Origin of the sequence: Arthrobacter sp. UNCCL28, from assembly GCF_900102805.1 — a bacterium.
GTDB classification, from domain to species: domain Bacteria; phylum Actinomycetota; class Actinomycetes; order Actinomycetales; family Micrococcaceae; genus Arthrobacter; species Arthrobacter nicotinovorans_A.
In genome coordinates this window covers 70,014-123,920 of the sequence record NZ_FMWE01000004.1, presented here as the reverse complement: position 1 = coordinate 123,920, position 53,907 = coordinate 70,014, and the positions used below count along the sequence as shown (strand labels likewise).

Sequence of the window (53,907 nt, the reverse complement as noted above, 5' to 3'; positions counted from 1 at the left end):
GGGACCGGTGCGGAAGTCAGCGCCGTAGCGTGCCTGGACACCGCCGTCGGACGCCGCTTGATTGCCTCGCGACACCTGACCGGTGACGCCGCACTGCTCGACGCCGGCCACCTCGCCACCCTGCCGCAACAGCTGGTTTTCGAGGGGCTGCTGGAAGCGTTCCTGAGGGTGGCCGGGACCATGATCGGCAGCCATCACAGCATTTTTGACGACGACGGCCATGTACTCATTCAGCGGATCGTGCGGCTGGGCCGGCAGCTGTCCCGAAAGGACTCGCCGGAGCTGAGACTGGCCGCTGCCCGGCTCAGCATGGAAACTCACACCGGCTGGGCCCTGATGGGACGCAACCCCTACGGTGCCAAGCACTGGTACGTCGCGAACGAACTCGCCTATGTCACGGGCGCTCGGAAGATGACCGCGACGGCGTCGTTGATGGGTCCCATCTGGAAGGAAATAGGCGAAGGCGCGGTGGCCTGGGGTGATGCCCCACGGCTCAACCGGCTCTGGAGCATGGTGACGGCGACGGATCCCGCGCTGAACCCCGAGCCCGGGCCGGGGATCGAAGAGCTGATGTGGAAGTGGGGTATTGCCCGGCTCCAAACCATCACCGAGGAAACCCTGGTCCGCACCACGGACGCTGCCATCCGCAACTGGGGCGGTGGTCTTCCCATGCTCCGGGGGATCGACGCCGCACAGATCCAGCACGTCCTCCATGCCGCCGCAGGAGGACCCCACATCTTGCCAGCCCCCACGGGAAATCCACCAGCAGGCAGGGGAAAGGAGGTGAACACATGAACAGCGCAAACGCACTCAAGAGCCTGGACCTCCACATCCAGGAACTCGAGCCCATGGATGTCCCGGATGACTGGGACGAACGAATCAAGGGCATTTCAGCCGGATTGGCACTGGTAGGCATCGCCGTCGCCATCACCTGATCCCCGTTTGGACGCCACAACAACAGCGAGGGGAGGTGAACGCGCATGCAAAAACAGCTCAACATCTCCATCCAGGAGATCGAATCGCTGGACACCCCTGACTTCCAGAACTGGTTCATCGGGGTCTCCCAGGGAGTCGCAATCGGCATCATCGCCGTCAGCATCACGTAGGACCCGTCAACAGCATCCACATAACAACTAGAAAGGAGGAACCAATGATCGCAAACGCGCCGCTTCAGCTGTCCATCGAAGAGCTCGAAAACCTCGACACCCCGGACGATACACCGTGGTACATCCGGGTTGGTGACGTCATCATCATCGCCGGCATCGTCGTCGGAATCGCCGCCACATAGCCGGTGCACGCGGGTGGTGCCACGTTCCGTCCCCCCACCCGCGTGCATCCCGCCACCACTCTCAACCTCCCGGAGAACACGAGTTGATGAACACCGCAAAAGACAAGACCGCCGACGCCGTCCTGCGGATCCTGGGCCACATGAATCCTCCCGAGGATCTCTACAGCGTGTCAGGCTCCCGCCTTTATGACCTCGTCACCGCAAACGACCTCACGGAACTGCCGGAGATCCTGACGGCAGCCCGCAAAACGGAGGGACCCATCCTTGAGTTGGCTGCCGGGTCCGGTCGGATTACCCGGCCCCTCCTGACCCTTGGACGTCCGCTGACCGCCGTCGATTCTTCCCGGGAGATGCTCGCCCTGCTCAAGACCAAGGTGGACACCCAGGCGTTCAATCCGCGTGGCGTCTCCGTGGACATGGTGGAGGCCGACATGTCCGGCTTCGAGCTCGACGGCGGGTACGGTTGCGTGGTTCTCGGCGCCAGTTCCATCACCCTCCTGGACCCGGCGGGGCGACGCGCGCTCTTCCAAAGGGTCCGTGACTGCCTGGCACCGGAGGGGCGCTTTCTCCTGACCGTCCTGAACGCGGACAGCCACCACGCATCAGAAGACAACGACGGCGGCACAACAGTTTCGCCGCTGGGCAAGGACTCGTTCCTGATCACCACGGAAAGCCGGGACCCCGCCAACGGTGCCCGCCACGTCACCATGATCCACGTGACCTTCGGCGAGGGCGGCACCTACCGGTCTTCGGCCTACTCCAGCGATATCGCCTTTGTCAGCAACAGCCTCATTGAAGAGGAACTTGCTGCAGGGGGCCTCACGATCCTCGAACGCAGGCAGGTTCGCATCGCCACGCGGACCCCTGGGCTGAACGACATTGAACTGTGGGTATGCGGCGTATGAGCATCGATCCCGTGCGTACCCTGGATCCCTCAATGGGTCTGGTCTCGGAATCGGCGGTGTACGTCCCCAACGAGGTTGGACTGTGGCGGACGGCTGGTGTGCTGGCACTTGGGCGGGCATCGCTCCCCGGGTTCGCCTCCGTCGTCGGCGCCTTTGACGTCAGGAAACGCGACTCCATTACCCGGGGTGCGGGAGAAGCTGTGGAGAGATTCGCGTTGGCTCCAGCGCCAGGGGATGCGGAGTATCTTGTTGCTCCCGCCGGGAGTGTTGATGAGCGGATCGACTTCATCACCCCGGGACTGGGGCGGCCGTCGGCACTCGCTTACGAATTTCCCTGGTACCGGGCCACCAACCTTCTGACCGGAAAGGCCTCGCAGGTTCCCGCTCCGGTGGTGGACTATTGCCCCGGCCACGCCGAGGCGGATCCGTGGGACGGCTTCTTCGATCCTTCTCCCAATGGTGCAGCGTCCGGGCCGTCGGAGGACTTTGCGCAGTGTGCAGGGATCGGAGAAGTGCTGGAACGGGATGCCTTCCTCGCGGCATGGCACCAGCGGACGCCGCTCCTTAGCTTCGATGTGGCGAGACTGCCCGACGACGTGCGGACGACGCCGGAGGCCCGGAACTTCCTCCTGCTCCTCGACGCGGCGCGGACTGCCGGCGTCGAACCGTTGTTGGCTTTTGTCCCCCAAGAAGGCAGCCCGTTGGTCACCGCAGTGTGCGTGATCGCCGTCGAAGGCCATTTTGCTGCGGTGGGGCTGAAAGCGTCCGCCCATCCTGTCCCTGCTTTGCGGGGAGCACTCCAGGAGGGACTCCAAATTCGGGAGCTGTTTCAATCCCGCTCAGCTTCCAGGACTCCGGCGGCAGTGACGGACGACGATTCCCGTGCCGATTTCTGGGCCACGCCTGCCGTGATTGACGGGTTGCTCCGCTGGACCCGGTCGTTCCAGCCGGGCCGATTACCGGCCACCCAGCCCACTCCGGAGGTTGGGAGTCTGGTTAATTACCTCGCGGGCAGGGACATCCAAACCCATTGGGTGAGCCTCAGCCACAGGCTTCCCGCGGCAGTTCAGGACATGGGATGGGTGGCCGGCAAAGCGGTGTGCCCCGGAGCGGTGCCACTCACCATGGACGAGACCAAAGGACTGTTCCTCCCCGGTCACTTCTCCACCCCGCATCCACTGATATGAGCCGGCTCAAAGTTCCCCCTGGCCGGGTGGTCGAATGGCCCGTGAAGCTTGCCCCGTCGGGATCCATCGATGCACCGCTGACGGAAAGCGGCCCTTGGATTGTGGCCATCAACGATGTGCCGAAAGCGCGGGTTTCCGCCGACGTCGCAACCGTCCTTAAAGCGGTGGACGGCAGGAAGAATCCCGCCCAAGTGGCGCTCTCCCTCGGGTCTCCTTGGACAGCACAGGACGTCACGGGCATCGTCCGCCAGTTGGCACCCACAGGAATATTCGACGGCGGTGCGGCGCCGGTTGCGATGCCGCGTGTCCAGTTCAGGCCGCCCCTGACCGTGCAGTTCACCTTGTTCAACCCTGCGCCTTTGCTCCTGTTCTTCAGACCGGTGGTGGCTGCCATGACAAGACCAGGTATGGCAGTGGTGGCACTTCTCCTCCTTCTCGGCGGGCTCGTGGGCGCATTCATGGCGGGCCCGAGTATGTGGCGGGTCCTCTCCACGCCGTTGCCGGTGGAGGCGTATCTGTATGTGGTGGCGGCGATGTTCGTCTCCACGCTCCTGCACGAACTGGGCCACGGCATGGCGCTCACATACTTCGGCGGGACACCACGCCGCGTAGGCATCATGCTGTTCTATCTTTCACCGGCATTCTTCTGCGATGTGACCGATGGGTGGCGGCTGAGTTCCAGGAAGCAACGCGTCGTCGTGGCGCTCGCAGGACCCTTGGTGCACGTCGCCCTGGGCAGCATCGTCCTGGCTGCACAGGTGCTTTTGCCCGAGTCAGCGGTGAAGGACGCTGCAGTCCTTTATGGCGTCATTTGCTACGCCGTGGCCGTGCTCAACCTGTTTCCCTTCATCAAGCTGGACGGTTACGTTGCCCTGATGTCTGCCGTGGACATCCCGCACCTTCGGAAGAAATCGCTGGAGGCATTGGCTGAGGTGGCCGGCTACCGGCTCCTCGGCTCTCGCCCCATGTCAGGACGGGATCGATACCTTCCATGGTTTGGCCTTGCAAGCTTTGTTGCCGGGATCGCCTTCATGGTGGTCGGGTACCAGCGCCTGATGCCGGTCTTCCTTCAGCTGGGTTATGCAGGCCATCTGGTGGTCCTTGCGATCCTCTGCCTGCTCTTGGTGATGGCGCTCAGGGGAGTGGTCCGGTTCTTTCGGGCTGCGGCAGCCCACGGGAGCCCACGCTGGCGGCGGATCCTGGTGGTGATGCTCGGGTTGCTGACCATTGGGGTGCTGCTGGTGATCATTCCCGTCAGGGCGGTGACCGTAGCGGGCTACACCTACCAAGGCGGCCAGCTGAAGATCGTGATGCCGGTCCAAGGGCCTTCCGGCGTTCTGGCGCCCGGAGACCAGGTCACGCTGCAATCGCAGGGGATGATCATCCACGAAAACCTGGGCCGGGCAACAATCGGTGACCAGCCGCCGTCGAACTCCATGGCACCCTTGGACACTTTGGTCCCGGTCGCCTTCCCCGGTGACCCAGTGCCGGTACTGACCTTCTCCAGTGACCTGGCCTCGGGGACCAACCTCGCGTCCGCCGGGCGGGCCGAAGTAGCGAGCCAACGAGAGATACGCCTGGGGGAGTGGCTCTGGGCTTCCATCACCACCTCGCCCTTGTGGCCAGGGCAAACCGGGGCGCAATCCGGGACGCCCTCAGACTCCACGAAAGGTCAGCCGTGACAATTCACGCCAGCTTTGAACATTTCAGCAAGAAGAGGGGATCGCGTTTTGCCGTAGAGGATCTGACGTTCGATGTCCCAGCCGGACGGGTGGTGGGGCTGATCGGTCCAAACGGAGCAGGGAAAAGCACCGCGCTCGCGGGCCTCACAGGATTGCTGGAGGCGACCTCCGGCAAGGCAACGGTGTTCGGCGTCGGCTACCGATCCCTCCGGCGGCCTGCCATCAGGGTTGGCGTGAACCTGGACGGGATGGATGTGGAGCCAGGGCTGACGGGTCGGCGGCATCTGCAGATCTGCCAGCTCGCTGCGGGAGTGGGCAGGGAAAGTGTGGAGCGTGTATTGGAACAAGTGGGTCTGGCGGGCGAGGCCAACAAAAGGGTCCGCGACTACTCGCTGGGCATGAAGCAACGCTTGGGCATCGGCTCCGCGTTGGTAGGTAATCCCCGGCTGCTTGTTCTGGACGAGCCCGCCAACGGACTGGATCCGGAGGGCATTCAGTGGCTTCGGCGTTTCCTGCGGGAGTTCGCCGCTGCCGGGGGAAGCGCACTGGTGTCCAGCCACCAACTGATGGAACTGGAGCAAGTGGCGGACCAGGTTGTCATCCTCAAACAGAAGGTCATGTTCCGCGGGACCCTCGGGGAAGCCAAAGTGCTTGGCGGTGGCAGCCTTGAAGCGGCGTACTTCAAGATTCTGGCCGGTGCCCAATGAGCAGCGGAGCCTTCGCCGCTGTGACCAGCGGAGTCCGATCCGAGCTACTGAGGTTCGTCAGCGGGTACTCCATCCTGGGCATCGTGGCGTTCAGTGCTTTGGTGCCGTGGTTCGTGGCCAACTTCTTGGGATGGCCGGACAGCTCGGGTGCTTTGTCCGTTTCGGACAACATCAAGATCTTCTGGTCACTGGCCGCAAGTATCGCGCCGGTAGCCACGTTCGCCGGGAGCTACCTGGTGACCCGCGAAGCCTATTACGGGACACTTCGCCGCACGGTGGTGGCAGCGGGGATGGCGAACGTGGTGGCGGGCAAATACGTGGCTGCGGTGATAGTGGGAATCGGCACCCTAATAACGGGACTCGTGGTGTGGGGTGGGACCATCGCGTTCTCGCTTTCGCCTGACGTTGCGCCGCAACTCCTGGCCCCCGATTCCCTGGGACTGTTGCCGGGGGTGGTGGTGGCCTCCGCTGTAGCCGCCGTCTGGGGTTGCTCGTTGGGGTGGATCTTTCAGCACTACTACGCGACGACGATCATCACCCTGGTAATTCCACTCGCCGTCGAACTGCCCCTCCTGGCGAACGCTCCGGACATGGCCCGCTGGCTTCCGTCCGGCGCCTTGGCAGGAATAGCTTCCGTGCCTTTTGAAGGCTTGCTTGAACCGGTTCCGGCCTTCTTCGTGTCCCTTGGATGGCTGCTTGTCGCGGGCCTTTGCGCAGGGTGGTCACTCCGCCGGAAGGAGCTCTGAGGTGGGTCCCGCATTCCTCTCAGAGCTGCGACGGCCGTGGCTGTGGAAATGTTCGGCGGTGGGGGCCGCACTGGTGCTGGGGTTTATTGCCTTGTTGGTTCTTGCAGCTGCCCTTGAAGCCGGACCAACGCTGGCGAGCCTCGGCGGACCATTGACAGAAGCCGGCCTGACACTGACATTGACGGGGTCGGCAGTGGTGGGTTCCTTTGCCTTCACCGCTGATTTCCGCTCAGGAAGCTTCAGCCGGCGTGTCTTACTGTTCCAACGAGGGCCTGCGTTCCTGGGACGGACAGCCGCTACAGCACTGGCAGCGCTGGTCAGCGGTGCGCTGATCGGGCTGATCTTTGTCCTGGCAGGGGAACTACTGGGTGAAGCGTGGCAGTTAGGTTTGCCAGCTTGCCCGGCTTTTGCGGGGATTGCTGGAATGGGATCCATCTGGGGCTTCGCAGCGGGGTCGCTCATCCGCAATCATCTGGTGAGCTTGTTCGCCGTGCCCCTTACTTTGCTGCTTCCCGAGATGTTGCTGGGGCCCGACTCCCGCTTCTTTCCCGTCCTGGCAGCCGACTGGGCAACCCAAGCGGCTGTCAACATACCGGTTTGGGGCTCTTTCGCCGGGGCTGCAGCCTGGCTTTTAGTGGTCTTAGCAGTAGCCTTCGTCATTTTCCTGAAGCGCGACCTCGCCTGACTTTCAAACCCTTCTTCTTTAAGGAATACAAGAATGAATCGCAAACCCTTGATATGGCTGCTGCTGGCCCTGGTGCTCGCCGCCTATTCAGTCTCGATCTTCGTTACCGGCACGGGCCAATCGCCGTGGTCCGTGCTCTCCGGAGTCATCATCGGAGCGGCCTCGCTGGTGATGGTGTGGAAATACAGTCGGGAGATCAGGAACAACCGGCCATCTTGACGGGGCGCGAGATCTGTCACCCACCCAAGAATCCCGACCGGAGGCACGGGGACGAGCCTGAGTCTATTACAATAGGTGCACATATATGTACGTGTGCACCTAAAGGATGGGTAGATGCTAGCGGTTCTGCGGAACGTGACGTACCGGCAATTGTTCGCCGCCCAGATTGTGGCGCTGATTGGCACGGGCTTTCTTACGGTTGCTCTTGGCCTCTTGGCCTACGATCTGGCCGGGAGTAGCGCCGGTGGCGTGATCGGGACCGCGTTGACAATCAAAATGCTCGCTTACGTGGGACTGGCGCCGGTGATCAATGCCCTGGTTGCCCGTTTGCCGAAGAAGCGCGTGCTGATCGGGGCCGACCTGATCCGGGCCGCCATGGCGTTGTGCCTGCCTTTCATCAATGAGGTGTGGCAGATCTACGTGGTGATCTTCCTGCTGCAGTCGGCCTCGGCGACGTTCACTCCGGCCTTCCAGTCTCTGATTCCGACCATCCTGACCGCTGAGCGGGACTACACCCGGGCTTTGTCGCTGTCCCGTCTGGCATATGACATGGAAGCATTGGTAAGCCCTGCCCTTGCAGCGCTGCTGCTGACCGTAACCAGCTACAACAACCTCTTCGTGGGCACGGTCGCCGGATTCCTCTTCTCCGCATTGCTCGTGGCGCTCACAAACCTGCCCAGGGGAGTCACAGGGACTGGATCGCCGACCACGTCGCTCTGGCACCGGACTACCTTGGGTACCCGGATCTTCTGGCGAAACCGGCGGCTGCGATCATTGCTGGCCTTAAACCTGGTGGTTGCCGCGCCGACGGCTCTGGTTCTGGTCAACACCGTGGTCTACGTCCGGAACGTTTTGCACCGGCCGGACTCGGATCTGGCGCTTGCCCTGGCCTGCTTCGGTGTCGGTTCCATGCTGGTTGCTCTCAGTGCTCCACGGTTCCTGGACCGGTTCGGGGACAGGGCCGTGATGCTCACCGGAGCCTCGCTGATCCCCGCAGCTTTGGCCGTGGCGACAATCGTGACTGCTGCCGGGGTTGCCGGGGCGGGGTGGTGGTTCCTGCTGGCCTTGTGGTTTGTGCTGGGAGCTGCGAACTCCACTATCCTGACCCCGTCATCGCGGCTGCTGCGCGATGCGTCAACAGACGAAACCCGCTCCTACGTTTTTACCGCCCAGTTCTCACTGTCCCATGCCTGCTATATCCTGACATATCCGCTGGCAGGTTGGATCGGGGCCACCGCGGGATTGGGTTGGGCTGCTGCAGCCTTGACGTCTATCGGCGTTATGGGCGCCGTTGCCGCGTTCCTTTCCTGGCCAAGACCCGGTAAGCCGGCAACAGAACCCAACGCCAAGGAGCAGACCAATGACCGCCCAGTCGAGTCCAACACCTGATGCCACTCCCGGGCGCGGGGAATCTTCACTTGTTCACGAGATCATCCCAGGTCCGGCTTTGCTGAACACCGCCGCTGAGACCCTGCGGATGCTGGCCGAACCGACCCGGTTGCACCTGCTCTGGCAACTCGCGGACGGTCCTAAGACTGTCACCGAGCTCACCAATGTCGCAGGGGCACCACGGACCGTGATCAGCCAGCATCTGGCGAAACTGCGCCTCAGCGGGTTGGTGGACACCCGCAAGGATGGGCGTCACGTCATTTACTCATTGCATGACGGTCACCTGATACGGCTGATCAGGGAAACCGTCAATCATGCCGACCACCGCCTTACCGGGGAACCTCTCCACGACTAAAGGCACCTCCAGGTGCAGGCTGGATCCTCCGGAGTGCATGTGGGCGGGGCGCAAACCGCTACCTGCCAGATTTGACCGGTTTGACCACTATGGCAGAGCCACCACCACGTCTGGTGGGTTCGGCAGCAGCGGTCATCTGTCCGTCCTTACCGAACTCAATGGCTGTCGCAGCACCGATCTCGGCAGCCGATGTGAAGGCATCCCCGGCCGGAACCAAGTCATGTCCCAAGGACTCAAGCGCAGGACCATAAGCCTCGATGAAGGCCGGTTCCGAGCTGACGGTGGCGCCATTTCGTGGTGCGGCCCGCGGTGCAGCGAGGGCCTCGGAGACTGTCATCCCCAAATCCACGCGGTTCAGGATGGTCTGCAACACCGTGGTGATGATGGTCGACCCGCCGGGGGAGCCCAAGGCCAGGAACGGCTTCTGGTCCTTGAGGATGATGGTGGGGGACATCGATGAACGGGGACGCTTGTTCGGCTCGATCCGGTTGGGATCCTTCGGATCATAGACCGTGCTGAAATCAGTGAGCTCGTTGTTCAGCAGGAAGCCGCGGCCCGGTACAACAATCCCCGAACCACCGGTCTGCTCGATCGTCAGCGTGTACTCCACCACGTTGCCCCACTTGTCGGCGACCGTCAGGTTCGTCGTCGAGATGTTTTCTGTATCCGACTCATCGGCGAGGGGAGCTGCGGCAGCCGGGCACGCGCCGTCGTACGTCTCTATATTGCCGGGGGCTACCGGTTTGGGAGCGGCCGCCGTCGGATCGATTTCGCAGGAGCGTTCCTTGGCGAAGACGTCGTTCAGCAACGTGGTGGTGGGCACCTTGACGAAGGCAGGATCGCCGACATATGCGCCGCGGTCAGCGAAGGCGAGCGAGCTGGCTTCGAAGTAGTGGTGCAGGGCATCAACGGGCTTCATGCTTTTGAGGTCGTAGTTTTCCAGGATGTTCAGCGCTTCGCCCACCGTGGTGCCGCCGCTGCTGGAAGGAGCCATGCCGTAAACGTCGTAACCCCTGTACCCCACTTTGGTGGCGTCCTGGTCCAGGGCCTTGTAGTTGGCAAGATCCTGGGTGGTCATGGATCCGACCGGGACGGGAAGCGTGGTTTCGGCAGTCTTCGGCGGAGCCTGCACGGTCTTGGCGATCTCCTCCGCGAGCGGGCCGCCGTAGAAGGCGTCGGTGCCCTCCTTGGCGAGCAGGCGGTAGGTCTCGGCGAGGTCGTGGTTCTGGAAGACGCTTCCGACGGCGGGAGCGTCCCCACCGGGGAGGAACAGGTCGCGGGTAGGAGTGAACGCGTCGAAGCGGACCTTGTTGTCCAGGGTCTGCTGGCGGAATGTCTCATCCACAACGAAGCCACGGTTTGCCACCTTGATGGCGGGTTTCAGAGCCTCGCCCAGGCTCACCGTCCCCCACCGCTCAAGGGCGCGCGCCCACGTTGCAGGCGTGCCGGGGACACCGACGGAGACGCCGCTGGTGACCAGATCGGGCGTGAATTTGTAAGGTTTCTGGGTGGCAGGGTCGATAAAGGCATCAGGCTTAATGCCCGCCGGAGCTGTTTCCCGGCCATCAATGGTGCCCACCTGCTTAGTCTTCGCGTCATAGAACACGAAGTAGCCGCCGCCTCCAATGCCGGCACTGTACGGTTCGGTGACGCCGAGGGTGGCTGCAGCTGCAACAGCGGCATCAGCTGCGTTGCCGCCCTTCTTCAGTACCTCGATGGCTGCCGCGGAAGCCTCCGGATCCACGGTGCTCACGGCACCCCCTTAGCCGGTGGCCGTAGCGTTCTTGTCGGTTGCACGGGGATCGGCGAAGGCCGGACTGGCCATCGCCCCGCTCGTCGCGGTTAGTGCCAGGGCGGCCGTTACGGCAGCCAGCTGACGTCTCACATGTGTCATGGTTTCTCCCAGAGTTCTTCCAGACGGTGATGTGGGTGGACGGTTTGGTCACCCTACCCCGGGGCTCTGCGTGGGGACAACGGTTGAAATTCGGGGCGGATTGGGGGTAAGGCGTTGTTGGGCGGGGGCGCTGGAGTGCGCGCTCAGAAACCAGCTTCGCCGGACATATAGGCTCGAAATCTACTCCGGGTCGAAGTGTCCTGGAAACGTCACGAGGGAAACTAGTTGATGTATGCCGTTCCCGAATTCGTCAGGTACCAGTCGACACAAGTAAATGCCCGCGGGATCTACGTCGGCATATTTGGCTTGGCCAACGGGCTGGCGAAGGACGGAAAGCTAGGCGAAGAGGACCACCGGTGGTGGCAGACCGCGAATGCTTGGTACGACGCCGCTTACCCTGATCCCAACCTCATAGATCCCACGGTGTATGACCGCACCATCAACCCTTACGCCCAAGCGTGGTTCAAGACCAGTGCGGCTCATCTGCTGACAAGGATCCCAGGTTATTTGGACCTGTTGGATCGTCACGACGTGAAATGGCAGGAACTTCGTTCATCAGCCCCGGGACGTGTCCTCTACGAGGACGACGTTCAGGTGGTGGTGGTACCGATCCGCTGAGTAGGTACCGTTGAGCCATTGTTGCCGACGGGGCGGAGAAGGTCGAAGACGGCGTAAAGGACATCCGGATGGTCCGTACGGCCCGCCAGAACTAGCGGGCAGCCGGGGAGCGCCGAGCAGCGACAGCCTGAACCCCGACACCTACAAGACCAATGCCGAAGGCCAGCAAAAGCGTCGGAAGTGCCGCTCCGTCTGGACCAAGAGCCTGGCCGAAAACATCGCGTCCCATCGCGAGCATCTCGGGAATATCTCCAGCCAGTACACGTGTGCCAAGGACGGATTGGACCGCGGTGAAGAGTGCAGGAAGCAACCACAGGAAGACAAGGTTGAGCACCCAAGCCACCACGTGACGGGCGTGCCGGAGCCCGCACCAAGCCAGCGCGCAACCGACCAAAACGGCCGGCACCCAGCGGGCAACGGTTGGGGCAGCAGTTGGTACGTTCAGGAATCCCACAACGTTCACCACCCACACCACGGCCCACGAGGTGACTGGTATGGCCATGAGTCCGAACCCAATGGTCGCCTTGACGGCTGAAGGTGAAGCGATCAGCAACAAGGCGACCAGTGCTGCAAGTACGCAACCGATAACGCCGGCCAGAAGACCTCCGAAGTAAAGCCCGGACAGGCTCCCAGGCAATAGCCCTTCTTTGAGTACCGTGAACGACTGGATGGTGGCGGTGAAGTGCACCACGAGTACGCCGGATGCGGCGCACCACGTAGCGAGTCGACGGCGAACGGGCGACCAGATGCGAACTGCCAGCCCGGCAACGGCGCCACCAACTGTGAGAAGAGCCAGGATAGTGGTCGCCTCGTACTGGCTCAGGGGCAGCAGGGCTGGAGGCATCTGCGCTGGCATGACCTGCGTAGCCCACAAATTTTGTAGCGGCAGGGTGGCTCCAGTAATCCACCAAGGCGCCAGGCCAAGAACGCCGGCGAAAAGCCCTATCAGCCACCCCCGCAGAGCGTCACGGCCGGGAGTACTGGGTGGTTTCCTGGACGGCACGGAGTGCTGCACGGTTTGCTCGGGCTGGCTCACGAGGCTCCTCGTTTGAGTCTTACATGGAGTGCCCAGCCTCCAGGAGGTGGGCCAACCGCCAAGACTACACCGAGTGGACTAATTGGACGTTCAAACAACCAGCCGCAGCGGCTTCTGCCCCAGTTGCACCGTGATTTCCTGCCCCCATGACGCCGTCAGCCGGTCATCCTCCATGCCATCGCCGAAGACCACCAGCTGATCCGACGCCACGGTAATCCGCAGGACTTCGCCGGCTTCCAGGACACCTTCCGTCAGAGAAGCGCCCGTAACGGGTGAGGGCCAGGCTTCGCGAACGAACCAGGCAAGCCTAGGATCGGTGGGTGCCGGCAGTGCCCGTCCGCCGCGTTCCAGGGCGATCGAAGCGCACCAGCCGGTGGCACCGGTGCCTGTGGACACGATCAGGCCCGACGACGACTGCCGCTCGGTTTGCCCGCCGGGCTGGGTAAAACTGGGCGCCGTCACGGTGTACTTTGCCGACTGGTGCGAGGCGTGCCCGACGAAAACTTCGTTGAGCGCCGAAAGCTGCTGCCCGTCGTCGAGCGTTGCTGTCACTGTGGTGAGATCCTGGCAGCGCAGCCGTCCGACGTCGGCAGTGGCCAGCAGCGCTGCCGCCGCTGCCGGAGTGTGGCGGACCAGGACGCCGGGGTTGGTGCCGGGCTCCGGGTCGATGCCGATGACGGGCTGGCCGTTCAGGTATTTGGCGACGTTCGCCACCAGCCCGTCCTGCCCCACTACGGCGATGATGTCCTCGGCGGTGAGCAGGAAACGACTGAGGTCTGCGCGTTCCACTTCGGCCTGACGCCAATCGGACGGCACGGCGGCGCGGATGGTTGCCAGGGCTGCGGTGAGGTGATCGTGCCGGCCCTGCACGTCCTGGATGCTGCGGCCGCGGGTGCGGAGGAAGAACTCGGCCTGGCCGCGGGTGGCGTGCCGGTCCAGGAGTTCCTGGAGTTCGGTCCGCCGGTGGACAATGACGATGCGCGGGGTGGCCATGATGGGTCCTTACTTGGTGGCTTCAACGGTAGCGGTGGGTTCCTTGAACAGCCCCGCAAGTGCTCCGCTGAGCAGGTCCGGAGTGATGGTCAGGTTCCCGATGTTCGGCAGGCTGCCGGCCGCGTCCTTCAAGGCCAGTGCCAACAGTGTGGCCTGATCCATAGTGCGGTACACCTCCATGGTGGCGGCCTCGCGGGCGGCGGCGGCTTCACCAACGAGGCGAATCTGGTTTGCCTCGGCCGCTGCGCCAATGCCCTGCCGTTCAGCGGAGCCCTGGGCCTCGATCAAGCCTGCGGCGGCCTTCTCTTCCGCTGCCCTGCGGGCGTTCGCACCCTCTTGGGCTACCAGGTTTTCACGCCTCACGGCCAGTTCGATCTGGCTCGCCATCTCGTTCTCGGAAATGGTGCGTTCACGCTCGACGGCGACTGCCCGCCTCTCGTACACAGCCCGGTCCGCTTCGGCTTGGAGCTGTTCACGCGCCGGCGTCTGGAGGGCGCGTTCGACGTCGGCTTCGGGCCGGACGGCCAACACCTGCACGCCGAGGATTTCGATGCCGGTGGACTGCAACCGGGCATCTGCCCGCAAGGCCTCAGTGAGGACCAAACGGAGCTGGCTGACTCCGCGTTCGAGTGCCTCGGCCAGTGTGGTGGTGGCGATCTGGTCGATCGCGTGGCTCTGGCACAGTTGGCCGATGATCGTGGAGACCTGCTCGCGTCCGGTGGCCGGTGCCTTGCCCGCGGTCTGCAAGCCGAAGTCCAGGCGGGTGGAGACAGCCACGGGATCGATGAAGCGGTACGTCACGTTGGCCTGCACGCTGACGTCCTGGTGGTCGCGGGTGATGGCGTGGAACAGGGTAGGGAGCTCCTGGTCGTCCACGGGAATCTCGCTCAACACGGAGTTCGCGGGGCGGAAGAAGAAGGCTTGACCCACTCCCTGGTGTTTGACGGCGCCCTTTTGCAGGTGGACGACGTATCCAGTGGGGCTGCCAAGGAAGTGGCTGATCCAGGGGTAGCGCTTGATGGTGGCCATGATGTTCTCGCTTTCACATTCTGTTGTCGTCGTTTTGACGATAACTAGACGATAGGCGCGGGGACCTTTATTGTCAAGATGACGATAACTTCCTACACTTGATACATGCCTGCATCCCATTCCGCCCCCGAGCGCTTCCCGGTGACGGTGGACGTCGTCGCCCTTACTGTCCGTAACAGCCAGCTGAACGTCCTGCTCATCACCCGGCTCATCGAGCCCTTCAAGGGAAAGCTGGCCCTCCCCGGCGGCTTCGTGCTCGCTGGCGAGGACCTTTTGGAAGCGGCGGGTCGGGAACTGGCGGAGGAGACCGGCGTCGAGCATCTTCCCGGACACCTGGAGCAGTTGGGGAGTTACGGCCCCAAGGGGCGCGACCCCCGCGGCGACGTCCTGACCGTCGCACACCTGCTGCTCGCGCCGGACTTCCCGGTGTTGTCAGCCGGCAGCGACGCTGAGCAGGCCGCCTGGTACCCGGTGCGGGAGGTCCTCGACGGGACGCACCAACTGGCGTTCGACCATCCGCGGATCCTCGACGACGCTTTGGAGCGCGCCAAATCGAAACTGGAATACTCGCCGTTGGGCGCAGCCTTCTGCGGAGAGGAATTTACGATCGCGCAGCTCCGGGCCGTTTACGAGGCTGTGTGGGGGACACGCCTGGACCCCCGGAACTTCCACCGAAAAGCGACCGGGACGCCCGGTTTCCTCGAGGACACCGGGCGGATGACAGCGGGCGACGCCGGACGGCCGGCCGCGCTCTTCAAGCTCGCCCCCGAAGCACGCCCGACGCCGGGCCACCCGGCCCGTGCGGTGCTGAACCCGCCGCTGATGCGGCCGAGGGATTGAGTGGCTGGCACTGAACTGGGGCAGTCGCGGTAGCGGATTCGCCCAGAGTTCAGGATGTTGAAGGGCCAGCGAGAACGAACCTTCACGCAACAACGAGCTTGTTGAGTGCCAGCACCAGCGGAGTTGGCTAAGACCACGGTTGTCCCGTAAGGGAATCCTTAATCGGACACTTCTAGCGTCGTTGGGCCACCTCTCTATGTGCACAAATTCCCAGTGCTGACGTCTCCTGACATTCACTAAAGCCAGCTTCTGAAGAGTTAAGGGGCGTCCGTAGCCGAAGGCCAGCTGCCGCAGGAGCGACGACTTCTCACTTATCCGCGTTTGAGATTTCCTTCGCGGTTCGTCGCAATCTGATAACGGCTAGCCCGATGACACTGCCTGCTGCGGCCAGGAAGAAGAACAGCACCAGCAGCGGACCTGAAAGCCCAGGAAAAAGGGGGTTCCGGCCGGTTAGGAAGATCGAAGCCAATAGGCCCACCATCGACAGGCAAAACGCCAGCCCCAGTACTTTCTGCCTGCGGCCCTGGCGGGTCGTCTGTGATCCAGTTGAAGTATCCATGGATATATTCTATCGTGTTGATCAAACCTAATTTGACAGGTTTGTAAACAAGATGGGGAGAATTGTATGAAAGCTCGAAAAATTGTTGGAATCCTGTCCGCAGGGCTTCTTGTTGCCGGTGGTATCGCCGGGACCTCACTAGTGGCGCCGGAAGAGGCGAAGGCCTCTGTGTGTGGTTACTCGCAAGAAGTCCGCTCCTACAATTCCATCCTTAGTCTGAGCCTGCTCGGTCAAACCCTAGACCCCTTCGGCGGCCAAAAAGTCGTGTCTGTCTATGGTCACTGCGGTCCCACAAACGTAAAGATCGTCACCGAATCACCCAACGGCAACCGCTACGTATGCGTGCCTCCAGGTGACAGCTGGCTGGGATTCGTGAACCAGGGTGACAGAATCACTGGCGCCTACTACGTCGGTCTCTGCTAAAGGACGGGTTTCATGAGCAATTTCAATAGTTTCAAGCGCATTTGCGCTGCGATAACGACCGGGGGAGTGCTGGTCCTCGCCGGCCTGGTAGTCACCGCCGCGCCGGCATCTGCAGCCGTGTGTGGTTTTCAGGGTGTTGTAACTTCGAACATCGGCGGCAGCGTTGCGCCCTGGGAACAAGCGATCTATAACCACTGCGGTCCTGGTAACGTCAAGATCAGAGTCCAGTATTACTACGCCGAACGCGACCTGTGCGTGACCCCTGGGGAGACTCGCCTATATGCGAATCCGAACTTGGGTGGCCTCAACTTCGCGTATTACATTGGCGGTTGTTGACCAATACAAATCTGCCGATTTAATGTAGCCCGATTTCTTCTGCTCACTTTGCGGTCGATATTATTAACTTATTTCTAAGTGAAAGTTTGATGGCTTCATTGCCACAAAGCTGCCCGTCCCTCGCGGATTTGCTTTGGCGCCAGTGTATGAGTGTCCCGCCGGTCCACTATTCCAGTGGGACACTCTGAAAGGCTTCCCACCATTGATGGGCCCTCAGCTCCTTAGAAATGCGGTGGTTTGACGAGCTGGCATCTGCTTGGGCACCGTCTGCCGGTGTGCACACTTCCAGTGTCCGGTGGCAGATCCCCGAACGTGCGTGAGAAGCTTGAAAATGACGTTAGACGGTAGAGGGCCGTCCGACGTCATAAGGGTCCCAATCCAGCTTCCAGAATGCCTCGAGTCCGTGGTCATGAATATAACGTCGCTCGGCATCATGGATGGGGTGGAGTCCGCATATGTTCAGGGACAGAGCGTCTCCTGCATTGATCCCGGTGTAGTCAGCACGGTCGAGTACTGGTTGTCTGCCCGTTGGGCTTCGGCGATGCAGCCGAGTGCCTAGAGCCACCGAAGGTCATTTGACTTTACGCTCATGGAGATTTCGGGCTTGCCGACGCGCCAATTGGGGTGGTCACCCAAACTGACACCGTAGATGATCCCCGTGAGCATTTCGGGTTCAGAAACGTCGTCGTAGACGACAACAGTCACACCGGACACCATGATGATTCGTTTCAACCGGGATGTACCGCAGCTCGATCCCTCCGCTTATGCGGTCGAGGTGGGACGGGAACTGTTCAACGCGAGTGGGCACCTCGTTACAGTAGCAACGCCAAGGCGAAAGAGTGCGCTGGAGCTGGAAGGGAAGCTCACGCCTAATTGTCCGCATCGGCTCACCAACATCGCCCAAAGCCCGCAAGCGGAGCCTTTACCGGGCGCTTTGAAGCGTTCGGAGAGCTCCGGGCTTACGGGTGCCGCTTCTCTAGGGTGTGGCCGGCGGTTAGCGCAAAGTCGATGGTGGACTCGACTGCGTCGCGGTGCGCGTCGGTAGAATCAACGAGAAGCGACTGGGTTGCTTGGATCAGAGCCACAAGCCTAGGCGTCCGGACCACTGAAAGGCGTGGAATCGAAGCGGTTAGCAGGCATGTTCGCAACAAACCTGGTGCGACGACCGTTGGAAATCGCCATCCCGTGCCGGGCACTTCAGAGTCTCATGGTTCCATCCACGCGCGGCTGAACCCACGTCCATGCTCTTCTTATGGTGCGTACGGCGAGGGCTCCGGTAGATACTGCGGTCATTACTGCGGCGGCGGACGCGGCGACGATCGTCACTCCGATGAGGTGAACGATCACCACACCTAACATTACGAGAGCGTGCGTGTTGATGGATTCCATCTTTAGTTTCTCTGCTTTAGGGGGTTGCTCCGCCAGGTGTGGCGGGGCCCGGTCCAACAAGTTGCACCCTCAGCCGGACGGGAATGCCGTTCGCGGCGAATTCGGCATCCATGTAGCCCTGCGGAGTGGCGAACTTTTTGGCGGGGTCGTTCTGGACCGCGAAGCCTTGAAACTCCCAGTTGTAGACGCTCGTCCACCTCTCTCCGAAGTCTGACAGGTACCGTCCGTTGTCCTGCAATCTGGCGAGGTTGTAATAAACATTGCCTCCGTCCAGCCCGATGGCTTTGATACCGGCATCGGAGATGGAGTATGCCAGCCAGCCTTCAGCGCAACCGAGCACGGTGTAGTACTGCTGCTCCGGTTCCGGGATGGGTTTGATCGCCCGGACCTGGTCGTTGCGGCGGATGTCGATGTTCGCAGGTACGCAAGCGCCCGCGGCGGGACCGGCCGGTGCCGTTGTCGGTGCGGTAGTCGTCGGGGCTTGAACCGGTGGTATCACCGGAACTGTCGGCGTCGGCGCTGTGGTGGCCTCCGCCGTCGACAATGGCGTTGGTGTCGATGTAGGTGTCGGAGTCACTGTTGGTGTTGGTGTCACCGTGGGCGTTGCTGTGGCCGAGGCAGTTGCTGTGTTCGTGGTTGCCGGCGCCGGCGCCGATTGTGGCGTAAGGTTCCCGGCAACCACCACGGCCCCGACGACGGCTGCGGCTGCGAGGACCACGCCGGCAGTGGCGCCCCAGGGGGTCCGGCGCGTTCTGCGCTGAGCCATCGGCATGACCTCGGGGTCGGTGGAAAAGACTTCCGACCGGGTCGGGAGCACACCCGGGCTTGTTCCAGGTGCGGGTAGTGAAGGTTTGGCGTTCTTCATGAGTTGTTCGATGCGGTCCATGGTTAGACTTCCCGTTCTGTCATGAGATGTGAAGGGGCGGCTTTCGCGAAGGCCTTGCGGGCCCGGTGAAGCCTGACGGCCGCGGCCGACGCCGTACATCCCAGGCTCTCTGCCAGTTCGGCGGTGTTGAGATCGTCCCAGTAGGAGAGCATGAGGATCTCCCGGTCCCGGTCCTTGAGCTTGGAAAGCACGTCAGCGACCTCAGCCTGATGGTCACCGTTGCTCTCGGCGCTTTGGACGCGTACCTCCTCTGCCAGACGGACCATAAGCTCTTCCCGGCGGCGGCGGCCCTTGTATTCGTTGCCCAGAACATTCCGGGCTGTCGCTATCAGCCACCCAATGCCAGGCGGTTCGGCCGGCATTTTTTCCCATACGATCCGGAACACGTCGTTGGCCAGCTCCTCGGCCCGTTCCCGGTCATTAATCCGATACGCGATGTATTGGTAGATGCGGCTGAAGTGTTCAGCATGAAGAGCACTCAGTTCCTGCTCTCTGGTAGCCAACATCTTTATTTCTTTCCCCCGGGCTAGCTCTTGACGATTCAAACACTTAGTTTCCGGCAGGAGGTTGTTTCTTACATAACTGACGAAAACTTAAAAAGAGATGCCCGGCAGGCCTCTGGTTGACTTGCCGGGCATCTAGAGCGCGTGGTCAGGCAGCGTAGCGAAGACTGGTCAGCAGTGCCCGCAGTTTGACGTATTGGTCCGTTTTCATCCACGTTTCAGCGGTTTCCGCCGTCATGGACGCGTCGATCTCGGCGACCGCTGTTGCTGCGCCGTTCGGCATGATCATGAAGCTGTTCAGGGAAGTGCTGCCGGGGCCTTCCGTCATGAAGTAATCAGCAACAACCCCCATGTAGTAACGGACCGGAAAATCAGGGGAGGGATAGTCATCCCGAACGAAAACGAAGTGCGAAGCGCCATCGCGGCTGTGGAACGCGCCAAGTTCCTGGGAGTCGAGGATTTTGCGGTTGACTGGTCCTCCAACAAGACCCCCTGTACCTCCGCTGGAGATATGGGCAACCTTGCCGCCGGTCTCGTCGAAGATGTAGGCCACCAGCGAATTCTCTTTTCCACCAGGATTTTCAGCGTTTTCGTTATACGAATCCTGCTCCACCTGAATACTCCAGCCTGCGGGCACATCGAAGGAGATGTGGCCGTCCGGGAAGGTAAACGTGCCATTCCCGTAGCTAGGGGAGACATGCGGTGTTGAGGGGACAACGGGGGTAACCGGCGCCTCTACGTTGACTGCCGGCGGAGTGGCCACCTCTGAAACGGGGACCGTAGGCTGGGCAGGGACAAGGGGTGCTGCCGGCACTGAAACCGGTGTTGACCTTGACGGCGTCGCAATCACCGGTGTGACTGCTGCCGGTTCCGGTTCCGGTGCCGGGACAGTGGCCGTGGCAGGCTCATCGATCTGCGTTACTGCATCGGATCCGGCGGAGGGAGTCTCTTCTTCCACGGAAACAGCCGGTGGCAGTGTGAAGGCCGGGACTTCCTCTGAAGCTGCAGCTGTGGTTGACGTTGCAGCCACATGTGCAGCCGGCGCGCAGGCAGTGAGAGTAAGTGCAAGAGCAAGCGATGTGAGCGTGGCAAACTTCGCGTAGTCGGATCGGCGGTACTTCATGGCTGGGTTCCTTCCCCTTGGACGAGCCGAGCAGATCAGCCTGCTCACACATATTGTTTCCAGGTAAGAACGAGTAATTACACCCGACTCCAAAATCTTTTCGAAACCTGATTCTTTTCCATGGGGGAGGGCCGCTCAAAGCCCGTAAGCCGGTCTTCCAAAGGGCATTGCAGCGCACCAAGGGGAACTTTTACCGGAACATGCCGGCCCATCCATTCAAGGAATGGTGACGTGTTCGTCGACCCAATCTGTGAATGGAGGCTCGTCCGGACAGGCGACCGAAGCCATGACGGGACCCCCGGCATTCGCCGTGTATCGGACACATGCGTTGACAGTCCGCTGCTCCGCCCACCAGCCACCACTGGTGGTGAGATGTTCGCGGTAGTACCGGTCGGCGAAGAAGTTGCCGTCGGGGTCCCAGCCGAACGAGTAGGGAGCACTTACTCCTTGCAACCGTGAGCGCACCTGATCCCGGTCGGATGTATCTACGTTGGCAGTGAATTGGGTGAACCACTCCATGCCCTCTGCAGCGCGTTCCCGGATGGTCCGTTGGCCCATTTCCTCGATGCTCGGACGAGCGCAGGAGGACAAAGCAAAGAGAATAACCATTGCGCAGCAAAGCTTCCAGACACGTGCCATTCATTCCCCCAAGGATGGTGAAGCCCTAGCCTAGCCTTCCGAACTGAAAGGCGGGCTGGCCGAAACTGCCATACCGTTTGGAAGTCATCTGTCCTTCATTTTGCCAACGTGGGCCAGGACCGCCGTGGCTGTGGACCCGGGGTCAGGCGTGGAGATCAACCACGTGCGGGTGGGGGTGTCCACGACCATGGCCGGACCGCCGACCAACAGTCCCCACGTTCGCTGGCCCAAGTATCGGACGCCGAAGCCTTCGGTCAGGGAACTGGACGGTGCCGGGGAGGCATCGATGATGTCCTCCAGCGGGATCGCCTTGGAGTAGAACGGCCGGCATCTGACCTTTAGGCTCTGCTCAGCGGCTTCAATGGTCACTCTGATGCGAAGTACTGAGACTGTCAGGAGCGCAATGAGCACAACCAGCCCTGCGCTGATCAACAGGACGCCACTGGGAATTGCGGTCACGATGATGAAGACGCACAGCAGGCCCACCACAGTTGCGATGACTTTCTGAGAGCCGCGGCTGATCCCGGCCTCCGAAATCATCGTTGGCGTTCTACTGCCGCTCAAGATCGTGCGTTTCGCTCAGTGAATTCCTCTGCGCACGTTTCGATTGCACCAGCCGATCAACATATAGAACGGCCGCAACTACGACGAAACCGGTCAGCAGGGCATAAATAAAGCCCAGAGGCCGCAGCAAAGCAACGTACGTCCCGAATCCGAACACGAAGACCAGCAGGCTGCGTCTGGTTTTGGCACTCATGAAATCCCCCCCAAAAAAACGCCGTAGTTGGCATGGGGCGAGCCTACCCGGCGGCCGGGAGGGAGCAAGTCAAACAGTCGAATGCCAGAGGAACAGGCCCGAGGAGGCTCCCGCAAAAGGAGCGGACCTCAGCAGGGGCACGCGAGCCTACCCGTCGGCAGGACGGATCTGCATCGTGAGCCCAAAGAGGTCAGGGAGGCCGTGTTCTTCACTGATTTGGCTGTCTACGAAGCGATAGATGTTCATTGCCTGCGCTTGTATAGCTTTACCGGTTGCCGCTATGCCCAGGAATTCTCCTTGGTGGGTGCCCCGTAGGGTGAATCGCGCGGCGACGGTGTTTCCTTCAATAACGGTCTCCTCCAGTGACCACTGGACGTCGGGAAAAGCTTGCCGCATGATCCCGATGATTTGGAGGTAGCCGCTCGGGCCCTGGACCGGCTCCGGCAGGAAGGGCACATGGAATATGGCCGATGGTGAAATGATCTCATCACCAATCTGCTCATCGGCTGTATTGATGAATTCAACAAAACGGTTCATGCGTTCACGAAGTTCGTCAGTCATTTGCTTGCTTCCTTTACTTAGCGGGTCAGCTGGATCGCCCGACTGCAGCCATCGGACTGACATCTCGAAGACGTCTCAGCAGTTCCATCAGTTCCTCAGCGCCCTGCTGGCTCATCGCCGGAGCGAGCCGCAGTTCAAGTTCGGCGTCAACCGTCCTCCGGGCACGTTCCAGGATGGTGCGCCCTTCAGCGGTTAGCTCGATGAGGGAGGACCTGCGATCATCCGGATTGTTTCTCCGACGGCAATAACCGGACTTTTCGATGCGGTCAATGAGCTTGCTGGTGCCGCCGACTGAAATCGCAAGAGCGGTGGCTACGTCCAAAACCCGGCATGCACCTAATCGATCCATGACAGCCATCGGCTCAAATCTGCTCATCGGGAGGCCGTACTCTTTGCGCAGAGTGTTATCGAGCCCGTCCCATAGTTCCGTTTCCAGCCGGGTCAGTTCACTGAAAAGGGGGTACAGGGAACGGGTTGCGATGCCCTTGTTCATATCGGAAGCCTAGCATTTAGTTTCCATGGAACCTAGTTCCTTGGAATGCTTGTGGCTCCGATCCCTGCGACGAGCCCATTCAACCCCGCCAGCACCTGCTCCGGCGTCCCGCCGGCGTCCACCACCACAAAGTCATCGAACTCGGGCAGCGAACGGTACGCGGAACGGAAGGCCTGCAAGTCAGCAAGGGTCTCGTTGTCGGTCCCGCGGGCCGTGACCCGTTGGTGGGCAAGGCGGGGATCGACGTCGAAATGGACCGCAAGGTCCGGTGTGGGCAGTTTCCCAAGCAGCCATGGGATCAGCTTCCCCCGGCCCAGCCCGTTGGCCTGGCGCAGTGCGAGTTGGCAGTGGAGATGGCGGTCCATCACCACCAACCCGTCGAACTTGTGGGCGCGGGCATGGTTGACCAGCACGTTGAAGAGCCGGACGGTGGTCTCGATGATGTCGGCCGCGCGGGGTGGCAGCTTCCACCCGAACCGCTCGGACCACAGGGATAGTCGCCGACGGGCAGCGTGGTTGGCGAGCAGCAGGGCATCCCGCCCCTCAGCGCGAGCCGATTCAACCAAGGCGCGGGCCGCCGTCGTTTTTCCTGAACCGTCAATTCCTGTCAGAACAATGAGCATGAGGCCTCCCCTCGTTTCCTGACCAACGAAGGGAGGTGCCCTCTTGTCCCGAGGTGTGGCGGGGCTCACGCCCCGGGCTGCCACCGGAACTGGGGTTGCTCCCGGGTCAGGAAGGCCTGGATGCCGATCCCCATGTCAGGACTATCTGGCATCGCGGACCACGCCTCAGCCCACTCTTGCTCAATGACCGCCAGACTGGAACCGGGAACATCCGCTAAGTCGGTTAGATCCACGAGTCGCTTCATGGCGTGCACCGAGAACCGCGAGCGGCTCCGGAGCGTACTGACCAGCGCTGCGCACTTCTCCTCAAAAGATTCGGAAGGCACGACGTCGGCCACCAGGCCGAGCGCGCGGGCTTCAGTGGCGCTGAACGTCTGTCCGGTGAGGAGGATGTACTTTGCCTTGGCATGACCTACCTGCCGGACGAGTCGTTCTAAACCAAGGCGCGGGTAGATGATGCCGATCTTGGCCGGGGTCAGCCCGATGATCGCCCGTTCGTTGGCGATGATGAAGTCGCAGGCCGAGGCGAGCTGCCAGCCGCCACCCATGCAGGCACCCTCCACCAGGGCCACCGTTGGCTTGGAAACTGCAGCGATGGCGGCATCGGCGGCGCTGAGGTGATCCACAGTGGAGCCGTCCTCCTGGGGATCGATCAGCACTGACGCGAGTTCGCTGATGGCCGCCCCTGCGCAGAACGTATTGCCCGCCCCACGCAGGACCACCACCGCGACGTCGGGATCGGCGTCCAGCCGCGGCATCAACTCCTGGATCTCCCGGCACATGGCCCGGGTCAGGGCGTTCCGCTGGGAGAGGTTGCTGATTTCCACGGTGGCCACACCGTCCGCCACGGAGAGCGAAATGGCGCGGGAAACCTCGGGACGGGCAGTTGCCGCAGGGGACATAACAGTCATCGCTGTGCTCCCATCGTTTCCGGTACCTGCGCGGAAGCCGGTGCGCAGACAAGGCGGCCCTCGCGCTCAAGCCGGGTGACGTCGTCGAGCGTCATTCCACGCTCCATGAGTATCTGGGCGGTGTGCTCGCCCAGCAGCGGTGGGGAGGACAGAATTTCGCTGGCCTCGCCATCCAGGGTCAGCGGGCCGCGGAGCAGGGGGAGTGCGGACCCATCACGTCGCCTGCTGTGCTGGACGAGTCCCAGGGCGGCAACCTGCTCCGAGGCCAGCGCCTGGATGTAGTTGTAGATGGGGCCGCAGGGGATGCCTGCCTCGCTGATCAGGGGTACCCACTCGGACGCGGGCTTGGCGGAGAGGGCAACTTCTATGAGCTCCGTCAGCTGGTCCCTGTTGGCCGAGCGGTCCGCGCCGGTGATGAAGCGGGGATCCTCCACGGCGGTGGGCATGCCCAGCAGACCGCAGAAAGCGCGCCATTGCTTCTCGCTGCCCACGGCGATATTGATGGATTCCGTGGCCGTGGCGAACATGCCATAAGGGGCGATGACGGGGTGGTTGTTGCCCTGGGGAGCAGGTGCTTCGCCGAGACTGAGCGCCTTTTGCCCTTGGAAGGCGGACAGGTTCAGGGCGGTCTCCAGCAGGGAAGTGGACACGCGGCCAGGGCGCTCGCCGTTCCGTGCCCCCAAAAGCGCTGACACGATCCCGAACGCGCAGACCATTCCGGAGGTGATGTCCACGATCGGTACGCCCACCCGGTATGCCGAACCAGGTCCGGAACCAGGCCCGGAACCCGGTCCGGGTCCAGTGACGGACATCAGTCCCGACATTCCCTGGATGACCTGGTCCAGTCCGGCGTCGTCCTTGAGGGGGCCGGTGTTGCCGAAGCCGGTAACGGATCCCACCACGAGCCCGGGGTTCAGTTCCTCAAGCCGGGATGCCGGAAAGCCCATTTTCTCCAGCGTTCCGGGCTTGAAGTTCTCCACCAGGACATCGGCGTCGGCAAGCAAGCCGGCCAGGATTTCGCGTCCCTCGGCTGAATAGAAGTCCAGGCACACGGAGCTCTTGTTGCGGTTGACGGACTCGAAGTAGAGGCTGTGACCGTCCTGGAACGGGGGCCATTGACGGGCAGTATCGCCACCGTTGACGCTCTCGACTTTGATGATCCTGGCGCCCATGTCGGCAAGGAGTGCGGTGCAATAGGGTCCGGCGAGGGCACGGCTGAGGTCGATCACGGTGATTCCGCGGAGTGGTTGAAGCATGGTTTCTGTCCTGTCTGTAAAGGGTTCAGAGGCTGGATGGCAGCACCAGGGCGCCAACCAGGAGGAGCGGCCCTGCCACCACCATGGACAAGCCCCAACGCATGAGGAGCCTGGTGATGCGGGGGCGTTCATCGGCGTCGACGGTGGCCACGAACGTGGCGCCGACGGTGGAAAACGGCGAGACGTCAACAATCGACGAGCACACGCCCAGAGCGGCAATGACAGCCCACCCGGCGACGTCTCCGGAGGCCACCAGCGGAAGTGCCAGGGGCACCAGGGCGGCGAGCATCCCGGTGGTGGAAGCGAATGCCGAGACGAGGGCGCCGATAGCGCAAATCACCAGTGCCGCAAGCAACGGCGTCCCGACGGCGCCGGCTGCTTGACCGAGCAAAGCGACGGCTCCCATGGTCTGAAGGACTCCGACGAACGTGATGATCCCGCCCACCAGGAGGACTGTGGACCAATCGATTTTGGTCACAGCTGATTTGCCGGACAAGGGATCGCAGAGTGTGAGGACCGAGGCGAAGGCGAAGCACAGGACGCCGATGTCCGGGCTGGCACCGAGAACTGACATGAGGATGACGGTCACAACCAGTCCGGCCATACACAGCACGGTGATGATCTGGTTGCGGTTCAGCCGTGAGGGCTGCGGCTCAGGGGCCGGTTCCTCCAGGACCTGGACGGCCTGTTCGGCGGCTTGCTTGCCCCGCGCAATGTTGCCTTCGCGCTCAAAAGGGTGCGACGGCGTCGGGCGGCTTGCGCTGAAGCGCGGCACGTTGGTGCCGAAACCGTCAGCCGTGCGGGTATGGAGCAGCTTGAACCCGCCGAAGAGCAGGTAAGCGGCCGCCAGAAGCAGGATGTTGGTGCCCAGGGCCACGCTGAAAAGGACCAGTGGGTCAAGATCGATTCCGGCTGCCCTGGCGGTGCCGTAGGTGACGATGCCGAACAGGCTGGTGGGTGCGAATCCTCCGGCGCTGAGGCCGGAACCGATGGCCAGGCCCATGAGCATGCGGTCGATGCCGTACCTCTTGGCCAGCGGCATGCCGATGGGGGCCATGACCAGTCCCGCCAACGGTGAGCCCATGGCGGAGATGCCGATAGTGAGGGCAAAGAAGGCCAAGGGCAGGAAGAAAGCGCGGTCACCCACTTTGGCGATGGCCATCTCGATGATGCGATCGATGGTCCCGTTGGCTTGGGCGATCGCGAAGAAGTAGGTCACCCCGACAAGCAGGACAAGGATCCCGATGGGAAAACCTGCCACCACCTTCTCGATGGTCATTCCGGCCATCCAGACGCCGACGCCTGCTGCCGCTGCGAACATGAGCACTCCGATGTGCACTTTGCGCAGGGTTGCCAGGACGAAGACGCCTACAAAGATGGCCAAGGCGAGTATCTGTAATTCCATAGGCCCGGTCTCCAATCAAACTACTTCGGTTCACTGGATGAACCAACGGTTCATTTTGGGAAGTCGCCTGTAATGTAGGGCACTGGAAGTAGTGGGTCAAGCGGGAGGGTTGCATGAGTACGCAGAGCGTCGTCACGGCCATCAGGGTGCTGGAGGCGGTCTCGGACAATCAGCCTGCCGGCCTGTCCGAGCTCAGCCGTGAGGTGGACGTTCCCAAGGCAACCGTGCTCCGCATGCTCAGGACGCTGGCCGAATTGGGCTGGGTGGCGCAGTCCGAGGTCCAGTCCAGCAAGTGGGTGCTGACCAACCATGCATTCGCTGTTGCCAGCCGGGGGAGCAGCGGATCAGTAATCCGCGACGCCGCCATGGGGCCCTTGAACGCACTTCAGCTGGACACCACGGAAACCGTCCACCTGGCGGTTCCGGACCGGGGATACATGCTCATCATCGAGCGGCTGGACACCCCGCACGTCCTGAGGGCGTTCCTGCCCCTGGGTTCCAGGCTGCCAATGCACGCCTCCTCCACCGGGATGGCTTACCTCTCCGCTGCCGACGAGGCTTTCGTTGACGAGTACCTGGCCGGCCCGTTGGAAGCGCTGACGCCGCAAACCGTGGTGGACCCCGCGCAGCTTCGCACGATGATCGTGGGCACCCGCGCCCGCGGGTACTCCATCAACGAGCAAGGGCTCAGTACCGGGATTACCTCCATTGGCGTTCCACTGCTTGGCCCCGGTGGTGTGGCGGCCGGATCCATCTCCATCTCCGGCCCCTCCAGCAGGATTGTCCCGGACAAGTATCAGGAATATGGGGAGGCCGCCGCCGGCACCGCCCGGGAGATCAGCCGCGCCCTCGGAGCCTTTTCCGCCAAGGGCTACTAAGTTTCCTTTCAAAATACGTCGCCGAAACACAAATGCGCGCTTATCATGATGCTGTGGACGTGCTTCCTTGGAGTATCGGTTCGGTTTGAACCTGTTTCCGAGGGGTACTAAAGCGATATGGAGAACTATTTCTTCGATCGGTGCCCGTTGGCATGGGTGGCGCCCCGTTGTGGGGTACCAGCGGACGCCTTCCTGAATAGACACAATTTATTGAAGGGATGCGTAGCTCAATGAACACACTCTTAGTAATCGCCGGCGTAATCGCGATCATCCTGCTCCTTGTGGGCGGATTCAACCAAGCCCTCAGCTTCTTGCTGTGGGTGGGAATCATCCTCTTGGTGCTGGCCCTCCTGGGCTGGGTCCTTGGCCGTGGCCGGTCGCGCGTATGACCACTGATCCAAGTGAAGTAGCCGGTTTTGCCCAGGTTCGCGATGGAACCACAACCCCCGGAAACCCCATCCCCAGGGACCCGGGAGCGCCTGAATCCAGCGGCCGGGCGCCCGTAGACGATGCGTCGCCCGAAGGCACGGACGACGCCGTCGACGCGGGTCCCAGCGAGTCAGTCAACCCGCCGGGACCGGCAGAAGAAAAGGACGAAGGGACCGCGGACGACCGTGGTCTGACCACCGAACCAAATCCCACGGATTGATCGGTACAGCATGGTCGCGGGCGGGAGGTTTCCTGTCCGCGGCTGTGCTGTTGGTGAACCTTCTCCTGCCCTTCGCCATTAATTCCGCGAATTTGCACGTTTTGCGATGGGTGAAGAAATGCGTATCGGTTCAATCATCGGGCTGATCGTCGTTGTTTGGCTCGTTATCGGCGCAATTGCGGCTGGCCAGCGGGGTTATTTCAGTGCCCCTCCTGCGCAGTGCTCGCAGTTTGCAACCATAGCCCTGAATATTGTCGCGGGCCCCTTGAATTACACGGGGCTGGACCCGCAGGGCGGCTGTGAGGTTCCGCAGCCGTCATGAGCAGATCCGCGCGATGCCTGGTTGTTCTCCTCGCATCCTTGGCGGTCATGACCGGAGTGCTGACTGGATGCTCATCGGCGTCTGCCGCCGACGCACTGCAACGCCCCGCCAAGGATGTTTCCTCGGCAGTCCGGGCGGCCAGCCTCGCGGTGGACCTGAGGATGGAGGACAGCACGACGGCGGCCGCCTCCTCCACCGCCGTGGATGACATGCTGGGCGAGGTGGAGTCGGCCACCCATGAAGTCCATGGTGTGAAGGCCCCGCTGGAGGATGAGCGCGCAGTACGGAACGATCTGCTGGCATCCTTCTCCACCATTTCCCGCGCCCTCGTGCACGCCCGGGACGTTCTGGGAGCACCGGCCGCCGGCCCTGGGGAGGGGCAGTACCAACTGTCGGCTGTGCGGGATGAACTCCGCGTTGCCACTGGGCAGTTGGACCGTCTCATGGCAAAGGCCGGCATCCAGTGAAGCGGCTCCTCGGTGTTGCGCTAGGCATCCTGACAGCGATCGGGGGCTTTGTCGACATCGGGGACCTGGTGACCAATGCCGTGGTGGGTTCGCGTTTCGGATTGTCGTTGGCATGGGTTGTGGTGGTCGGCGTCGTGGGTATTTGCCTGTTTGCCAACATGTCCGGGCGCGTAGCGGCTGTCTCGGGCCGGGCCACTTTCGAGGTCATCCGTGAACGGATGGGACCAAGGGCCGGACTGGCCAACCTGGGCGCGTCTTTCCTGATCAACCTCATGACGGTCACGGCGGAGATAGGCGGCATCGCGTTGGCCCTCCAGCTGGCGAGCGGTGTGTCTTACATGCTGTGGGTCCCGTTCGCCCTGCTGGCGGTGTGGTTGGTGATCTGGCGGGTGAAGTTCTCCATCATGGAGAACGTCACAGGGCTTGTGGGCCTGTCCCTGGTGGTCTTTGCGGTGGCTCTTTTCCTCCTGAAACCGGACTGGGGCGCCTTGGCCGGGCAGGCGTTTTCTCCTTCAGTTCCGGGCAGCGAGGATGCCGGCACGTACTGGTATTACGCCATTGCCCTGTTCGGAGCTGCCATGACCCCTTATGAGGTGTTCTTCTTTTCCTCCGGCGCCGTTGAGGAACGCTGGAAGGTCAAAGACCTGGTCCAGTCGCGCATCAATGTCCTCCTGGGTTTCCCGTTGGGCGGGTTCCTGTCGCTGGCGATCGCTGCTTGCGCCGCCGTCGTGCTCTTGCCCGCCGGCATCAGCGTCACAACGTTGTCGCAGGTGGCATTGCCGGTAGCGCAGGCGGGCGGGCAGCTGGCGCTGGCTGTCCTGATCCTTGGCGTGGTGGCTGCTACCTTTGGTGCGGCGTTGGAAACGACGCTTTCGAGCGGGTACACGCTGGCGCAGTTTTTCGGGTGGCCGTGGGGCAAGTTCCGCCGCCCTGCGGAGGCCTCGCGCTTCCACGTGGCCATGATGGTGGTGTTGCTGGCTGGTGTTGCTGTTCTGGCAACGGGAATCGATCCCATCCTGGTGACCGAGTACTCAGTGGTTTTCTCCGCTATAGCTCTACCCCTGACGTACCTGCCGATTCTGATTGTGGCGAACGACCCCCAATACATGGGCAAGCACGTGAACAACCGGGCCGTGAATATTGCCGGGCTGGTCTACCTGGTCATCATTCTGGTGGCTTCCCTGGCGGCCATTCCCCTGATGATTGCGACAGGAGCAGGAGCGTGAGTAAGGCCAAACGCATCCAACCGCCTACCATCAGGCCTGCCCCGCGGCCGGCAGGACTGGTGCTCGATGCCCAGTTGCACTTGCTGGACCGGCAGATGTTGGACGTCGACGGCGTCCCCGTCACCACTGTGGACGATATCGAGCTGAGCGGCCCCGAACCGGACGAGTTGATCCCGGAGGGCGCTGAGCCGCCGCGTATCACGGCTTTCCTGACAGGGCCGGTGTTGGGGACGCGCATCTTCGGCGGCAGGCCGCCGTCGAGCAGGTTGATCCGCATTCCGTGGAGTGTGGTGGCAGGAGTGGACACTGTGGTGACGTTGGGCGTCCGCTCGGATTCCCTGGACGCATCATGGGTGGAGCGGTGGTTGCGGAACCATGTCATCGCGCGGATCCCGGGCGGGCGCCATGATCCTGAATGACATGTTGGGCAGCGATGTGGTGGACAGCGACGGGCAGCGGCTGGGCGAGGTGTCGGATGTGCGTTTCGCCGTTGACGCCGCCCCGGGGCAACTCCTGAGCCAGGCCAGGATGGTGGGGATCGTGGTGAGTCCCCGGACCGCGTCCTCGTTCCTGGGCTTCGAGCGCCAGCGTATCTCCCAGCCCTGGCCTGTGGCGCAGCTCCTGCGGTGGTGGCACCGGGGATCGTTCCTGGTGCTGTGGGAGGACATTGCGAGCATGGGGCCGCGAGAAGTGAAGCTGCGTCCGGGGTTCGAAGCTTACGGTTCCGCGGTGGAACCCTAAGGCCTCGAATGGCCTTTTACTAAGTTTGCTGACTATTATCGTCAAAGGCATGGACATGCCACTAAGGGGCCTTATAGGTTCGAAGTGTTCCATAAACACGTTCCACCGCTCAGGGAAAGGACAGTTCACATGGACCAGCACAATGCCACACCGGAAGAGGAAGTGGGAGGCTACGGCACCCCCACCGCAGAGCAGGAAGCCGGCGGAGGCCAAGCACAGCCCCGCGTGGAAGAAGACATTGAGGAGGCCTCATTGGGAGAAGGTACGGGGGCGCCGAACCTCAGCCACCTGGATCCGGAAGATTCCGACAGCTCGGGAGAGCCCGGCGCAGGCCGATACGGCGGAACCGACGAGCAGTACCTCACTGAGCAGTCCATCCAGCCTGACGGCAACGATGGGGACCTGCCGGACGGCAGCGGCAACGACCTTCCGGAGGAAGAGTCGCCCAACGATGATGACGAAGAAAGTTTCGACGCCGGCTAAGAGCTTTGGCTGGCGCGCTTAAGACAGGCGCGCCACTGGTTAAGCAGCCAGCTGGATGGCGCGCCACCAGCATTACAGCATGAGCACCCGAGACTGGATCGAAGGAGCAAAAACCATGGCAACGGTCAATAAGTCAATTGAAGTAGATGTCCCCGTATCTGTCGCCTACAACCAGTGGACGCAGTTCGAGACGTTCCCCCAGTTCATGAATGGTGTGGAGGCAGTAGAGCAAATTGACGAGACGGGTCTGCACTTTTCAACCAACGTGGGCGGTGTGAAGCGCGAATACAACGCACAAATCATCGAGCAGGTGCCGGATTCCCTGGTGAGTTGGGCCAGTGTTGATGGTCCCCGCAACGGGGGCACCGTCAGCTTCGAGCCCCTCGACGCCGGCCGCACCAGGGTGAATGTTGAAATTGTGTGGGAACCCGAAGGCCTCGCCGAAAAAGCAGGTTCAGCACTGGGTGCGGACAGCTTGCGGGTTGGTGCGGACCTGGACAAGTTCAAGAAGTTCATCGAGGCCCAGGGCCATGAAACCGGGGCTTGGCGCGGCACGGTATCCGGCGGCGACGTTGATGACACGGGGGAAACTTCTGGCAGCGGTGGAGCGGTGACAGCCGAATTTCCTCCCGTCGATCCCGACCTCGCCGCACCTTCAGCAGGCGAGGGACCGGTTGAACCACCCCAGCCACGCGCTCCGGGACTGTAGCCCGCGGCTGTAGCCCGCGGTTCCAGCACGGGGTTGCAGCCCGCGGCGGTGCGTGGGAAGTCACTGGCGCCAAGCTGATGACTGGCTCACACTGGATACAGCATCAAGAGACAGCTCCACGGAGGGCCGGCCACCATCACGGGCCGGCCCTCCGGCTTACCCGGAAGGGAGTCCCGACAGCCATGGCAACGTCCAGCACAGTGGAAGCAGAGCGCAAATTCGACGCCGAGGCATCCACCCCGCTGCCTGCACTCGACACCATCGACGGCGTAGCGTCCGTAGGGGCACCGGAAACCCACACCCTGGAAGCGATCTACTTCGATACCCGCCACCTTGCCTTGGCTGCGCGCGGCATCTCCCTGCGCCGGCGCACCGGAGGACACGACGCCGGCTGGCACCTCAAGCTGCCGCTCAGCCCCGGCAAGCGCACAGAAATCCACGCGCCATTGGGTAACGCGGACACCGTCCCGGACGAGCTGATGGACCGGATACTCGCCTATACGCGTGAAGGCACGGTGGCGGCGGTGGCCACCCTCACCACTGAACGCACCAGCTACGCCCTGTACGGGCCCGACGGCGGTCGACTGGCCGATTTCGTTGACGACCACGTGCACGCCCACGTGTCAGTCGGTGAACCGCGGGAAATGGAGTGGCGGGAGTGGGAGGTCGAATTGGCCGCCCAGGATGGTGCCGATGATTCCTTGCTGGACAACCTCACCGGACAGCTCGCAGAGGCGGGGGCGAAACCCAGCGAACGGACCTCCAAGCTGGCCACGGCCCTGGGTGGTTCCTGGCCGGATGCCAAAGAGACCGAGGGGACGGAATACAGCAACGGGAAGGCCGCCGTTGCTCCGGTGATCAGCTTTCTCCAGGCCCAGATGGCAGACCTTCTTTTCCAGGATGCCCATGTGCGGTTGGGCCGGGACGACTCCGTTCATCAGATGCGATCAGTGATCCGGCGTCTCCGGTCGGTATTGCACTCGTACCGCACCCTGTTTGAAACGGCCGCGGTGGAAGAACGTGAGCGCGAGCTGAAATCGCTGGCCAAGACCCTTGGCCACTACCGGGACATAGAGGTCCTGCATGCACGCTTGAGGAAATACCTTGAAGAACTCCCGGAGGAACTGGTCCTGGGGCCACTGCGTGACGAGTTGGACCAACGCATGGCTGCCAGGGCGGACACGGCCATGGCCGCTGTCAGGAACCACATGACCAGCCGCAGGTACTTCCGGCTGCTGGACGAACTCGAAGCTTTCATCGCCGATCCCCCCTTAACAGCCCTTGGGGAGAAACCAGCGCGGAAAACCGTGGCGAAGCTCGTCAACAAAGCAGCCAAACGGCTGGGCAAACGCCATGACGCAGCGGTGGGTGCCGCCGTCGGGCCTGAACGTGACGCGGCCTTCCACGAAGTCCGGAAGGCCGCCAAGAAACTGCGGTTTGCCGCTGCGGCAGCGGAAAGTACCCACGGCAAACGGGCGTCGAAAGTGGAGGCTGCCGCGCACAAGCTCCAGTCGATCCTGGGTGATCACCAGGACAGCGTGATGGCCCGGGCGGAGTTGCTCAACCTGGGTTCAGCGCCGGGCATCGGCAGCGCTGCGTTCACCTACGGCGTGCTGCACGCCATGGAACGCAGCGTCGCCGACGCCACGGAAACCGAATACCTCCGCCACAGCAGGAAGGCGCTGAAGCTCCGGCTCAAGAAACCTACTTCTTGAGGAACCCCAGGAGTGCCTGGTTGATCTCCGCGGCGTGGGTCCAGAGCAGGCCGTGCGGTGCGCCCTCGATTTCCTGGTATTCGGCGCTGGGCAGGGCCTCCTTGAACCGCCGTCCCGTGGCGTCGATGGGCAGGATGTTGTCAGCAGTGCCGTGGACGATCAAGGCTGGAACGTCGATCTTGGGGATGTCGGCGCGGAAGTCCGTGAGCCATGTGGGCTGGGCTGCAACTGAAGCGAAAGCACCGGACTTGCTGGCCAGGTTCCAGCTGGCGTCCACGGCCTCCTGGCTGAGGCGGTCGGTGCCCAGGAAAGTGTCCGTGTTGTAGAAATTCTTGAAGAAGTCCGTGAAGAAGGCATAACGGTCTGCGGTGACAGCTTCAGCTAGGCCGTCGAAGACGTCCTGCGGCACGCCGTCGGGGTTGTCGTCGGTCTTCAGCAGGAACGGCTCCAACGAACCCAGGAACACGGCCTTGGCAACGCGGGCCGAGCCATAAGTGCCGAGGTACCGGGCAACTTCACCTGTGCCCATGGAGAAGCCCACCAGGACGGCATCGTTCAGATCCAGAGTTTCCAGGACGGACTTTAGGTCCGCGGCGAAGGTGTCGTAGTCATATCCCTCGGTGGGTTGGCTGGACTTCCCAAACCCGCGGCGGTCGTAGGTGATGACGCGGTAACCGGCGTCGAGCAGTGCGGCCGTCTGCTTCTCCCACGAGGAACCATCCAACGGATAGCCGTGAATCAAGACCACTGCCTGGCCTGTTCCGTGATCCTCGTAGTAAAGCTCAATCTCAGTGCTGTTTTCGTTTCCGACGGTGATGTAAGCCAAAACCCAGTCCCTTCGATGCGGTTCAACACGAACGTTTCCAGCCTACTGTCCGGCTACGACACCGGCACGGTGGTTGATCCGCGGCTGATGTCCGCTAAAGGTTGGTCATCCGTTCGCCGGCCTCGTTGTACCGGCCACCCTCAACGGTGATCTTCGCCGCAGCTGCCTCGATTTCGTCCAGCTCCGCCCGCGAAAGTTCGACGTCGGCCGCGGCCAGGTTCTCTTCCAGGCGGTGCAGTTTCCGTGTGCCTGGAATCGGCACGATCCACGGTTTCTGTGCCAGCAACCACGCCAAGGCGATCTGGCCCGGCGTCGCGCCCTTTCTTTCAGCGATTCCGGTGAGGAGGTCCACCACGGCCTGGTTGTTCTGCATGGCCTCAGGGGTGAAGCGGGGGATGGTGCTGCGGATGTCGTTGCCCGAGTCGAAGTTGGTGGAGGCGTTGATGGTTCCGGTCAGGAAGCCCTTGCCCAGCGGACTGAAGGGAACAAAGCCGATGCCCAGTTCTTCGCAGACGTCCAGGACCTCTTCCTCCGGCCGCCGCCACCACAACGAATACTCGCTCTGGACGGCGGCAACGGGCAGGACTGCATGGGCGCGGCGGATGGTGCCCGCAGCGGCCTCCGACATGCCGAAATGCTTGACCTTTCCGGCGTCGACGAGGTCCTTGACCGCGCCGGCAACATCCTCGATGGGGACCTCCGGATCTACGCGGTGCTGGTAATAGAGGTCCAGCGCATCTACCCCGAGCCGTTGCAGTGATCCTTCGACTACTTCCTTGATCACTTCGGGCCGGCTGGTGACCTTGCCGCTTGGCTTACGTGCGGCGGAATCGATGTCCCAGCCGAACTTTGTGGCGATAACTACTTGGTCCTTGAACGGGGCCAAGGCCTCACCGACGAGTTCTTCGTTGGCGTAGGGTCCGTAGATCTCGGCGGTATCGAAGAACGTCACGCCACGCTCCACGCCCGTGCGGATCAACGAGATCATTTCCGCGCGGTCAGGCCGTTCGCTGTAGCCCCCGGTCATGCTCATGCATCCCATGCCGATTGCGGAAACTTCCAGTCCGCCGGTGCCGAGTGTGCGCTTTTCCATGGTTGCTCTCCTATGGTGTTCGGGCTGTGGGCTACTTCGACGGTAAGCGCCGGCGGAGGGGCGAGGGAGTCCCTGACATTACCCCTCAACGGTCTCGTCAGGCAGGCTACTTGCCGGAGTTTGCTGCGGCTGCCGCTGCAGCTGCGGCCGCTTCAGCCGCAGCTGCTGCTTCCGAGGCGGCAGTATTTGCGGAGTCCACGGCACCGTCTGCTGCCGCGATGGCATCGTTCATGATTTGCTGATCCACCTCGGTCGTATCCACAACCAGTTTGACCGTCTTGGCGTCGGTCTCGGAGCCTGCCGATGGTTCCGTCGATACGGCTGCCACTTGCTGGCCCGGCTCGAGGGTGGTCCAGGGAGTTCCGTCAGGTCCCACGATGGAGATGGTCAGTCCGGCTCCTGCCAAGGCAGCCTTGGCGTCGGCGAACGGCTTCCCTGCGATGTCCGGAACCGTGGTGTGCTTGGTCGCAGGGCTGGAGGTCGCGGCTTCAGAGGGCTTGGCTTGCGTGGCTTCCGGCGAACCGTCGGAGCATCCTGCCAGCGCTGCGCCGATTACCAATGCCAGCGCCAATGCTGCGGTTTTCTTCATAAGCCATACCCCCAAAATAGTTCGCCGGCCGGCTCCTGGTTTGCCAACTCAACGTGGTGCATTTCCAGCGGCAACTTTACCGGCAATCCTCTAGTTGCCCGCAGCAACCAGACGTAAACTGGCCTTCGGTTCACTACGCTTTGGCTCGGAGTCTCCATGCTGTGGAAGGTACTTGTTCGTTTCCTGCGGCCGCACCAGCGGTTGCTGATCGCCGTCGTCGTCTTCCAACTGGCGCAGTCCATCGCCTCGTTGTATCTCCCGACGCTGAACGCAGACATCATTGATAACGGCGTGGCCGCCGGGGACACGGACTACATCCTGCGCATGGGCGGACTCATGCTGCTCATCACCTTGCTGCAGATCGCGTGTGCAGTGGTGGCCGTCTACTTCGGCGCGAAGGCTGCCATGGGGATGGGCCGCGACCTCCGCTACGCGATCTTCAGCAGGGTAGGGGAGTTCTCCGAGCAGGAGGTCACCCGGTTCGGGGCGCCGTCGCTGATTACCCGGTCCACCAACGACGTCCAACAGGTGCAGCAACTGGTGCTCATGTCCTGCACACTGATGGTCGCGGCTCCCATGCTGAGCATCGGCGGTGTGATCATGGCCGTGCGACAGGATGCGCAGTTATCGTGGCTGATTGCGGTGTGCGTGCCGGTGCTGCTGGTGGCGGTCGGGCTGATCGTGACGCGGATGGTGCCGCTGTTCCGCAAAATGCAGGTACGGATCGACGCCGTCAACCGTGTCCTGCGCGAGCAGCTCACCGGCATCCGCGTGGTGCGGGCCTTCGTCCGCGAGGACATGGAGGCCGCCCGGTTCGGCAAGGCGAACGACGACGTCACTGACGTTGCGCTCCGGGCCGGACGTTTAATGGCGCTCATGTTCCCTGTGGTCATGCTGGTGATGAACGTTTCGTCCGTGGCGGTGATCTGGTTCGGCTCATTCAGGATCGAGGACGGCTCCATGCAGGTGGGCACCTTGATCGCCTTCCTGAGCTACCTCATGCAGATTCTCATGTCGGTCATGATGGCCACGTTCATGGCGGTAATGATCCCGCGCGCGTCTGTCTCGGCCGACCGAATCGGCGAGGTGCTGGAGACCGAGTCCAGTGTCCAGCCGCCGTCGAACCCTGTCACCGGCGGTATCCGCCGCGGGGAGCTGGAAATGCGCGACGTCGGATTCGCCTACCCGGGTGCCGAACAGCCGGTGCTGAGCGGCCTGTCCTTCACGGCCCTGGCTGGCCAGACCCTTGCGATCATCGGCAGCACGGGGGCTGGGAAAACCACGCTCGTGAACCTGATGCCACGGCTCTTCGACGCCACCTCCGGGTCCGTGCGGATGGATGGCGTGGACGTCCGCGAGCTGCACCCGGACCTGTTGTGGGGTCATATAGGGCTGGTGCCGCAGCGGCCGTTCCTTTTCTCGGGCACCGTCCGCAGCAACCTCCAGTACGGCAAACCAGACGCCACCGAGGACGAACTGTGGCAGGCACTGTCCGTAGCCCAGGCCCGGGATTTCGTGGAAGAGATGGAAGGAGGCCTGGACGCTGTCATTTCACAGGGCGGCACCAACGTTTCCGGCGGCCAGAGACAGCGGCTCGCCATTGCCCGGGCGCTGGTGAAACAGCCGGAGCTTTACATCTTTGACGACTCCTTCTCCTCCCTCGACACCGCCACTGACGCCAGGCTCCGGCAGGCGCTCAAACGCCACACCAACGGTGCCACGCTGGTGATCGTGGCCCAGCGCGTCTCCAGCATCGCCGACGCGGACCAGATATTAGTGCTCGACGACGGCAGGATCGTGGGGCGCGGAACGCACGATGAGTTGCTGGAGACTTCCGAAACGTACAGGGAAATCGTGTCATCCCAGCTGGCAGCGGAGGAGGCAGCATGAGCGGCGCGGCAGCCGGCCCCCGTGGTCCCCAGCGTCCGGCCATGGGGCCCGGCCGTGGTGGTCCGTTCGCAGGGATGAACATCCCCGCAGAGAAAGCCTCCAACTTCTCCGCCTCTGCCCGGCGCTTGCTGGGCACACTGCGGCCGGAGCGTCTCTGGCTGATCCTGGTGCTGGCGTTCGCCGTGGTCAGTGTGTCCTTGTCCGTGATCGGACCCAGGCTGCTGGGCGAAGGCACCAACCTGATCTTCGCCGGCGTCGTGTCCAAACAACTGCCCGCCGGGGTTTCCAAAGCCGAGGTGATCGCGGGGCTGCGCGCCTCAGGCGAGAACAGCAAGGCCGACATGTTGGGCGCCATGACCCTGACACCCGGCGTCGGAATCGACTTTGGCGCCCTCGCCTCTGTGCTGCTGTGGGCGCTGGCGCTGTATGTCCTGGCCTCAGCGTTCGGCTGGATGCAGGCCTACGTGCTCAACGGCGTCGTACAGCGCACTGTCTACCGCCTGCGGGAGCGGATCGAAGCGAAAATCCATCGGCTGCCCCTGCGCTATTTCGACTCCATCCAGCGCGGTGAGCTCCTGAGCCGTGTAACCAACGATGTCGACAACATCTCCCAAAGCCTGCAGCAATCCATCAGCCAGGTGGTGTCCTCCCTGTTGACGGTTCTTGGTGTGCTGGTGATGATGTTCCTGCTCTCGCCGCTGCTGGCACTGATTGCCTTGGTGACGATTCCGTTGACGCTGGGCACCACGTTGCTGATAGCCAAGCGCTCCCAGAAACTGTTCGTCGCCCAATGGAAGAACACCGGCGAACTGAACGGCCAGATCGAGGAAAGCTACACAGGGCACGCCCTGGTAAAGGTCTTCGGACGGCAAAACGAAGTGCAGGAAAAGTTCTGCGCGAAGAACGGTGAGCTGTACCAGGCAAGCTTCGGGGCGCAGTTCGTGAGCGGCCTGATCATGCCGGCCATGACGTTCATCGGAAACCTTGTCTATGTGGGGATCGCGGTGGTGGGTGGCCTGCAGGTTGCCTCCGGCTCCATGCAGTTGGGCGATGTACAGGCCTTCATCCAGTACTCGCGGCAGTTCACCATGCCCCTGGCCCAGCTGGGGTCCATGGCCAACATGCTGCAATCCGGTGTTGCCTCGGCGGAACGGGTTTTCGACCTGCTTGACGAGGACGAAGAATCCCCGGAGCCCGCTCCTGTCCCGGGGACTGGCCCGGCGCGTGGGCGGCTCGTGTTCGAGAACGTGTCCTTCCGCTACTCACCGGACAAGCCGCTCATCACCGACCTCAGCCTGGTGGCTGAACCGGGGCAGAGCATCGCCATTGTTGGACCTACGGGTGCAGGAAAAACCACCCTGGTGAACCTGATGATGCGGTTCTATGAACTGGATTCAGGGCGGATAACGCTCGACGGCGTGGACATCGCCTCGCTCTCGCGGCAGGAACTGCGTTCGCGGATGGGCATGGTCCTGCAGGACACCTGGTTGTTCGGCGGGACCATCCGGGACAACATCGCTTACGGCCGGCCCACTGCTTCAGAGGACGAGATCCTTGAAGCGGCGCAGGCGACCTATGTGGATCGGTTCGTGAAGTCGCTGCCCGAGGGGTACGACACCCTTTTGGACGACGAAGGAGGCAACGTTTCCGCCGGTGAGAAGCAGCTGCTCACCATTGCCAGGGCCTTCCTGTCCCGGCCCTCGGTACTGATCCTGGATGAAGCCACAAGTTCCGTGGACACCCGCACCGAGGTCCTGGTTCAGAAGGCCATGAACGCCCTGCGCTCGGACCGGACCAGCTTTGTCATCGCCCACCGGCTCTCCACCATCCGGGACGCCGACCTCATCCTGGTCATGGAGGCCGGGCAGATCGTGGAGCAGGGGACGCACTCGGAGCTGCTTGCCACGGGTGGGGCCTACTCACGGCTCTACGAGGCCCAGTTCGCGGCGCCGGTGGCTGAGGTTTGAGGGCTTGACGACCATCACCAACATTCCCGACCTGATTCAGCTCACCCCGGAAGCCAGGCAGGTACTTGACGGCCTGCGGGCTGCAGGCGGCCGCCCACTCATTGTTGGAGGCTCCGTCCGGGACGCGTTGCTCTCCCGTGCCCGCGGTGTGCTGGTGGATTCGAAGGACATCGACATTGAGGTCTATGGGTTGACCACTGCCCAGGTGTCAGCGGCATTGCCTGGATACGTCATGGAAGTAGGGCAGCAGTTCGGGATCGTTTCGGCCACTGTGAACGGCCAGGTTTTTGATGTTTCGCTGCCGCGCCAGGAGTCCGAGGCCGAAGCCTTCGCCCGGCGGGACTTCACCATCAACGCGATGGGCTGGGACGACCTGAGCGGGACCGTTGTGGACCCGTTCGGGGGACAGATCGACCTGTCAGCGGGAATCCTTCGCCACACAAGCCCGGCTTTTAGCGATGACCCGCTGAGAGTTCTCCGGGCCATGCAGTTCAGTGGGCGTTTTGGTTTTCGGCTGCTTCCCGAAACGGCGGAGTTGTGCCGCAGCCTCTCTCCGGCCTTCCAGGACCTGCCGAGGACTCGGATTTGGGGTGAGTTCTACAAACTCGCCTCGAAAGGCGTCTATATCTCTGAGGCGCTGGAAACGCTTTTCATGTCCGGTTGGGAAGAGCATTTCCCGGAACTGGCTGCGACAAGGGGCGTTCCACAAGACCCGGAATGGCATCCGGAAGGTGATGTGAACATCCACCTCGGTTTAGCCGGCGACCAAGCAGCCCGGATCGCGCGGCGCGACAATCTGGGCGCCGATGAAACCGCAGCCTTGGTACTGGCCGCCATCACCCATGACTTCGGCAAGGCTGTCTCTACCACCATCGATTCGAACGGCCGGATCACTTCCAACGGACATAACGTCACAGGGGTTGAACCCGCCCGGAGTTTCCTGCGCCGGATCGGAGCGCCTGGCCGATACGAGGACAAGATCCTGCCGCTCATCCGGGAGCACATGTGCCACACTCCTGAAGGTCCCCAAGGTGTCATCAGTGATTCGGCAGTCCGGAGGCTGGTACGGCGCCTGAACCAACCCAACGGTGGTCCGTCCATCAAGGACTGGGCGCGCCTGGTGGAAGCGGACAAAGAGGGGCGCGGGCCGGGCGCACGACAGGGCGTCAACCATCTGCCCACTTGGCTGGCAAAAGCGGAGCGGCTGGGCAAGGATCCTGTTGCAGGGACCACTCTGTTGAAGGGGGCCGCCTTGGCTGAGGAGGACATTCCGCGCGGGAGACTGTGGCACTTTGTTATTGAGCAGAGCCGGGACGCCCAGGACGATGGGTTGTTCAGCGACGAGGCAGGCGCGGCGGCTTGGCTTCATGCCAACCGGGATGCAGTTGTGGCAGAGGCATTGAGACGGCTGGACGAATTCGAGGCTGCGGGGGAGAAGAGCAAAGCAACGGGTGTGGCTCCCTGACCTTGTTTGCCGGTCAGACCGCTGGTTTCCAACCTGGGAGGGTTGAATAGCCGGTCCTGAGGCGGCAAAGAGGGTCAGGAAGCTAACGGTCCTGGACGCGGCGGCGGGCCACGGCGTAGGAAGGTTCCCGGAGACGCTTGGTCCAGCCGTAGGTCCCGGCTGTTGGAAGCGGGTTCAGGACCGGATCAAATCTTTCGGCAGTGTCATTGCCGTGGATATCAGCCAGGGTGAGAGCCAACGTTCCAAACCTGGTCCACGGTCCCAACGGGCTTGCGTGATGGAGTTCGAGGATCCAGGGATGTTGGCCAAGATGCGAGCGGAATGCGCGTGGTTCGGCCGGCAGCTGTGGCGGTCCTTCGATGGTCCTTGCCGCTATCAGCACAGGGCCCGCCTGCGATTTATAGGGCATCATCGTGGTGAAGATTGCTGATGCGGCATCCCGTCGGAGCCGGAGGATAAAGCGGCCAAGTCCCGTGGCTCCTGTGCTCGCGAGCAGCAGGTCGGACCGTTTGTCCTGCTCGATGAAGCGGACAGCCAGGCCGATGATGTCCGGGAAAGAACCCGGCATTCCCAGCGAACGTGAAATTCGTGCCTCCACCCGGTTGCTTCCGGCCATGTCCATCCACGGGATTCCCGATGCCCGGAGCGGAAGTCCGTCCCTCTCCAGGGTCCCCACAAGATGGACCCCTTCGGGGTGGTTGGGCCTGTTGGGACGAACTACTTTGATGGCCCGGAATAGTGCAGCGAAAGCAGACCCTGCGAAGGCCTGGGCGTTCTTGCTCAATCTCTTCACGCATTTACCTTATGCGCGCGCAGCCCTGAAAGACAGGTCCCTTATGATTTGCGGACGGTGATCACGGCAATCGCGACGGCCTCAGCACGTTTGCCTCGCCTGCTTTGCCCGGATCCAGGGCAACGGGGCTGACCAGTACCGCCGGTCCCCGGCGCAGCAGCCCACCTGCAATGACCTGGCAACGGACACCGCCACGCCCACGCATAGACTTGTGGGCTCCCGGGGCAAGCATTTCATCCATCCAGGCGCAGGGGTGTGCAGGCCGCCCGGCCTTGAGTTGCACGGCATGTCCGCCGGATTCGATCGTGAACTCGTGACCGAGCAAAGGAGCAAGCTCAACTCCGCGTAGAACCACGTTCCTCCGTGTCAGCAGGGGATCGAAAGGCCCGGCCCCAAGTTCGGCGGCGATCGCTTCCAGTGCCTCCACGGCAAAGAGGGTCACGGCGGCATCCATGTGCGCGGCTTTCCCAAAGAACCTGTCGCCAACAATTCCTTTGCCGGCCACCAGTTCTGTCTGCCCGGCATCGGTGGTGGGAACATCGGCGGCGCCTTCCCTGGCGCGGCCAAAGTAGGCGTGGGCCGGCGACACCAAAAGGTGCAGCACCTCGACGTCGTACCTGTACTCGGTGGTCATCCCTCAACGCTAGCTCCAGCGTGGGAAGTATGCACCAAGGATTGTCCCCCTGTGTAAAGGGTGCTTTACTTCAAAGATGAGTAAAGTTTCCTTTACATCGAAGCGTGCACCATTTCATCATTACGTCCTGGCTGCCACCCTCGCGGCCATACTGACCTTGGCCGTCGCGCTTTTGGTCGGAGCATCAAACCCGGCTGACTTCTGGCCTGCTGCAGCGATCGGAGCCCTTTGTGCCGCCTACCCGGCGATGTCCCTCGGCGCCAAGGTCTTCATTTCCCGCCACACCGTCACCCGCGACCCCCATGGTGAGCAGAGCGTGGAACTCCAGTGGATGAGACAAGCCGGTGCCGGTGCGTTCCTGGATGTCCTGGTCGCCACCATCGTTGTTGCCCTGGTGCTGACGGTTGGTCGGTTTCAGATCGAAGCACTCCCGGTGTTGCTCGGTCTTGTTGGGCTGAGCGCGGTTGACGCCGGGCTGCGATACGTGGCCATTCGCCACCGCGCGCTGAAGTGAAGAACAACCTCGCCGGGCGTCGAGCTGAACGCCGCTGGACACAGGCTGACCTGGCGGCGGCACTCGGGGTTTCCCGGCAGACTGTCATCTCCATTGAGAAAGAGAAATTCGACCCCTCGCTGCCTCTGGCCTTCCTCATTGCCCGGACGTTCGACTGTGCCATCGAGGACATCTTCACAGCGGAGTAAGGTCCTTGTGTCCCACGCCGCAGCGCTTTGAAGGCCTCCCGGATACTGTGGCACGGTGAACTTTGCGCAAGCCCCCGACGGCGCTGAACTCGCCTGGACTTCCGAAGGCGACGGCGAACCAATGCTGCTCATCGCCGGGCAGGCGACATCCATGGACGGTTGGGGCCCGACGGCGGAGCTTCTGTCCCGCCATTACCGCGTCATCCGCTTTGATCACCGGGGGATTGGGCGGAGTGGGAAGGGCGAAGCGGACCGGTACACCACGCGGCTCTTCGCCGAGGACGCTGTTGCAGTCCTTGATGCAGCCGGAGCCGATTCAGCACACGTGTACGGCCATTCCATGGGTGGGCGGGTTGCCCAGTGGCTGGCTGTGGATTACCCCCGGAAGGTCCGTACCCTGATCCTCGCCGCAACGAGTGGCGGGAAATGGCCGGATGCCGGAACGCAACCGGATAAGGCAGCTTTGGAAGCCCTGGTCAGCGGCGACATGTCACGGCTTGAGCCACTCTTCTTCGATGCTGGATGGGTAGGCGCCAATCCCGAGGCGACGCATACCTTCTTCAACTCGCCAGCCTCGGCCTGGGCCAAAGCGCGTCATTTCAAAGCCAGCCGGGAACACGATGCCTGGCGTGACCTCGGATCGGTCCAAGCGCCGACACTGATCCTGCATGGCACCGAGGATGCCTTGGCACCATTGCCGAATGCACTCCTGCTCCGCGAGCACATTCGCGGCTCGGTACTGGTGCGCGTACCAGGAGCTGGTCATGGCCTGCATCTGGACCATCCTGAGACGGTGGAGTGGATCCGGCAATTCGTCGCCAGGAAGAGCAGCTAGCGCGGGGGAACCCTCAACACCTCGAGCGCCGCCATCAGGTACGGGGCCGGGTCAGGATCGGAGCCGGCGGCCCACTGCATCCATGCCTCGAAGGTCGCGGCCAAGTAGGCGGCACTCAGGAAGCGGGCAGCGGAATCGGACAGGCCGTTCTCGACCAGGAATGCCAGGGCCCTCTCCCGCTGTGGTGCCAGGGACTCGTAGCTACGGCTGGTCAGCTCCGCGTGCTCGGCAATCAGCCGGAGCCGTCCCCGGGTCACAGATAGGTCGGGGATGACGGCGACCCCGGCAACAGCTGCTTCGCGCAACCCGGTCAGCACATCGCCGTCGGACTTTTCCTGCCTGTGGAAAGAACCGAAGGCGATGGTTGACGCTTCGACCACAGGCTCGGTGCCGCCCCACACCAAATCCGCCTTGCTGGCGAAGTAGCGGTAGAGGCTCTTGCGCCCGATCCCGGCTGCCCGTGCGATGTCTTCCATGGACGTGTTCTGGTACCCGTGTTCGGCGAACAGCTCCAAAGCGAGCCCGGCTACGGCGTCGGGGTCGATGGTAGCGGGGCGACCACTGGCACGCAGGGTCTTGGCATCTTCCGAAGTCATCCCTCCAGTATTCACTCTTACATAATGACACAGAGTGTCATAAGCTGGCTTCATCACCCGGAAATTATTGGAAGGACATCATGGGCAACGACGCTTCATGGCAGGAGGCCACTACCTCCGGCCGTTTTGCCGGCAAGACCATCATCGTCACGGGCGCGGCCTCGGGAATCGGCCAGGCCACCGCTTTGCGCATCGCCAAGGAAGGCGGCAGGGTGATTGCGGCGGATATCAGCAAGGACCGGCTGGATGCCCTGGTGGAGGAAAACGCAGGACTTGAACTGGTGCCCGTCGCCGGGGACATCTCCACGGAGGAGACCGTAGCCGCAGTCGTGGCGGCCGCCGGTGGACGGGTGGATGCCTTGGCCAACGTTGCCGGCATCATGGACAACTTTGCGCCCATCCATGAGGTGGATGACGAGCTCTGGGAACGGGTCTTCCGCATCAACGTCACCTCGCTCATGCGACTGACGCGCGCCGTGGTGCCGCTCATGCTCGACGCCGGGACCGGATCAGTGGTGAACGTTGCGTCCGAGGCAGGCCTGCGTGGTTCAGCAGCCGGTGCTGCCTACACGGCATCCAAGCATGCGGTAGTGGGCCTCACCAAGAACTCGGCCGTGATGTACGGACCCAAAGGTCTGCGGTTTAACGCAGTAGCTCCCGGTCCCACCATCACCAACATCGTTGCCAACTGGGGCTCGCAGCTGGCTGCGGAACGCCTTGGCCCGTTGATGCAAGCCACGGTTCCCACTCCAGCGTCGGCTGCGCAACTGGCCGCGTCCATCACTTTCCTGCTCAGTGACGACGGCACCAACGTCAACGGCGCCATTTTGGCGTCCGACGGCGGGTGGTCGGCTCTATAGGGATTCCCCGCCAAGGTGCCGGACCAGTGCGTCCACAATGGGGAGTTGCCCCTTGACGAGTTTGGTCCGGGCCTCGGCCTCTTCAAACCAGCGGGCATCGTCGATTTCCGGGAAGTCCTTGATGACACCTGAGCCCTTGGGCCACTCCATGGGAAAGGTGTTGCTGATGATCTGCTCCGGCTGGAAGTCAGTCGCTTCGGCTGCGTAAGCAGTGATGAGCTTCCCTGAGGGCTGCCGGAAAACCCCCAACAATTCGTAGCTGGCAGCAGGCGCAGCAGAACCTATCTCTTCGGCAAATTCGCGTTTGGCGGCAACCAATGGGTCTTCATCGTGAAGAAATTCACCCTTGGGGATGGACCATGCATGTTGGTCTTTGCGCGCCCAGAAAGGGCCGCCCATGTGGGCGATCCATAGCTGCAATTCGCCGCTGTTCGAGGTTCGGTGGAGGAGGATGCCGGCACTTCGGATGGTCATGTTTTTCCTGGATGACGTGCTGATCAGGGGTTTTCCTGGCGGGGACGGATCTGTCCAGAGTACTGCGCAACTATCGACCGTTATCCAATTGATGTTGAAACAGTCATATTCAATGCCTATTTCGCTTCCAGCAGCGTCCCGGCTACTCGATAATCGAGGAGTTGCACGTTCCTCGGGGGTGGAACGTGACTGCGGTCTCCGGCAATTGCCGGAGACGTTTCTGGGCGCATCAACTGGAGGACACAGCTATGGCATCGTCAATGAGTCTCCTTCCAACCGGGGGAAGAAAAATAATGGGAATGGCCGCCGTCATGGCGGTTGGTTTATCACTGTTCACGGGCATCAACCCCTCACACGCCGCGGATACCACGCCCATGGCCGAGGATCCTGGACCTGTGGGCAGTTTCGCGTGGAAGGGCTTCAACTGGCAAAAGCGTTTTTGGGGCGGCGGGCCCATGTACAACGCCAGCTGGGACGCCAACAACGTCAGCAATCCTGACGCCAACGGGTATGTGAAACTTTCCATCAGCAACCCCACTGGTTCTGCTCCGAAGGGCGCAGAATTCCAGTCCACCCGTGAAGGCTTCGGCTACGGCACGTACAGCACCACGGTGGAGAAGGATGTCAGTGCGTTGCAGAAGGAAGTAGTGTGGGGCTGCCTCTTCACCTATGATCCCGCAGCGGAACCGGGCTACACGGAGATCGACCTGTGTGAAGCGTCGGCGTGGGGCGGTGGGGCTGCCTATGGCGAAGACTGGCCGGTCACACAGGGCCACGGGTATTGGTTCGACGCCACCAAGCCTCCGGGCCAGGGCAATAACACCATCAATTTCGATGTCACGAACGCCCCGATCCTTACCCACAGGATGGTCTGGGAACCAGGAAAACTGACTTTTGAGACCTTCGCGGGGGAGGGTTACGGCGGGCCGCTGCTGAAGAGGACCGTCCTGCAGGGCTCCACTGTTCCGCTTCCGGCCAATGAACAGATCCACTTCAACCTCTGGGTTACTGGAGGCGGCGGCGGAGATCCGGCGCATGTAGCTCCCGAAACCGTCACTATCCGTGATTTCTCCTTTGTCCCGGGGATACCGTTGACCGCTCCCGTTCCAACGGTGTCTGGAACTGCGGCTGTGGGTTCAACCCTGACGGCCAACCCCGGAACCTGGACCACCGGAACCGCCTTGACGTACCAGTGGTACCGGAACGGTGTTGCGATCGCCGGCGCCACCGCTGCAACAAGGGTGCTCGCAGCAGCGGACCAAGGCACCACCCTGACGGTAAGGGTGACGGGAACCAAAACCGGGTACGCAACAACCACCAAGGAATCAGCCCAAACGGCCGCAGTGGTCCCGGGTACCTTGGTGGCACCTACACCCACTATCACTGGCACGTTGAGCGTCGGCTCCACATTGACGGCCAACCCCGGGACGTGGACGTCCGGAACCACCCTGGCGTATCAGTGGTACCGCTCCGGTGTTGCGATTACCGGAGCCACGGCAAAGGCCTACACCCTGGTGGGCGCTGACCAAGCGGACACCATGAGGGTCAGGGTTACCGGCACCAAGGCCGGTTACACCACGGTGGCCAAGTTCTCGGCCATCTCTGTCCCTGTCACCTGACACATGGGCTTGCCGCTTAAATGACAAACCCGCAGTTGTGTCGCGCTGGGGGGTTTGCGACACAACTGCGGGACTGCCAGGCCTGGTTAGTTCTTCTGCGCCTTGACGGGGACGATCCTCTTGACGGCGAGGCCGAGTGCCAGCATGGCGAAGGCAGCCAGTGCGAACCAGAAGAGGTCTCCTGCTCCGGTCATTGCGAGTGCTCCTGAGCCCATTCCGGCTGCGGTGGCTCCTGCGAGGGGGGCTGCTGGGTTGTTGTACATGAGTCGTTTACCAAACTTTCTTTCTGTTGAGTGCTGCATCCAGGTACGCCTTGGCGTGAACAGCCTGGAGGAAGATATCGATGACGGTTTCGTACATGGTTGCGGCCAGCAACATGTACCTCCAACCCCGGAAGCGCAGGGTTACTATGCGCTCCAGGACGAAGATTGCAGTAACAGCTATCCAGAAGGGGTGCAGGTTCAGGCCCATTCCGGTGGTCAAAGCGAAGATGATGGAGCCGAAGTAGGCCAGCGTCACCACGACGCCGATCATGGACAGGAACTGTCGTCCCCAGTAGGGCCTGGTGATTTTTGTCCACCCGTACTGGACGCAGTTCTCAACAGCACCGCGCTTCCAGCGAAGCCGCTGTGCCCAGAGTTCACGCCAGGTGGGCATGACCTCTGTGACCAGCGTGCAGTTCGAGGGTGACGCGATCCGGTAGCCGAGGGTCAAGAGTGCGAACGAGAGCTCGTTGTCCTCAGTCAGCACCGAGGTATCGTAAACGCCGCCCTTGCCGTTGCCGGGAGGAAGCGTGCCCTCCAGCCGGGCTGAAACCACGTCACGGAGTGTCTTGACCCTGAACAGGGCCGCTGTGCCGGTAACTACCAGGCACTTTCCGTGGAGGCGCTTGACGTCGCGGGCGTAGCGGGCGTATTCGTTGCGCTGCAGGTGACCCACGAAACCACCACCGGGACCGCCGCTGAATACTCCGCCCACTGCGCCGAGGAGTTCGTCGGTCAACAGGTTCTTGGTGGCATTCTCAATGAAATCGAGGGCTAGTTGCGAGTCCGCATCCTGCACCAGGACCAAGTCCTCGGGGTCGGCGTCGGGAAGCAGCTCGCTGAGGGCGAAGTTCAGGGCTCCGGCCTTCTTGTCCTTGTTGCCAACAGTCCGCATGACCTCAACGCCCTGGGCAAGCGCGAGAGTCTCGGTGTCGTCGGTGCAGTTGTCCGCCACCACGATGATGCGGTCCGGGCGGCGGGTCTGGTTGTTCAACGAGGTGAGGGTCTCGGTGATGCCGGCGGATTCGTTGTGGGCAGGAACCAGAACGGTGACTACGCCTCCCGCTGCGCGGTGGGAGCCGCGGGGTGCGGTGGCCGTTGCCAGTGAGTCTGCGCCGGACGTCTGTTCAGCGAGTTCCCTGACTTCCGTGATTTCCGCGAGCATTGCGATCCCTCCGTTCGTGCGTTGAAGCGTTGACTCACTTAGAGTTCCAACGGCAACGCAAGATCCGCGCAGGGAAAGCGTCAAGGAAATATCAAGTTTTGCTCAGGACTTGAGGAATGCCGTCACGAACGGCTCCAAAGGGGTACTAATGCCCAATTTCGCGCAGCGATGTGGCTCTTTGTCCGACCAACCTGCCTCACATCCCGGGGAAGCGGAAGGCGGTGGCCAATGCCTCAAGGCAGCAGCCTTTAACGCAAGAGGACGACGCCGGTAAGTTCCGGCGTCGTCCTCTTGCGTTGCGTGTGAGCTGCTTAGCGGCTCAAGCTCACGGTGAAGGTCTTCGGTCCGCTGAGGGTCACTTCGATTCCGCAGTTTTCTGAAGCTGCGCGGTGCGAGAGGGACTGGATGGCGGCGTCGATGGTGTGGTCGATGGCCGACTTGTCCCAGATCTTCAGCGTGATGGAGTCAGTATGTGTCGTCATTGTCAGTACTTTCACTCAGGCCGTTAACAGCCCCAAGCCTCTTCGCCCGGGGCCGCATCCTCGTCGGTGAGGATTGCTGATTCAGCTTGTATGGGAACGAATTCCCTCATTCATGGTTCACGCTGCCCGCCATGGTTGACAAGCGAATCCAGCCAAGTGTGACCGATTACACGTTGCTGGTTACGCTGTGTAACCCGTGCTGACGCTGACTTCCCGCCGGCGGTCCACCTCGGCGCGCTGTGCGTCGGCAACCGGCCTGCCGCTTCCTGATCCTCTCTCACGTCCCCCTTGTTTGCGGCCAGCGCTCTCTCACGTCCCCCATGTTTGGGCCGAACGCTCTTCCACATCCCCCGGGCCTGGGCCGAACGCTCTTCCACATCCCCCGGGCCTGGGCCTAAGGCTCTTCCACATCCCCCATGTTGGCGGCCAGCGCTCTCTCACGTCGCCCATGTTCGGGCTGAACGCTCTTCCACATCCCCCGGGTTTTGGGGGTGTCCATATCTCACGTCCCCCTTGTTGGCGGCCAGCGCTCGCTCAGTCCCCGATGTTGGGCCGAACGTCCCCCGGGCCTGAGCCAAGCGCTCTTCCACATCCCCCGGGGTTGGGTGTCCCTCACGTCCTCGGGGTTTTCCCTCCGAGGGCACCGGATTGACCAGACCGAAAACCCACAAGCGCTATTCACGTGGTCTTAGCGGGAGGGAGTGGGATGTGATTGAGCGTTGGAGCTCAACCTGGGGGATGTGATTGGGGGTTGGAGTTCACCCCAGGGGATGTGATTGGGGGTTGGGTTGGAACCTGGGGGATGTGATTGGGGGTTGGAGTTCACCCCAGGGGATGTGATTGGGGGTTGGAGTTCACCCCAGGGGATGTGATTGGGCGTTGGGATTCAACCCAGGGGATGTGATTGAGCGTTGGAGCTCAACCCAGGGGATGTGATTGGGGGTTGGGTTGGAATCTGGGGGATGTGATTGGGGGTTGGGTTGGAACCTAGGGGATGTGATTGGGGGTTGCGGCTGGAGGAGCCTCGTCATAAGAGCCGGTGGCCCGGGGACAAAACCCGATCACACTTGTGAACAATAAACACCGAAATCTCACAGTCATTTCTTGTCAAACCCTTGACGGTGCCGTGGAACCGCTGGTAAATCTTGTGTGCGGAAAGCGTTTTCTGAGCTACGCCCCCACCTCCTTATTCCGAATAAGTGGATCGGGCCCGAGTTGTGAAACGTTCCAAAAATGAGCGCGCAGACCCACTGCCGCCTCGCATCAAAGGAGATGTTCTTTGGCCTACCCCTCGAAATGTTCCTACGGCACTCCTAGTGGTCGTGCATGGAAAGCAGTCCCGCTTGCGGCCTCGGCTTCCCTCGCTGCCGCCGCCATTGCACTGACGGGCGTCCCGCTCGCGCAAGCAGCCCCCACCCAACCCGCGCAGGCAGCGCAAGCCAACCTTCCCGGCGTCGTGCCTGCCGCGAAGGACCCGGCAACGCTCAAGCGCCAAGTGGAAAACCTCGACCGCGCACCGGTGGCCGTCCTGACTGACCAAGGCGTCACGGTCAGTTGGCGCATGCTCGGCCTGGACAAAGACAGCGTGGGCTTCCAAGTCCTGCGCGACGGCGTCAACATCACCCCCGAACCCGTCCGGAACGCGACCATGTTCCTGGACGCCGCCGGCACTGCAAACTCCAGCTACGTCATCAAGACGGTGGGTAATGGCCAAGGCCAGGACAAGCTGACCGAAGCCGTGAAGCCGCTGGCGCAAAACTACCTGGCCATCAAGCTGGACAAGCCGGCAGATGGTGTCACGCCCGACGGCAAGCCCTATACCTACTCGGCCAACGATGCCACCGTGGCGGACCTCGACGGCGACGGCAAGTACGAGGTCATCCAGACGTGGTCGCCGTCCAACGCCAAGGACAACTCCCAGTCCGGCTATACGGGCAACGTCTACGTAGATGCCTACAAGCTGGACGGCACCAAGCTGTGGCGCATCGATCTTGGGCGGAACATCCGCGCCGGCGCGCACTACACCCAGGTCCTGGCTTACGACTTCGACGGCGACGGCAAGGCCGAGGTTTCGCTCAAGACCGCCGACGGCACCAAGGACGCGGCGGGTACGGTGATTGGAAACCCCGACGCCGACTTCCGCAACACCGCTGGGTACGTCCTGTCCGGTCCCGAATTCCTCACCGTCTTCAAGGGTGAGAGCGGCACCATCATGGACACCGTGGCTTACGAGCCCGAGCGCGGAGCGGTAGCCGGTTGGGGCGACAACTACGGCAACCGGGTGGACCGCTTCCTGGCCGGCGTGGCCTATCTGGATGGCGAGCATCCGTCCATGATGTTCAGCCGCGGCTACTACACCCGCACAGTTCTGGTCACCTACGACCTCGTCAACGGCAAGCTGGTGAAGCGCTGGACCTTCGATTCAAACCAGGCCGGCGACGAATATAAAGGTCAGGGAAACCACAACCTTTCCGTGGCCGACGTCGACCAGGACGGCAAAGACGAGTTCGTCTTCGGTTCAATGACCATTGATGACAACGGCCAGCCGCTCTACAACACCAAGCTCGGCCACGGCGATGCCATCCACACCAGTGACCTGGATCCGTCGCGGCCCGGACTGGAAACCTTTGCCGTCCACGAAAGCATGGGCCAGAGCGGCAATCGCGGTGCAGCATTCCGCGACGCCGCCACCGGCGAGGTGCTGTGGAGCATCCCGGCCATCAAGGACACCGGCCGTGGCGCAGCAGGGGACATCGACCCCCGGTACGCAGGGGCTGAAGGGTGGGCCATTGGCGGTTCTGCGGCATGGGATTCCCCTGTTGGCCAGCTGATGTCTGCAAAGGGCGAGCTGATTGCCGAGAAGATCCCGGCCGCCAACTTCCTGGCGTGGTGGGACGGTGACCTGCTCCGCGAAATCGTGGACCACGATTACGACGCCAGTGTGTCGCGGGGCGTGCCTACAATCTCCAAATGGAACTGGGAAACGGAAACCAGTGATCGGCTCCTGACCGCCGACGGCGCCCGCAG

63 protein-coding genes and 1 pseudogene (2 of these 64 running past the window's edge) are annotated in these 53,907 nt (G+C 62.2%); 37 read left to right on the top strand and 27 right to left on the bottom strand.

What is annotated here, in order from left to right; all coding sequences use genetic code 11:
- The 13 genes from mpaC to BLQ01_RS12870 all read left to right on the top strand — a co-directional run.
- Positions 1–795, top strand: the 3' portion of a protein-coding gene (mpaC, locus tag BLQ01_RS12915; protein ID WP_091552137.1) for a daptide-type RiPP biosynthesis dehydogenase. Its footprint begins 429 nt before the window's first position; only the last 795 of its 1,224 coding nucleotides appear in the window; its start codon lies off the left edge, out of view; the stop codon is at positions 793–795.
- A complete protein-coding gene (locus BLQ01_RS22390) occupies positions 792–935 on the top strand; it encodes a daptide-type RiPP (RefSeq protein WP_155854090.1) in 144 nt (47 codons plus the stop codon). The genes mpaC and BLQ01_RS22390 overlap by 4 nt, the downstream gene beginning before the upstream one ends.
- A gap of 45 nt (positions 936–980) precedes the next feature.
- Positions 981–1,106, top strand: a complete 126-nt coding sequence (locus tag BLQ01_RS22795) for a daptide-type RiPP (protein ID WP_256378406.1) — start codon at positions 981–983, stop codon at positions 1,104–1,106.
- Positions 1,107–1,150: 44 nt separating this feature from the next.
- The gene (locus BLQ01_RS22385) at positions 1,151–1,288 is read left to right on the top strand and encodes a daptide-type RiPP (protein WP_155854089.1); all 138 of its coding nucleotides are present in this window, start codon (positions 1,151–1,153) and stop codon (positions 1,286–1,288) included.
- An 86-nt stretch (positions 1,289–1,374) separates the two neighbouring features.
- Positions 1,375–2,193, top strand: coding sequence for a daptide-type RiPP biosynthesis methyltransferase (mpaM, locus tag BLQ01_RS12910; protein WP_091552136.1), 819 nt, complete (start codon positions 1,375–1,377; stop codon positions 2,191–2,193).
- Complete coding sequence (locus tag BLQ01_RS12905; RefSeq protein ID WP_254779426.1) at positions 2,190–3,380, top strand: YcaO-like family protein; 1,191 nt, start codon at positions 2,190–2,192, stop codon at positions 3,378–3,380. The genes mpaM and BLQ01_RS12905 overlap by 4 nt, the downstream gene beginning before the upstream one ends.
- Positions 3,377–5,062, top strand: a complete 1,686-nt coding sequence (mpaP, locus tag BLQ01_RS12900) for a daptide biosynthesis intramembrane metalloprotease (RefSeq protein WP_091552133.1) — start codon at positions 3,377–3,379, stop codon at positions 5,060–5,062. The genes BLQ01_RS12905 and mpaP overlap by 4 nt, the downstream gene beginning before the upstream one ends.
- A complete protein-coding gene (locus BLQ01_RS12895; RefSeq protein ID WP_091552131.1) occupies positions 5,059–5,769 on the top strand; it encodes an ABC transporter ATP-binding protein in 711 nt (236 codons plus the stop codon). The genes mpaP and BLQ01_RS12895 overlap by 4 nt, the downstream gene beginning before the upstream one ends.
- Positions 5,766–6,515 (top strand): hypothetical protein, encoded by a 750-nt coding sequence (locus tag BLQ01_RS12890; protein WP_254779424.1) that lies wholly within the window; start codon positions 5,766–5,768, stop codon positions 6,513–6,515. The genes BLQ01_RS12895 and BLQ01_RS12890 overlap by 4 nt, the downstream gene beginning before the upstream one ends.
- A gap of 1 nt (position 6,516) precedes the next feature.
- Positions 6,517–7,200, top strand: a complete 684-nt coding sequence (locus tag BLQ01_RS12885) for a hypothetical protein (protein ID WP_091552130.1) — start codon at positions 6,517–6,519, stop codon at positions 7,198–7,200.
- Between the two features lie 33 nt (positions 7,201–7,233).
- Positions 7,234–7,419: a hypothetical protein gene (locus BLQ01_RS12880; RefSeq protein ID WP_091552128.1), complete on the top strand. Its 186-nt coding sequence runs from the start codon at positions 7,234–7,236 to the stop codon at positions 7,417–7,419.
- Between the two features lie 114 nt (positions 7,420–7,533).
- Positions 7,534–8,808, top strand: coding sequence for an MFS transporter (locus BLQ01_RS12875; RefSeq protein ID WP_091552126.1), 1,275 nt, complete (start codon positions 7,534–7,536; stop codon positions 8,806–8,808).
- Positions 8,780–9,163 carry an ArsR/SmtB family transcription factor gene (locus BLQ01_RS12870; RefSeq protein WP_026546978.1) on the top strand — a complete coding sequence of 128 codons (384 nt, stop codon included), beginning with the start codon at positions 8,780–8,782 and terminating at the stop codon, positions 9,161–9,163. The genes BLQ01_RS12875 and BLQ01_RS12870 overlap by 29 nt, the downstream gene beginning before the upstream one ends.
- A 58-nt stretch (positions 9,164–9,221) precedes the next feature.
- On the opposite strand, the pseudogene ggt reads toward BLQ01_RS12870, so the two are convergent.
- Positions 9,222–11,057: pseudogene (gene ggt / locus BLQ01_RS12865) on the bottom strand (gamma-glutamyltransferase).
- Between the two features lie 228 nt (positions 11,058–11,285).
- Here ggt and BLQ01_RS12860 point away from each other — a divergent pair.
- Positions 11,286–11,675: a hypothetical protein gene (locus BLQ01_RS12860; RefSeq protein ID WP_091552125.1), complete on the top strand. Its 390-nt coding sequence runs from the start codon at positions 11,286–11,288 to the stop codon at positions 11,673–11,675.
- 91 nt (positions 11,676–11,766) lie between these two features.
- On the opposite strand, the gene BLQ01_RS12855 is transcribed toward BLQ01_RS12860, so the two are convergent.
- The 3 genes from BLQ01_RS12855 to BLQ01_RS12845 all read right to left on the bottom strand — a co-directional run bounded on the left by BLQ01_RS12855 (position 11,767) and on the right by BLQ01_RS12845 (position 14,733).
- The gene (locus BLQ01_RS12855; protein ID WP_254779423.1) at positions 11,767–12,711 is read right to left on the bottom strand and encodes a hypothetical protein; all 945 of its coding nucleotides are present in this window, start codon (positions 12,709–12,711) and stop codon (positions 11,767–11,769) included.
- A gap of 90 nt (positions 12,712–12,801) precedes the next feature.
- Positions 12,802–13,704 (bottom strand): diacylglycerol kinase catalytic domain-containing protein, encoded by a 903-nt coding sequence (locus BLQ01_RS12850; RefSeq protein ID WP_091552123.1) that lies wholly within the window; start codon positions 13,702–13,704, stop codon positions 12,802–12,804.
- Positions 13,705–13,713: 9 nt separating this feature from the next.
- Positions 13,714–14,733 carry an SPFH domain-containing protein gene (locus BLQ01_RS12845; protein ID WP_091552122.1) on the bottom strand — a complete coding sequence of 340 codons (1,020 nt, stop codon included), beginning with the start codon at positions 14,731–14,733 and terminating at the stop codon, positions 13,714–13,716.
- Positions 14,734–14,838: 105 nt separating this feature from the next.
- Here BLQ01_RS12845 and BLQ01_RS12840 point away from each other — a divergent pair, with 105 nt between their 5' ends.
- Positions 14,839–15,573 (top strand): NUDIX hydrolase, encoded by a 735-nt coding sequence (locus BLQ01_RS12840; RefSeq protein WP_091552120.1) that lies wholly within the window; start codon positions 14,839–14,841, stop codon positions 15,571–15,573.
- A gap of 307 nt (positions 15,574–15,880) precedes the next feature.
- Here BLQ01_RS12840 and BLQ01_RS12835 read toward each other — a convergent pair whose 3' ends face one another.
- On the bottom strand, positions 15,881–16,132 hold the full coding sequence (locus BLQ01_RS12835; protein ID WP_026546971.1) for a hypothetical protein: 252 nt from the start codon (positions 16,130–16,132) through the stop codon (positions 15,881–15,883).
- A gap of 66 nt (positions 16,133–16,198) precedes the next feature.
- Between BLQ01_RS12835 and BLQ01_RS22140 the strand changes: the two genes are divergently transcribed.
- The 3 genes from BLQ01_RS22140 (at position 16,199) to BLQ01_RS22380 (ending at position 17,450) form a co-directional block, all read left to right on the top strand.
- Positions 16,199–16,555, top strand: coding sequence for a DUF6355 family natural product biosynthesis protein (locus BLQ01_RS22140; RefSeq protein WP_139183487.1), 357 nt, complete (start codon positions 16,199–16,201; stop codon positions 16,553–16,555).
- Positions 16,556–16,567: 12 nt separating this feature from the next.
- Entirely contained in the window at positions 16,568–16,891 is a 324-nt protein-coding gene (locus BLQ01_RS12830; protein ID WP_091552119.1) for a DUF6355 family natural product biosynthesis protein, read from the top strand.
- A gap of 409 nt (positions 16,892–17,300) precedes the next feature.
- Positions 17,301–17,450 (top strand): hypothetical protein, encoded by a 150-nt coding sequence (locus BLQ01_RS22380; protein WP_155854088.1) that lies wholly within the window; start codon positions 17,301–17,303, stop codon positions 17,448–17,450.
- Here the strand turns inward: BLQ01_RS22380 and BLQ01_RS22375 are convergent.
- The 13 genes from BLQ01_RS22375 to BLQ01_RS12760 all read right to left on the bottom strand — a co-directional run bounded on the left by BLQ01_RS22375 (position 17,447) and on the right by BLQ01_RS12760 (position 27,437).
- On the bottom strand, positions 17,447–17,596 hold the full coding sequence (locus tag BLQ01_RS22375) for a hypothetical protein (protein ID WP_155854087.1): 150 nt from the start codon (positions 17,594–17,596) through the stop codon (positions 17,447–17,449). The genes BLQ01_RS22380 and BLQ01_RS22375 overlap by 4 nt on opposite strands.
- 700 nt (positions 17,597–18,296) lie before the next feature.
- The gene (locus BLQ01_RS22370; protein ID WP_175493434.1) at positions 18,297–19,166 is read right to left on the bottom strand and encodes a hypothetical protein; all 870 of its coding nucleotides are present in this window, start codon (positions 19,164–19,166) and stop codon (positions 18,297–18,299) included.
- A 2-nt stretch (positions 19,167–19,168) separates the two neighbouring features.
- The gene (locus BLQ01_RS12810) at positions 19,169–19,672 is read right to left on the bottom strand and encodes an RNA polymerase sigma factor (RefSeq protein WP_026546967.1); all 504 of its coding nucleotides are present in this window, start codon (positions 19,670–19,672) and stop codon (positions 19,169–19,171) included.
- Positions 19,673–19,817: 145 nt separating this feature from the next.
- Positions 19,818–20,792 carry a hypothetical protein gene (locus tag BLQ01_RS12805; RefSeq protein ID WP_091552117.1) on the bottom strand — a complete coding sequence of 325 codons (975 nt, stop codon included), beginning with the start codon at positions 20,790–20,792 and terminating at the stop codon, positions 19,818–19,820.
- Positions 20,793–21,008: 216 nt separating this feature from the next.
- Positions 21,009–21,401 carry a hypothetical protein gene (locus BLQ01_RS12800; protein WP_026546965.1) on the bottom strand — a complete coding sequence of 131 codons (393 nt, stop codon included), beginning with the start codon at positions 21,399–21,401 and terminating at the stop codon, positions 21,009–21,011.
- A gap of 114 nt (positions 21,402–21,515) precedes the next feature.
- Complete coding sequence (locus BLQ01_RS12795) at positions 21,516–21,971, bottom strand: hypothetical protein (RefSeq protein WP_091552116.1); 456 nt, start codon at positions 21,969–21,971, stop codon at positions 21,516–21,518.
- 10 nt (positions 21,972–21,981) lie between these two features.
- Positions 21,982–22,188 (bottom strand): hypothetical protein, encoded by a 207-nt coding sequence (locus BLQ01_RS12790; RefSeq protein WP_091552114.1) that lies wholly within the window; start codon positions 22,186–22,188, stop codon positions 21,982–21,984.
- Between the two features lie 147 nt (positions 22,189–22,335).
- On the bottom strand, positions 22,336–22,749 hold the full coding sequence (locus BLQ01_RS12785) for an ester cyclase (RefSeq protein WP_091552112.1): 414 nt from the start codon (positions 22,747–22,749) through the stop codon (positions 22,336–22,338).
- Positions 22,750–22,774: 25 nt separating this feature from the next.
- Positions 22,775–23,242 carry a MarR family winged helix-turn-helix transcriptional regulator gene (locus BLQ01_RS12780; protein ID WP_091552111.1) on the bottom strand — a complete coding sequence of 156 codons (468 nt, stop codon included), beginning with the start codon at positions 23,240–23,242 and terminating at the stop codon, positions 22,775–22,777.
- A gap of 32 nt (positions 23,243–23,274) precedes the next feature.
- Entirely contained in the window at positions 23,275–23,865 is a 591-nt protein-coding gene (locus tag BLQ01_RS12775; protein WP_091552109.1) for a dTMP kinase, read from the bottom strand.
- Between the two features lie 65 nt (positions 23,866–23,930).
- Positions 23,931–24,776, bottom strand: coding sequence for an enoyl-CoA hydratase/isomerase family protein (locus BLQ01_RS12770; protein ID WP_254779421.1), 846 nt, complete (start codon positions 24,774–24,776; stop codon positions 23,931–23,933).
- The gene (locus BLQ01_RS12765) at positions 24,773–26,032 is read right to left on the bottom strand and encodes a CaiB/BaiF CoA transferase family protein (protein ID WP_091552107.1); all 1,260 of its coding nucleotides are present in this window, start codon (positions 26,030–26,032) and stop codon (positions 24,773–24,775) included. The genes BLQ01_RS12770 and BLQ01_RS12765 overlap by 4 nt, the downstream gene beginning before the upstream one ends.
- Positions 26,033–26,057: 25 nt before the next feature.
- Positions 26,058–27,437: an SLC13 family permease gene (locus BLQ01_RS12760; RefSeq protein WP_091552106.1), complete on the bottom strand. Its 1,380-nt coding sequence runs from the start codon at positions 27,435–27,437 to the stop codon at positions 26,058–26,060.
- A 113-nt stretch (positions 27,438–27,550) separates the two neighbouring features.
- On the opposite strand from BLQ01_RS12760, the gene BLQ01_RS12755 reads away from it, so the two are divergent.
- From BLQ01_RS12755 to BLQ01_RS12710, 10 genes are all read left to right on the top strand, one after another.
- Positions 27,551–28,315 carry an IclR family transcriptional regulator gene (locus BLQ01_RS12755; protein ID WP_091552104.1) on the top strand — a complete coding sequence of 255 codons (765 nt, stop codon included), beginning with the start codon at positions 27,551–27,553 and terminating at the stop codon, positions 28,313–28,315.
- Between the two features lie 230 nt (positions 28,316–28,545).
- Positions 28,546–28,704, top strand: coding sequence for a hypothetical protein (locus BLQ01_RS22365; protein WP_167332882.1), 159 nt, complete (start codon positions 28,546–28,548; stop codon positions 28,702–28,704).
- Complete coding sequence (locus BLQ01_RS12750) at positions 28,701–28,964, top strand: hypothetical protein (protein WP_091552102.1); 264 nt, start codon at positions 28,701–28,703, stop codon at positions 28,962–28,964. The genes BLQ01_RS22365 and BLQ01_RS12750 overlap by 4 nt, the downstream gene beginning before the upstream one ends.
- Positions 28,965–29,282: 318 nt before the next feature.
- Positions 29,283–29,753 carry a hypothetical protein gene (locus tag BLQ01_RS12740; protein ID WP_091552101.1) on the top strand — a complete coding sequence of 157 codons (471 nt, stop codon included), beginning with the start codon at positions 29,283–29,285 and terminating at the stop codon, positions 29,751–29,753.
- Positions 29,750–30,979: an Nramp family divalent metal transporter gene (locus tag BLQ01_RS12735; protein WP_091552099.1), complete on the top strand. Its 1,230-nt coding sequence runs from the start codon at positions 29,750–29,752 to the stop codon at positions 30,977–30,979. Before BLQ01_RS12740 ends, BLQ01_RS12735 begins: the two co-directional genes overlap by 4 nt.
- Positions 30,976–31,398, top strand: coding sequence for a hypothetical protein (locus BLQ01_RS12730; RefSeq protein ID WP_254779419.1), 423 nt, complete (start codon positions 30,976–30,978; stop codon positions 31,396–31,398). The genes BLQ01_RS12735 and BLQ01_RS12730 overlap by 4 nt, the downstream gene beginning before the upstream one ends.
- Complete coding sequence (locus BLQ01_RS12725; RefSeq protein ID WP_026541990.1) at positions 31,385–31,720, top strand: PRC-barrel domain-containing protein; 336 nt, start codon at positions 31,385–31,387, stop codon at positions 31,718–31,720. The genes BLQ01_RS12730 and BLQ01_RS12725 overlap by 14 nt, the downstream gene beginning before the upstream one ends.
- Positions 31,721–31,849: 129 nt before the next feature.
- Complete coding sequence (locus tag BLQ01_RS12720; protein WP_026541989.1) at positions 31,850–32,203, top strand: hypothetical protein; 354 nt, start codon at positions 31,850–31,852, stop codon at positions 32,201–32,203.
- Between the two features lie 79 nt (positions 32,204–32,282).
- Complete coding sequence (locus tag BLQ01_RS12715; protein ID WP_254779418.1) at positions 32,283–32,912, top strand: SRPBCC family protein; 630 nt, start codon at positions 32,283–32,285, stop codon at positions 32,910–32,912.
- Positions 32,913–33,094: 182 nt separating this feature from the next.
- A complete protein-coding gene (locus BLQ01_RS12710) occupies positions 33,095–34,627 on the top strand; it encodes a CYTH and CHAD domain-containing protein (protein ID WP_091552096.1) in 1,533 nt (510 codons plus the stop codon).
- Here BLQ01_RS12710 and BLQ01_RS12705 read toward each other — a convergent pair.
- The 3 genes from BLQ01_RS12705 to BLQ01_RS12695 form a co-directional block, all read right to left on the bottom strand.
- Positions 34,617–35,453 (bottom strand): alpha/beta fold hydrolase, encoded by an 837-nt coding sequence (locus tag BLQ01_RS12705; protein WP_091552094.1) that lies wholly within the window; start codon positions 35,451–35,453, stop codon positions 34,617–34,619. The genes BLQ01_RS12710 and BLQ01_RS12705 overlap by 11 nt on opposite strands.
- A 94-nt stretch (positions 35,454–35,547) precedes the next feature.
- Positions 35,548–36,546 (bottom strand): aldo/keto reductase, encoded by a 999-nt coding sequence (locus BLQ01_RS12700; protein ID WP_091552093.1) that lies wholly within the window; start codon positions 36,544–36,546, stop codon positions 35,548–35,550.
- A gap of 106 nt (positions 36,547–36,652) precedes the next feature.
- The gene (locus tag BLQ01_RS12695; protein WP_091552091.1) at positions 36,653–37,135 is read right to left on the bottom strand and encodes a PASTA domain-containing protein; all 483 of its coding nucleotides are present in this window, start codon (positions 37,133–37,135) and stop codon (positions 36,653–36,655) included.
- Positions 37,136–37,291: 156 nt separating this feature from the next.
- Here BLQ01_RS12695 and BLQ01_RS12690 point away from each other — a divergent pair, with 156 nt between their 5' ends.
- From BLQ01_RS12690 to BLQ01_RS12680, 3 genes are read left to right on the top strand one after another with little or no spacing between them, the layout of a single operon-like run.
- Complete coding sequence (locus BLQ01_RS12690) at positions 37,292–39,025, top strand: ABC transporter ATP-binding protein (RefSeq protein ID WP_026546950.1); 1,734 nt, start codon at positions 37,292–37,294, stop codon at positions 39,023–39,025.
- Positions 39,022–40,992, top strand: a complete 1,971-nt coding sequence (locus tag BLQ01_RS12685; protein WP_091552089.1) for an ABC transporter ATP-binding protein — start codon at positions 39,022–39,024, stop codon at positions 40,990–40,992. Before BLQ01_RS12690 ends, BLQ01_RS12685 begins: the two co-directional genes overlap by 4 nt.
- A 4-nt stretch (positions 40,993–40,996) precedes the next feature.
- Complete coding sequence (locus BLQ01_RS12680; protein ID WP_254779416.1) at positions 40,997–42,457, top strand: CCA tRNA nucleotidyltransferase; 1,461 nt, start codon at positions 40,997–40,999, stop codon at positions 42,455–42,457.
- Between the two features lie 82 nt (positions 42,458–42,539).
- Here the strand turns inward: BLQ01_RS12680 and BLQ01_RS12675 are convergent, their stop codons facing one another.
- Entirely contained in the window at positions 42,540–43,250 is a 711-nt protein-coding gene (locus BLQ01_RS12675) for a hypothetical protein (protein WP_091552086.1), read from the bottom strand.
- 61 nt (positions 43,251–43,311) lie between these two features.
- Positions 43,312–43,884, bottom strand: coding sequence for an MOSC domain-containing protein (locus BLQ01_RS12670; protein WP_091552085.1), 573 nt, complete (start codon positions 43,882–43,884; stop codon positions 43,312–43,314).
- A 76-nt stretch (positions 43,885–43,960) separates the two neighbouring features.
- Here BLQ01_RS12670 and BLQ01_RS12665 point away from each other — a divergent pair, with 76 nt between their 5' ends.
- From BLQ01_RS12665 to BLQ01_RS12655, 3 genes are read left to right on the top strand one after another with little or no spacing between them, the layout of a single operon-like run.
- Positions 43,961–44,398 (top strand): hypothetical protein, encoded by a 438-nt coding sequence (locus BLQ01_RS12665; protein ID WP_091552083.1) that lies wholly within the window; start codon positions 43,961–43,963, stop codon positions 44,396–44,398.
- Positions 44,395–44,586: a helix-turn-helix transcriptional regulator gene (locus tag BLQ01_RS12660; RefSeq protein WP_026541974.1), complete on the top strand. Its 192-nt coding sequence runs from the start codon at positions 44,395–44,397 to the stop codon at positions 44,584–44,586. The genes BLQ01_RS12665 and BLQ01_RS12660 overlap by 4 nt, the downstream gene beginning before the upstream one ends.
- A gap of 55 nt (positions 44,587–44,641) precedes the next feature.
- Positions 44,642–45,421: an alpha/beta fold hydrolase gene (locus BLQ01_RS12655; RefSeq protein WP_091552081.1), complete on the top strand. Its 780-nt coding sequence runs from the start codon at positions 44,642–44,644 to the stop codon at positions 45,419–45,421.
- On the opposite strand, the gene BLQ01_RS12650 is transcribed toward BLQ01_RS12655, so the two are convergent.
- On the bottom strand, positions 45,418–46,017 hold the full coding sequence (locus BLQ01_RS12650; protein WP_091552079.1) for a TetR family transcriptional regulator: 600 nt from the start codon (positions 46,015–46,017) through the stop codon (positions 45,418–45,420). The genes BLQ01_RS12655 and BLQ01_RS12650 overlap by 4 nt on opposite strands.
- Positions 46,018–46,097: 80 nt before the next feature.
- Here BLQ01_RS12650 and BLQ01_RS12645 point away from each other — a divergent pair, with 80 nt between their 5' ends.
- Positions 46,098–46,877: an SDR family NAD(P)-dependent oxidoreductase gene (locus BLQ01_RS12645; RefSeq protein ID WP_026546940.1), complete on the top strand. Its 780-nt coding sequence runs from the start codon at positions 46,098–46,100 to the stop codon at positions 46,875–46,877.
- Here BLQ01_RS12645 and BLQ01_RS12640 read toward each other — a convergent pair.
- Positions 46,872–47,351, bottom strand: a complete 480-nt coding sequence (locus BLQ01_RS12640) for an NUDIX hydrolase (RefSeq protein WP_091552077.1) — start codon at positions 47,349–47,351, stop codon at positions 46,872–46,874. The genes BLQ01_RS12645 and BLQ01_RS12640 overlap by 6 nt on opposite strands.
- Before the next feature lie 299 nt (positions 47,352–47,650).
- Between BLQ01_RS12640 and BLQ01_RS12635 the strand changes: the two genes are divergently transcribed.
- Positions 47,651–48,970: a hypothetical protein gene (locus tag BLQ01_RS12635; RefSeq protein ID WP_254779414.1), complete on the top strand. Its 1,320-nt coding sequence runs from the start codon at positions 47,651–47,653 to the stop codon at positions 48,968–48,970.
- Positions 48,971–49,240: 270 nt separating this feature from the next.
- Here the strand turns inward: BLQ01_RS12635 and BLQ01_RS12630 are convergent, their stop codons facing one another.
- On the bottom strand, positions 49,241–50,398 hold the full coding sequence (locus BLQ01_RS12630) for a glycosyltransferase family 2 protein (RefSeq protein ID WP_254779412.1): 1,158 nt from the start codon (positions 50,396–50,398) through the stop codon (positions 49,241–49,243).
- A 311-nt stretch (positions 50,399–50,709) separates the two neighbouring features.
- Positions 50,710–50,880 carry a hypothetical protein gene (locus tag BLQ01_RS12625; RefSeq protein ID WP_175493433.1) on the bottom strand — a complete coding sequence of 57 codons (171 nt, stop codon included), beginning with the start codon at positions 50,878–50,880 and terminating at the stop codon, positions 50,710–50,712.
- Between the two features lie 1,279 nt (positions 50,881–52,159).
- Between BLQ01_RS12625 and BLQ01_RS12620 the strand changes: the two genes are divergently transcribed.
- Positions 52,160–53,907: the 5' portion of a rhamnogalacturonan lyase gene (locus BLQ01_RS12620; protein ID WP_091552072.1), read on the top strand. The gene runs 286 nt beyond the window's last position; the window shows 1,748 of its 2,034 coding nt (coding positions 1–1,748); it begins with the start codon at positions 52,160–52,162; the stop codon falls past the right edge of the window.

Coding starts and splice junctions, on each gene's coding strand:
- BLQ01_RS22390 (WP_155854090.1), top strand. CDS start 792: ATGAACAGCGCAAACGCACTCAAGAGCCTGGACCTCCACATCCAGGAA.
- BLQ01_RS22795 (WP_256378406.1), top strand. CDS start 981: ATGCAAAAACAGCTCAACATCTCCATCCAGGAGATCGAATCGCTGGAC.
- BLQ01_RS22385 (WP_155854089.1), top strand. CDS start 1,151: ATGATCGCAAACGCGCCGCTTCAGCTGTCCATCGAAGAGCTCGAAAAC.
- mpaM (WP_091552136.1), top strand. CDS start 1,375: ATGAACACCGCAAAAGACAAGACCGCCGACGCCGTCCTGCGGATCCTG.
- BLQ01_RS12905 (WP_254779426.1), top strand. CDS start 2,190: ATGAGCATCGATCCCGTGCGTACCCTGGATCCCTCAATGGGTCTGGTC.
- mpaP (WP_091552133.1), top strand. CDS start 3,377: ATGAGCCGGCTCAAAGTTCCCCCTGGCCGGGTGGTCGAATGGCCCGTG.
- BLQ01_RS12890 (WP_254779424.1), top strand. CDS start 5,766: ATGAGCAGCGGAGCCTTCGCCGCTGTGACCAGCGGAGTCCGATCCGAG.
- BLQ01_RS12880 (WP_091552128.1), top strand. CDS start 7,234: ATGAATCGCAAACCCTTGATATGGCTGCTGCTGGCCCTGGTGCTCGCC.
- BLQ01_RS12875 (WP_091552126.1), top strand. CDS start 7,534: ATGCTAGCGGTTCTGCGGAACGTGACGTACCGGCAATTGTTCGCCGCC.
- BLQ01_RS12870 (WP_026546978.1), top strand. CDS start 8,780: ATGACCGCCCAGTCGAGTCCAACACCTGATGCCACTCCCGGGCGCGGG.
- BLQ01_RS12860 (WP_091552125.1), top strand. CDS start 11,286: ATGTATGCCGTTCCCGAATTCGTCAGGTACCAGTCGACACAAGTAAAT.
- BLQ01_RS12850 (WP_091552123.1), bottom strand. CDS start 13,704: ATGGCCACCCCGCGCATCGTCATTGTCCACCGGCGGACCGAACTCCAG.
- BLQ01_RS12845 (WP_091552122.1), bottom strand. CDS start 14,733: ATGGCCACCATCAAGCGCTACCCCTGGATCAGCCACTTCCTTGGCAGC.
- BLQ01_RS12840 (WP_091552120.1), top strand. CDS start 14,839: ATGCCTGCATCCCATTCCGCCCCCGAGCGCTTCCCGGTGACGGTGGAC.
- BLQ01_RS12835 (WP_026546971.1), bottom strand. CDS start 16,132: ATGGATACTTCAACTGGATCACAGACGACCCGCCAGGGCCGCAGGCAG.
- BLQ01_RS22140 (WP_139183487.1), top strand. CDS start 16,199: ATGAAAGCTCGAAAAATTGTTGGAATCCTGTCCGCAGGGCTTCTTGTT.
- BLQ01_RS12830 (WP_091552119.1), top strand. CDS start 16,568: ATGAGCAATTTCAATAGTTTCAAGCGCATTTGCGCTGCGATAACGACC.
- BLQ01_RS22380 (WP_155854088.1), top strand. CDS start 17,301: ATGAATATAACGTCGCTCGGCATCATGGATGGGGTGGAGTCCGCATAT.
- BLQ01_RS22370 (WP_175493434.1), bottom strand. CDS start 19,166: ATGGACCGCATCGAACAACTCATGAAGAACGCCAAACCTTCACTACCC.
- BLQ01_RS12810 (WP_026546967.1), bottom strand. CDS start 19,672: ATGTTGGCTACCAGAGAGCAGGAACTGAGTGCTCTTCATGCTGAACAC.
- BLQ01_RS12805 (WP_091552117.1), bottom strand. CDS start 20,792: ATGAAGTACCGCCGATCCGACTACGCGAAGTTTGCCACGCTCACATCG.
- BLQ01_RS12800 (WP_026546965.1), bottom strand. CDS start 21,401: ATGGTTATTCTCTTTGCTTTGTCCTCCTGCGCTCGTCCGAGCATCGAG.
- BLQ01_RS12795 (WP_091552116.1), bottom strand. CDS start 21,971: ATGATTTCGGAGGCCGGGATCAGCCGCGGCTCTCAGAAAGTCATCGCA.
- BLQ01_RS12790 (WP_091552114.1), bottom strand. CDS start 22,188: ATGAGTGCCAAAACCAGACGCAGCCTGCTGGTCTTCGTGTTCGGATTC.
- BLQ01_RS12785 (WP_091552112.1), bottom strand. CDS start 22,749: ATGACTGACGAACTTCGTGAACGCATGAACCGTTTTGTTGAATTCATC.
- BLQ01_RS12780 (WP_091552111.1), bottom strand. CDS start 23,242: ATGAACAAGGGCATCGCAACCCGTTCCCTGTACCCCCTTTTCAGTGAA.
- BLQ01_RS12775 (WP_091552109.1), bottom strand. CDS start 23,865: ATGCTCATTGTTCTGACAGGAATTGACGGTTCAGGAAAAACGACGGCG.
- BLQ01_RS12770 (WP_254779421.1), bottom strand. CDS start 24,776: ATGACTGTTATGTCCCCTGCGGCAACTGCCCGTCCCGAGGTTTCCCGC.
- BLQ01_RS12765 (WP_091552107.1), bottom strand. CDS start 26,032: ATGCTTCAACCACTCCGCGGAATCACCGTGATCGACCTCAGCCGTGCC.
- BLQ01_RS12760 (WP_091552106.1), bottom strand. CDS start 27,437: ATGGAATTACAGATACTCGCCTTGGCCATCTTTGTAGGCGTCTTCGTC.
- BLQ01_RS12755 (WP_091552104.1), top strand. CDS start 27,551: ATGAGTACGCAGAGCGTCGTCACGGCCATCAGGGTGCTGGAGGCGGTC.
- BLQ01_RS22365 (WP_167332882.1), top strand. CDS start 28,546: ATGAACACACTCTTAGTAATCGCCGGCGTAATCGCGATCATCCTGCTC.
- BLQ01_RS12750 (WP_091552102.1), top strand. CDS start 28,701: ATGACCACTGATCCAAGTGAAGTAGCCGGTTTTGCCCAGGTTCGCGAT.
- BLQ01_RS12740 (WP_091552101.1), top strand. CDS start 29,283: ATGAGCAGATCCGCGCGATGCCTGGTTGTTCTCCTCGCATCCTTGGCG.
- BLQ01_RS12725 (WP_026541990.1), top strand. CDS start 31,385: ATGATCCTGAATGACATGTTGGGCAGCGATGTGGTGGACAGCGACGGG.
- BLQ01_RS12720 (WP_026541989.1), top strand. CDS start 31,850: ATGGACCAGCACAATGCCACACCGGAAGAGGAAGTGGGAGGCTACGGC.
- BLQ01_RS12715 (WP_254779418.1), top strand. CDS start 32,283: ATGAGCACCCGAGACTGGATCGAAGGAGCAAAAACCATGGCAACGGTC.
- BLQ01_RS12710 (WP_091552096.1), top strand. CDS start 33,095: ATGGCAACGTCCAGCACAGTGGAAGCAGAGCGCAAATTCGACGCCGAG.
- BLQ01_RS12700 (WP_091552093.1), bottom strand. CDS start 36,546: ATGGAAAAGCGCACACTCGGCACCGGCGGACTGGAAGTTTCCGCAATC.
- BLQ01_RS12695 (WP_091552091.1), bottom strand. CDS start 37,135: ATGAAGAAAACCGCAGCATTGGCGCTGGCATTGGTAATCGGCGCAGCG.
- BLQ01_RS12690 (WP_026546950.1), top strand. CDS start 37,292: ATGCTGTGGAAGGTACTTGTTCGTTTCCTGCGGCCGCACCAGCGGTTG.
- BLQ01_RS12685 (WP_091552089.1), top strand. CDS start 39,022: ATGAGCGGCGCGGCAGCCGGCCCCCGTGGTCCCCAGCGTCCGGCCATG.
- BLQ01_RS12670 (WP_091552085.1), bottom strand. CDS start 43,884: ATGACCACCGAGTACAGGTACGACGTCGAGGTGCTGCACCTTTTGGTG.
- BLQ01_RS12665 (WP_091552083.1), top strand. CDS start 43,961: ATGAGTAAAGTTTCCTTTACATCGAAGCGTGCACCATTTCATCATTAC.
- BLQ01_RS12650 (WP_091552079.1), bottom strand. CDS start 46,017: ATGACTTCGGAAGATGCCAAGACCCTGCGTGCCAGTGGTCGCCCCGCT.
- BLQ01_RS12645 (WP_026546940.1), top strand. CDS start 46,098: ATGGGCAACGACGCTTCATGGCAGGAGGCCACTACCTCCGGCCGTTTT.
- BLQ01_RS12640 (WP_091552077.1), bottom strand. CDS start 47,351: ATGACCATCCGAAGTGCCGGCATCCTCCTCCACCGAACCTCGAACAGC.
- BLQ01_RS12635 (WP_254779414.1), top strand. CDS start 47,651: ATGGCCGCCGTCATGGCGGTTGGTTTATCACTGTTCACGGGCATCAAC.
- BLQ01_RS12630 (WP_254779412.1), bottom strand. CDS start 50,398: ATGCTCGCGGAAATCACGGAAGTCAGGGAACTCGCTGAACAGACGTCC.
- BLQ01_RS12625 (WP_175493433.1), bottom strand. CDS start 50,880: ATGACGACACATACTGACTCCATCACGCTGAAGATCTGGGACAAGTCG.